Source organism: Mesorhizobium sp. WSM4815 (assembly GCF_055811575.1).
Genome location: NZ_JBVVQS010000101.1, coordinates 399965 through 456557, shown reverse-complemented (window position 1 = coordinate 456557; position 56593 = coordinate 399965). Strand labels below are relative to the sequence as shown.

General features: G+C 62.2%; 53 protein-coding genes (1 of these 53 only partly in view). 16 read left to right on the top strand and 37 right to left on the bottom strand.

Annotated features, from left to right (window positions below):
• The 3 genes from AC0L2B_RS27670 to AC0L2B_RS27660 all read right to left on the bottom strand — a co-directional run.
• Nucleotides 1–814: the 5' portion of an SLC13 family permease gene (locus AC0L2B_RS27670; protein WP_473747592.1), read on the bottom strand. 536 nt of this gene lie to the left of the window's left edge; the window shows 814 of its 1350 coding nt (coding positions 1–814); the start codon lies at nt 812–814; the stop codon falls past the left edge of the window.
• Nucleotides 815–1038: 224 nt separating this feature from the next.
• Nucleotides 1039–2559 carry a malonate--CoA ligase gene (locus AC0L2B_RS27665; protein ID WP_473747591.1) on the bottom strand — a complete coding sequence of 507 codons (1521 nt, stop codon included), beginning with the start codon at nt 2557–2559 and terminating at the stop codon, nt 1039–1041.
• Nucleotides 2560–2581: 22 nt separating this feature from the next.
• A complete protein-coding gene (locus AC0L2B_RS27660; RefSeq protein WP_128245231.1) occupies nt 2582–3976 on the bottom strand; it encodes a malonyl-CoA decarboxylase in 1395 nt (464 codons plus the stop codon).
• Between the two features lie 198 nt (nt 3977–4174).
• Here AC0L2B_RS27660 and AC0L2B_RS27655 point away from each other — a divergent pair, with 198 nt between their 5' ends.
• The 3 genes from AC0L2B_RS27655 (at nt 4175) to AC0L2B_RS27645 (ending at nt 7720) form a co-directional block, all read left to right on the top strand.
• Nucleotides 4175–4825 (top strand): GntR family transcriptional regulator, encoded by a 651-nt coding sequence (locus AC0L2B_RS27655; RefSeq protein WP_027156426.1) that lies wholly within the window; start codon nt 4175–4177, stop codon nt 4823–4825.
• A gap of 267 nt (nt 4826–5092) precedes the next feature.
• A complete protein-coding gene (locus AC0L2B_RS27650) occupies nt 5093–5566 on the top strand; it encodes a hypothetical protein (RefSeq protein WP_473747590.1) in 474 nt (157 codons plus the stop codon).
• A gap of 78 nt (nt 5567–5644) precedes the next feature.
• Complete coding sequence (locus tag AC0L2B_RS27645; protein WP_473747589.1) at nt 5645–7720, top strand: sigma-54-dependent Fis family transcriptional regulator; 2076 nt, start codon at nt 5645–5647, stop codon at nt 7718–7720.
• Between the two features lie 180 nt (nt 7721–7900).
• On the opposite strand, the gene AC0L2B_RS27640 is transcribed toward AC0L2B_RS27645, so the two are convergent.
• The 8 genes from AC0L2B_RS27640 to AC0L2B_RS27605 all read right to left on the bottom strand — a co-directional run bounded on the left by AC0L2B_RS27640 (nt 7901) and on the right by AC0L2B_RS27605 (nt 16875).
• Nucleotides 7901–8944, bottom strand: a complete 1044-nt coding sequence (locus tag AC0L2B_RS27640; protein WP_473509469.1) for an NAD(P)-dependent alcohol dehydrogenase — start codon at nt 8942–8944, stop codon at nt 7901–7903.
• A 38-nt stretch (nt 8945–8982) separates the two neighbouring features.
• A complete protein-coding gene (gene groEL, locus AC0L2B_RS27635; RefSeq protein WP_473747588.1) occupies nt 8983–10614 on the bottom strand; it encodes a chaperonin GroEL in 1632 nt (543 codons plus the stop codon).
• Nucleotides 10615–10691: 77 nt separating this feature from the next.
• Nucleotides 10692–11486 (bottom strand): iron-sulfur cluster assembly protein, encoded by a 795-nt coding sequence (locus AC0L2B_RS27630; RefSeq protein ID WP_473747587.1) that lies wholly within the window; start codon nt 11484–11486, stop codon nt 10692–10694.
• Nucleotides 11487–11491: 5 nt separating this feature from the next.
• Complete coding sequence (locus tag AC0L2B_RS27625; RefSeq protein WP_473747586.1) at nt 11492–12514, bottom strand: amidohydrolase family protein; 1023 nt, start codon at nt 12512–12514, stop codon at nt 11492–11494.
• Nucleotides 12515–12587: 73 nt separating this feature from the next.
• Nucleotides 12588–12959 (bottom strand): MmoB/DmpM family protein, encoded by a 372-nt coding sequence (locus AC0L2B_RS27620; RefSeq protein WP_379092424.1) that lies wholly within the window; start codon nt 12957–12959, stop codon nt 12588–12590.
• 18 nt (nt 12960–12977) lie between these two features.
• Entirely contained in the window at nt 12978–14036 is a 1059-nt protein-coding gene (locus AC0L2B_RS27615; RefSeq protein ID WP_473747585.1) for an aromatic/alkene monooxygenase hydroxylase subunit beta, read from the bottom strand.
• A 50-nt stretch (nt 14037–14086) separates the two neighbouring features.
• Entirely contained in the window at nt 14087–15148 is a 1062-nt protein-coding gene (locus tag AC0L2B_RS27610) for a 2Fe-2S iron-sulfur cluster-binding protein (RefSeq protein ID WP_473747584.1), read from the bottom strand.
• A 53-nt stretch (nt 15149–15201) separates the two neighbouring features.
• A complete protein-coding gene (locus AC0L2B_RS27605) occupies nt 15202–16875 on the bottom strand; it encodes an aromatic/alkene/methane monooxygenase hydroxylase/oxygenase subunit alpha (protein ID WP_023799652.1) in 1674 nt (557 codons plus the stop codon).
• A gap of 554 nt (nt 16876–17429) precedes the next feature.
• Between AC0L2B_RS27605 and AC0L2B_RS27600 the strand changes: the two genes are divergently transcribed.
• The 4 genes from AC0L2B_RS27600 to AC0L2B_RS27585 are packed head-to-tail and all read left to right on the top strand — an operon-like array spanning nt 17430 to nt 19577.
• Nucleotides 17430–17906, top strand: coding sequence for a hypothetical protein (locus tag AC0L2B_RS27600; protein WP_473747583.1), 477 nt, complete (start codon nt 17430–17432; stop codon nt 17904–17906).
• A gap of 35 nt (nt 17907–17941) precedes the next feature.
• The gene (locus AC0L2B_RS27595; RefSeq protein WP_473747582.1) at nt 17942–18229 is read left to right on the top strand and encodes a hypothetical protein; all 288 of its coding nucleotides are present in this window, start codon (nt 17942–17944) and stop codon (nt 18227–18229) included.
• A gap of 14 nt (nt 18230–18243) precedes the next feature.
• A complete protein-coding gene (locus AC0L2B_RS27590) occupies nt 18244–19371 on the top strand; it encodes a WD40 repeat domain-containing protein (RefSeq protein ID WP_473747581.1) in 1128 nt (375 codons plus the stop codon).
• A gap of 32 nt (nt 19372–19403) precedes the next feature.
• A complete protein-coding gene (locus AC0L2B_RS27585; protein ID WP_167366274.1) occupies nt 19404–19577 on the top strand; it encodes a hypothetical protein in 174 nt (57 codons plus the stop codon).
• A 189-nt stretch (nt 19578–19766) separates the two neighbouring features.
• Here AC0L2B_RS27585 and AC0L2B_RS27580 read toward each other — a convergent pair whose 3' ends face one another.
• Together AC0L2B_RS27580 and AC0L2B_RS27575 are read right to left on the bottom strand one after the other, a co-directional pair.
• Entirely contained in the window at nt 19767–21935 is a 2169-nt protein-coding gene (locus AC0L2B_RS27580; protein ID WP_473747580.1) for an amylo-alpha-1,6-glucosidase, read from the bottom strand.
• 75 nt (nt 21936–22010) lie between these two features.
• Nucleotides 22011–23105 (bottom strand): glycosyltransferase family 4 protein, encoded by a 1095-nt coding sequence (locus tag AC0L2B_RS27575; protein ID WP_287341651.1) that lies wholly within the window; start codon nt 23103–23105, stop codon nt 22011–22013.
• A 176-nt stretch (nt 23106–23281) separates the two neighbouring features.
• On the opposite strand from AC0L2B_RS27575, the gene AC0L2B_RS27570 reads away from it, so the two are divergent.
• From AC0L2B_RS27570 to AC0L2B_RS27540, 7 genes are all read left to right on the top strand, one after another.
• Entirely contained in the window at nt 23282–23428 is a 147-nt protein-coding gene (locus AC0L2B_RS27570) for a hypothetical protein (RefSeq protein WP_023799660.1), read from the top strand.
• Between the two features lie 58 nt (nt 23429–23486).
• Nucleotides 23487–23687: a hypothetical protein gene (locus AC0L2B_RS27565; protein WP_473747579.1), complete on the top strand. Its 201-nt coding sequence runs from the start codon at nt 23487–23489 to the stop codon at nt 23685–23687.
• A 324-nt stretch (nt 23688–24011) separates the two neighbouring features.
• Nucleotides 24012–24767, top strand: coding sequence for an ABC transporter ATP-binding protein (locus tag AC0L2B_RS27560; RefSeq protein ID WP_287237058.1), 756 nt, complete (start codon nt 24012–24014; stop codon nt 24765–24767).
• Complete coding sequence (locus AC0L2B_RS27555; RefSeq protein WP_473747578.1) at nt 24760–25506, top strand: ABC transporter ATP-binding protein; 747 nt, start codon at nt 24760–24762, stop codon at nt 25504–25506. Before AC0L2B_RS27560 ends, AC0L2B_RS27555 begins: the two co-directional genes overlap by 8 nt.
• A 53-nt stretch (nt 25507–25559) precedes the next feature.
• The gene (locus tag AC0L2B_RS27550; RefSeq protein WP_413468402.1) at nt 25560–26747 is read left to right on the top strand and encodes an ABC transporter substrate-binding protein; all 1188 of its coding nucleotides are present in this window, start codon (nt 25560–25562) and stop codon (nt 26745–26747) included.
• A gap of 69 nt (nt 26748–26816) precedes the next feature.
• Nucleotides 26817–27704 carry a branched-chain amino acid ABC transporter permease gene (locus AC0L2B_RS27545; protein WP_027156409.1) on the top strand — a complete coding sequence of 296 codons (888 nt, stop codon included), beginning with the start codon at nt 26817–26819 and terminating at the stop codon, nt 27702–27704.
• Nucleotides 27704–28687: a branched-chain amino acid ABC transporter permease gene (locus AC0L2B_RS27540; RefSeq protein ID WP_027156408.1), complete on the top strand. Its 984-nt coding sequence runs from the start codon at nt 27704–27706 to the stop codon at nt 28685–28687. The genes AC0L2B_RS27545 and AC0L2B_RS27540 overlap by 1 nt, the downstream gene beginning before the upstream one ends.
• A 77-nt stretch (nt 28688–28764) precedes the next feature.
• On the opposite strand, the gene AC0L2B_RS27535 is transcribed toward AC0L2B_RS27540, so the two are convergent.
• The 12 genes from AC0L2B_RS27535 to AC0L2B_RS27480 all read right to left on the bottom strand — a co-directional run bounded on the left by AC0L2B_RS27535 (nt 28765) and on the right by AC0L2B_RS27480 (nt 40221).
• Entirely contained in the window at nt 28765–29619 is an 855-nt protein-coding gene (locus AC0L2B_RS27535) for a PCC domain-containing protein (protein ID WP_473747577.1), read from the bottom strand.
• Nucleotides 29620–29629: 10 nt separating this feature from the next.
• On the bottom strand, nt 29630–30388 hold the full coding sequence (locus AC0L2B_RS27530; protein WP_473747575.1) for an SDR family NAD(P)-dependent oxidoreductase: 759 nt from the start codon (nt 30386–30388) through the stop codon (nt 29630–29632).
• Between the two features lie 10 nt (nt 30389–30398).
• On the bottom strand, nt 30399–32024 hold the full coding sequence (locus tag AC0L2B_RS27525; RefSeq protein WP_473747574.1) for an acyl-CoA synthetase: 1626 nt from the start codon (nt 32022–32024) through the stop codon (nt 30399–30401).
• Nucleotides 32024–32161, bottom strand: coding sequence for a hypothetical protein (locus AC0L2B_RS27520; RefSeq protein ID WP_473516193.1), 138 nt, complete (start codon nt 32159–32161; stop codon nt 32024–32026). The genes AC0L2B_RS27525 and AC0L2B_RS27520 overlap by 1 nt, the downstream gene beginning before the upstream one ends.
• Nucleotides 32158–33009 (bottom strand): IclR family transcriptional regulator, encoded by an 852-nt coding sequence (locus AC0L2B_RS27515; RefSeq protein ID WP_473747756.1) that lies wholly within the window; start codon nt 33007–33009, stop codon nt 32158–32160. The genes AC0L2B_RS27520 and AC0L2B_RS27515 overlap by 4 nt, the downstream gene beginning before the upstream one ends.
• 8 nt (nt 33010–33017) lie before the next feature.
• The gene (locus AC0L2B_RS27510; protein WP_473747572.1) at nt 33018–33821 is read right to left on the bottom strand and encodes an SDR family NAD(P)-dependent oxidoreductase; all 804 of its coding nucleotides are present in this window, start codon (nt 33819–33821) and stop codon (nt 33018–33020) included.
• A 76-nt stretch (nt 33822–33897) separates the two neighbouring features.
• Nucleotides 33898–34914, bottom strand: a complete 1017-nt coding sequence (locus AC0L2B_RS27505) for a TRAP transporter substrate-binding protein (RefSeq protein ID WP_473747571.1) — start codon at nt 34912–34914, stop codon at nt 33898–33900.
• A 29-nt stretch (nt 34915–34943) separates the two neighbouring features.
• Nucleotides 34944–36812: a TRAP transporter large permease gene (locus tag AC0L2B_RS27500; protein WP_473747570.1), complete on the bottom strand. Its 1869-nt coding sequence runs from the start codon at nt 36810–36812 to the stop codon at nt 34944–34946.
• A 228-nt stretch (nt 36813–37040) separates the two neighbouring features.
• Entirely contained in the window at nt 37041–38624 is a 1584-nt protein-coding gene (locus AC0L2B_RS27495; RefSeq protein WP_473747569.1) for an ABC transporter transmembrane domain-containing protein, read from the bottom strand.
• Nucleotides 38603–39685: a P-loop NTPase family protein gene (locus AC0L2B_RS27490; protein ID WP_473747568.1), complete on the bottom strand. Its 1083-nt coding sequence runs from the start codon at nt 39683–39685 to the stop codon at nt 38603–38605. The genes AC0L2B_RS27495 and AC0L2B_RS27490 overlap by 22 nt, the downstream gene beginning before the upstream one ends.
• A 121-nt stretch (nt 39686–39806) precedes the next feature.
• Complete coding sequence (locus AC0L2B_RS27485) at nt 39807–40001, bottom strand: hypothetical protein (protein WP_473747767.1); 195 nt, start codon at nt 39999–40001, stop codon at nt 39807–39809.
• On the bottom strand, nt 39988–40221 hold the full coding sequence (locus AC0L2B_RS27480) for an AbrB/MazE/SpoVT family DNA-binding domain-containing protein (RefSeq protein ID WP_091589924.1): 234 nt from the start codon (nt 40219–40221) through the stop codon (nt 39988–39990). The genes AC0L2B_RS27485 and AC0L2B_RS27480 overlap by 14 nt, the downstream gene beginning before the upstream one ends.
• A gap of 154 nt (nt 40222–40375) precedes the next feature.
• Here AC0L2B_RS27480 and AC0L2B_RS27475 point away from each other — a divergent pair, with 154 nt between their 5' ends.
• Entirely contained in the window at nt 40376–41314 is a 939-nt protein-coding gene (locus AC0L2B_RS27475; protein WP_473747566.1) for a lipid kinase, read from the top strand.
• 130 nt (nt 41315–41444) lie between these two features.
• Here the strand turns inward: AC0L2B_RS27475 and AC0L2B_RS27470 are convergent, their stop codons facing one another.
• From AC0L2B_RS27470 to AC0L2B_RS27455, 4 genes are all read right to left on the bottom strand, one after another.
• Entirely contained in the window at nt 41445–41699 is a 255-nt protein-coding gene (locus tag AC0L2B_RS27470) for a hypothetical protein (RefSeq protein WP_473519781.1), read from the bottom strand.
• 508 nt (nt 41700–42207) lie between these two features.
• Nucleotides 42208–42993, bottom strand: coding sequence for an ABC transporter ATP-binding protein (locus AC0L2B_RS27465; RefSeq protein ID WP_473747564.1), 786 nt, complete (start codon nt 42991–42993; stop codon nt 42208–42210).
• Entirely contained in the window at nt 42987–44054 is a 1068-nt protein-coding gene (locus tag AC0L2B_RS27460; RefSeq protein ID WP_027156395.1) for a FecCD family ABC transporter permease, read from the bottom strand. Before AC0L2B_RS27460 ends, AC0L2B_RS27465 begins: the two co-directional genes overlap by 7 nt.
• A complete protein-coding gene (locus AC0L2B_RS27455; RefSeq protein ID WP_473747563.1) occupies nt 44044–45174 on the bottom strand; it encodes an ABC transporter substrate-binding protein in 1131 nt (376 codons plus the stop codon). Before AC0L2B_RS27455 ends, AC0L2B_RS27460 begins: the two co-directional genes overlap by 11 nt.
• Nucleotides 45175–45287: 113 nt before the next feature.
• On the opposite strand from AC0L2B_RS27455, the gene AC0L2B_RS27450 reads away from it, so the two are divergent.
• The gene (locus AC0L2B_RS27450; protein ID WP_473747562.1) at nt 45288–46076 is read left to right on the top strand and encodes a class I SAM-dependent methyltransferase; all 789 of its coding nucleotides are present in this window, start codon (nt 45288–45290) and stop codon (nt 46074–46076) included.
• An 82-nt stretch (nt 46077–46158) separates the two neighbouring features.
• Here the strand turns inward: AC0L2B_RS27450 and AC0L2B_RS27445 are convergent, their stop codons facing one another.
• Genes AC0L2B_RS27445 through AC0L2B_RS27410 form a run of 8 tightly spaced genes read right to left on the bottom strand, consistent with a single transcriptional unit; the run spans nt 46159 to nt 56439 of the window.
• Nucleotides 46159–47781, bottom strand: coding sequence for a GMC family oxidoreductase (locus AC0L2B_RS27445; RefSeq protein ID WP_473747561.1), 1623 nt, complete (start codon nt 47779–47781; stop codon nt 46159–46161).
• Nucleotides 47778–49292, bottom strand: coding sequence for an FGGY-family carbohydrate kinase (locus tag AC0L2B_RS27440; RefSeq protein WP_473747559.1), 1515 nt, complete (start codon nt 49290–49292; stop codon nt 47778–47780). The genes AC0L2B_RS27445 and AC0L2B_RS27440 overlap by 4 nt, the downstream gene beginning before the upstream one ends.
• A gap of 25 nt (nt 49293–49317) precedes the next feature.
• Nucleotides 49318–50160, bottom strand: a complete 843-nt coding sequence (locus AC0L2B_RS27435) for a class I fructose-bisphosphate aldolase (protein WP_473747557.1) — start codon at nt 50158–50160, stop codon at nt 49318–49320.
• Complete coding sequence (locus tag AC0L2B_RS27430; protein ID WP_473747556.1) at nt 50133–51869, bottom strand: glycerol-3-phosphate dehydrogenase/oxidase; 1737 nt, start codon at nt 51867–51869, stop codon at nt 50133–50135. The genes AC0L2B_RS27435 and AC0L2B_RS27430 overlap by 28 nt, the downstream gene beginning before the upstream one ends.
• 18 nt (nt 51870–51887) lie before the next feature.
• Complete coding sequence (locus tag AC0L2B_RS27425; RefSeq protein WP_473747554.1) at nt 51888–52883, bottom strand: aldo/keto reductase; 996 nt, start codon at nt 52881–52883, stop codon at nt 51888–51890.
• Nucleotides 52880–53860: a sugar-binding transcriptional regulator gene (locus AC0L2B_RS27420; protein ID WP_128167893.1), complete on the bottom strand. Its 981-nt coding sequence runs from the start codon at nt 53858–53860 to the stop codon at nt 52880–52882. Before AC0L2B_RS27420 ends, AC0L2B_RS27425 begins: the two co-directional genes overlap by 4 nt.
• Before the next feature lie 28 nt (nt 53861–53888).
• The gene (locus AC0L2B_RS27415; RefSeq protein WP_128245196.1) at nt 53889–54878 is read right to left on the bottom strand and encodes an ABC transporter permease; all 990 of its coding nucleotides are present in this window, start codon (nt 54876–54878) and stop codon (nt 53889–53891) included.
• 19 nt (nt 54879–54897) lie between these two features.
• Nucleotides 54898–56439, bottom strand: a complete 1542-nt coding sequence (locus tag AC0L2B_RS27410) for a sugar ABC transporter ATP-binding protein (protein WP_473747553.1) — start codon at nt 56437–56439, stop codon at nt 54898–54900.
• Nucleotides 56440–56593: the final 154 nt, after the last annotated feature.

Here is a 56593-nt window from a genome sequence, read left to right as displayed (position 1 = left end):
CAAGTGCGCCGACCGCGAGCGCGGTTAGGCCGACTAATGTCGTCAGCCTTTCCGTCGTCAGGCCGGAAAGCGCCGACACATTTTTTGTCTGCTCCTCAAAGACGTGATGGCTGATCGGAGTAGCCGGCGTGCCGCCGTGGCCGACGATTGACTGCGTGACGCCTTCGGGGTGGAGGTCAGGCAGCGGTCCCGACGCGACCGAATACTTACGCAGCACCTTCGAGCCGCCGAAGACGAAGAATACGAGGACGGCGATGGCCAGGTTGAAGAAGAAGCTGGAGAGAAACAGTGATGTCGGCGCGAACGGCAATCCCGCCTTTTCGACGATCTGGTTGGTGATGCCGCCATAGACGCTGATCGGCGAAAAGCCGCCCGCCTGTGCACCGTGAATAACCATCAATCCCATCATGACCGGATTGATGCGGTACTGGAACGCAAAACCCAGCGCCACCGGGGCCAGGATAGCGACCGCCGCAGGTCCGAGCGCACCGAAGCCGGTGATGACGGCCGCGACCAGGAACATGACCCAGGGAATCCACGCCACATGTCCGCGCACCAGTTTGACCGCGCCCTCGACCAGCCAATCGATAGTACCGTTGATCTGGGCGATGGCGAACAGGTAGGTAATGCCGACCAATGTCAGGAAGAGGTCGCTCGGGAAGCCAGCAAATATTTCCGCCGGCTTCATCGCCATGACGAGCGAGCCGACCAGAAAGGCGCATGCGAAGGCGAGCGCGCCCATATTGATCGGCTGCATGGTGGCGATCACGAACATGCCGACCAGCAGCGCAATCGACAGAATCTGGATGTTCATAGCTTCCTCCCTCGGGAAACGCCTTCAGGCGCCCGTTCTCATTTCCATCGGTGGTAGATCAGCCTGCGTTGGTCTCGCTCCCAAGCCCCAACGCAGGGTCGTCAGCGCCTCCTAGAGCCGGATGATTTCAGGTCAAGTCGACCTGAAATCTGAATCCGGCTCTAAATCAAAGAGATAGAGCATGATGTCGTCCGAAAACCGCTCACACTTTTCGGCATCATGCTCTAGGAGGCGGGCATGTAAAGGTTGCTGAACCGGTCGCGCAGAAGGTTCTTCTGCACCTTTCCCATGGTGTTGCGCGGAAGGTCCTCGGCGAAGATCACCCGTTTCGGCTGCTTGTAGCGCGCGAGGCGGTCGCGCAGCGCATTGAGCACCGCCTTTTCGTCCATTGTGGCACCGGGCTTGAGCACCACGATGGCCGTCACCCCCTCGCCGAAATCCGGATGTGCAATGCCGATGACCGCACTCTCGGCGACGCCGTCGAGTTGATCGATCTCACCCTCGACTTCCTTGGGGTAGATGTTGTAGCCGCCGGAGATCACCAGGTCCTTGTCGCGGCCGACGATGTGGAGATAGCCCGCCTCATCGATCTTGCCGAGGTCGCCGCTGATGAAATAGCCGTCCTTGGTGAACTCCGCCGCGGTCTTTTCAGGCATCCGCCAATAACCCCGGAAAACGTTCGGGCCCTTGATCTCGATCATGCCGGTTTTGCCTGGTCCGAGCGTCTCGCCGGTGGCCGGATCGGTGACCCTCACCGACACGCCCGGGAGTGGGAAACCTACTGTCCCTGCCCTTCGCTCGCCGTCATAGGGGTTTGAGGTGTTCATGTTGGTTTCGGTCATGCCGTAGCGTTCGAGAATGGCGTGACCGGTGCGCTGCTTGAATGCGGCGTGGGTTTCAGCGAGCAGCGGCGCCGAGCCGGAGATGAACAGCCTGATGTTGGCGACCGTCTCCCGGTTCAGGCCCTCATGCTGCAGCAACCGGACATAGAAGGTCGGCACGCCCATCATCAGCGTCGCCCGCGGCATCAGAGCAAGGATTTCCTCCGGATCGAACTTTGGCAGCAGAAACATCGAGGCGCCGGCGATGAGCGTGACATTGGTCGCCACGAAGAGCCCATGCGTGTGAAAAATCGGCAGCGCGTGGATCAGCCGGTCGGCTGCCGTCACCTGCCAGCATTCGCGCAGTGCTATTGCATTGGACAAAAGGTTGTCGTGCGTCAGCATTGCGCCCTTGGAACGGCCGGTGGTCCCGGATGTGTACAGGATCGCGGCGAGATCGTCAGGCGCGCGCGCCGCGTCGAGAAAATCGTCAGGCTCGTCCCGGGCCAACTCCATGAGCGACCCGGCGCCGTCCGCATCGAGCGTTTCGACAATCGCGCCGTAGCCGTGCGCGATCCTCTCGACATCAGTTCGCGACTTCGAGGAGACGATGACGAGCCGCGGTTCGGCGTCACCGATAAAATAGTCGAGTTCAGTCAGCGTATAGGCGGTATTCAGCGGCAGATAGATCGCCCCGCAGCGCACGCATGCGAGATAGAGCATCAGAGCCTGCGGGCTCTTGTCCACCTGGACCGCGACGCGGTCGCCCGGGCGAACGCCGAGCACATCAATTGCGCTGGCGATCTGTCCGGAGAGCCGCAGCGCATCTGCATATGTCCAACGCTGACCATCAATGGTCTCGATGAAAATCGACTCGCCTGACTTGGCGGATGCTCGCATGGCGTCGAACAGATGATTGCTCATTGAACTCCTCCCAATCTGCTTATTAGGTTTTCTGCATTTCGGTGCGGCGTCGACGAACCGGGGCCGCGATATCGGTGTCGGTCGAAGCGGTTGCCGCCAGTTTTCTCACCTCCGGCGAAGCGGCTATTTCGCCATGCTGCGCCAAGGCTTCGTGGTTCGCCTCGATGTCGTCCAACTTGTAAAAGTAGTTGACCATCAAGCCGTGGGACTGCCGCATCGCCTTGGCGGAGCGATCGGCCAGAAAGTTCAGCCGTTCAAGGCGAGCGCCGTTGCCCAAATGAAAACGCGCCACAGGATCGACCGGCCGTCTGCCGGTGGCCCGTTCCCTAATGAAATAGCGTGCGGCGAGCGGGAGAAGCACCGCTTCAACGGCCTGTGCCTTCTGCGGATTGTCCGCCCAGCCCGGATCGTCCAGCAGCTCGAGCGTCTTGAGGGTCCGATCATCGAGGCTGGCATCGGCCGCCTTGCGCAGTCTTGCCAGCCAGCCAGCGAAACCCGGAACCGGCGACAGCGTCACGAAGGTCTTCAAGCCAGGCAGGTCGCGGCGCAGATCCTCCACCACCTGCTTGATCAGAAAATTCCCGAAAGAGATGCCACGCAGTCCGTCCTGGCAGTTGGAGATAGAATAGAAGACAGCGGTGGTGGCGTCCTGGGCCGTGATCGGCGAACGGTTTACATCGAGCACATCAGCGATGGCAGAGGGAATCGCCCTGGTCAGCGCAACCTCGACGAAGATCAGCGGATCGTCTGCGAGACGCGGGTGGAAGAACGCAAAGCATCTGCGGTCGGCTGGAGCTAGCCTCCGCCGCAGCTCCTCCCAGCCGGCGATTTCATGCACCGCCTCGTATCTGATGATCTTCTCCAGGATGTCAGCTGGCGTGGACCAGTCGATCGGACGCAGGGTCAGAAAACCGCGGTTGAACCATGAGCCGAACAGGTGGGCGAAGTCGGCATCGACAGCGCGAAACGGTTCCGTCGCATCCTTCATGGCCAATAGGCGCTCGCGCATCTCTACCAGCCTTGCCGTGCCTTTGGGGGCCAGGTTAAGTCTGCGCACCAGTTCCTGGCGACGCGGCTCGGCGGCCTGGTGCAGTTCGATGACGGCGTCCGAGCTCCTGTCGCTGCGGTAGCGCTCGATGGCTTTGTCAAGCTTGGCGATGTCTGGGCCGAACTGTTCGTGCAGCATACGCACGAAGTCTTGCTGACCGGCCGCGTCCAGTTGGGCCCAGCGCTGAAGGACCTCGGCGGCCAATGCCATGCCCGAGGCCTCGCCCCGGCTCGACAACAGCATGTCGCAGAGTGTTTCGATATTCGTCTCGGCTTGGACCGGTTCGCTGCGCGCCCCTGCCGCAACCAGCCTGCGGCCGCGATCGGTAATGCTTTGCACCATATCGCTAAAGAACGAGATGCCTGCCATGTCGGAGTCCCTCCTGGCAAAAAATCGAAATCGGCGCAAGCAGACCCGCCGCGCGGCCTCGACGCGTGCCGGTGCTCGGATGCGTCCACCCATTTGTGTGCGACTTGCCTTTTGTGGTATTGTTCTTAAACGTTCCTGTACGCAAAGTCAACGTTCTTGCATACAAGATTTATCATTCTGCATTGGAAGGCCCAGAAAATGTCGGAGAATGTCGTTCAGCGCCTACGTGACGAGATTGAAAACGGCATAATCTCGAACGACTTCGCCCCCGGTGCACGACTGGACGAGGTGCAATTGGCAACACGCTTCGGCGTCTCGAGGACGCCGGTGCGCGAGGCGCTGATGCAGTTGAACGCAATCGGGCTGGTGGAGATCCGGCCGCGCCGGGGTGCCGTGGTGATCGATCCGGGACCGCACCGCATTTTCGAAATGTTCGAGGTGATGGCGGAACTTGAAGGCTTGGCCGGTTCGTTGGCCGCGAGACGGTTCACCGATGCCGATCGCACAACCATCCTGGCCGCGCATGCAGATTGCGAGCGTTCGTCTTCGGCCGGCGACAGCGACGCCTATTATTACGATAACGAACGCTTTCACAAAGCTATCTACACTGCCAGCCACAGCGGTTTTCTGGCCGAGCAGTGCGTCGCACTGCATCGCCGTCTGCAGCCCTACAGGCGTCTCCAACTGCGCGTACGCAACCGCGTTGCCACGTCGTTCGCCGAGCATGGCGCGATCGTGGAAGCAATCCTCGCCGGCGACGCGGAGCAGGCGCGCACGCTCCTGCGCCAGCATGTCAGCATCCAGGGCGAGCGTTTCAGCGATCTTGTAGCGACGATGGCGAGCAGATAGTCCGTCGCAAGTCGAGCCTCTCGCCTTCACCGCCGCCTCAATGAAGCCAAGCCGCATGCCGAGGCCGGCATGGCAGCGGGCGTGCATCTGAGCAAGCGGGCGTTCCGATTATCTGAAATCCCGTGTAGCAGCCGCCTGCTACCAGCAAAGCAAATTTTGGCGCTATCTTGATATGAATGGCGAACTTCGCCGAGGCGGTGTAGGGTTCACCGCAAAAGAAGAATTGAGCCTTAGAAACGGCGACGCGGAGCGAATCTGGGAGGATTCATGGTCGAGATTATCTCCAAGCGGGATGGCCCGCGGCGCGAGGACGCACAAGTCAAAAGACTGATCGAGCAGAACCGCTCGACCATCGTCCGCCTTGCCGACCAGATCAGCGGTGGCGGCTATTCAGCTTCCAGGAAGCCACGACAGCAACCAAAGGCGGAAGGTCTCATCATCCATGTTGGAGGCGGCGCGGCACCGGTTGCCGAGGCCAAGCCGTCCATCCAAGTCACCATGAACGGCCGCGTCATTTCGAAGGATCGGAACACCGGCCGTCAACTTCATCACATCGGCGATATCCGAAACCGCGGCCGGGACCAGATCTTCGTTCTGGCGACGAAGCAGAATGGCTTCTTCTCGCCGGTCGACGAAACCGTCGCCGAAGCGCTTGCCGAGTTGGACGGATCCCGCCTCGCCACCACCTACACCGAAGAGCAGCTTGCCGCCGACATCGGCGCGAAACTCGGCATCGACTGAGCGACAGGCATGGGCGTGCTTCCTACGAACGCGACAGCATACAGAAATGGCATACCTCAAAGGTTCTGTGATGACTGAATGAAACGCGAGATAGCCCCCAATCAAATGAAGATCGATGCCCTTCCGGCGCGTAGGTCGCTGGCCACCGGCCAAATGGCTCTGAGGAACATCGACTATGACGAGCGTGCCACCATGCGCGCCTGGGAAAGTTTTCTGGCTGACGAGCCCAAATGCGCCGGCGATCCAGTCCACCCAAGCCACGTCCGCTCCCTCATTCACGATTCCTGGTACCGCAGTGTCACCGGCGGCATCAACGCTCAAGGCATTGAAGCACCGCTGAGCAGTGATCGCGACGCAATTGAATATCTTACCCGGGCCAACGCAGAACTGCTTTCGGCGGCGCGGCGGTCGTTCGCCTCGCTTGGCCAGTTACTGGACGGGACCGGCGCGATGCTGGTTCTGGCCGACAGCGACGGCGTGCTGATCGACGCCATCGGCGACAAGAAGACGCTGCATGACGGCATGGATATCCACCTTGCCATCGGTGGCAAATGGAACGAGGATGCCGTCGGGACGAACGGCATCGGTACGGCGCTGTGGACCGGCGAGCCGACTTTCGTGCATGCGGCCGAGCATTTCTGTGCCGGCATCAAATCCTGGACCTGCGCCGGCGCGCCGATTCGCGACCCGCTGGACGGCAAGATCATCGGTGTGGTCGACCTGTCAGGCTATTCGCCGATCTTCAGGCCGCACAACACCGCGCTCGTCGCCGCGACAGCCCGGCAGATCGAAAAGGCATTGGCCGAACAGCAGCAGGAACAGCGCACGCGCCTGCTCGAAGCTTTCATTTCATCGGCTCCCGGCTACCGCCGAAAGGACGGGCTGGTAATCGTCGACCACCGCGGTCGTGCCATCTTCTGCAACAATGTGCCTGATGGCGAGGCCACTGAGATGATGGACGGCCCGATGGAGCCAGGCCGTGGCCGCTGGCTGATGAACCTTCCGTCCTCCGGCTCCGAAGCCGACCTTGCCAGGGCGCTGCCGGCCCATCTGCGATCCTGCCATATCACCCCGCTCAAGCTCGATGGCGACCTCCGCGGCGCGGCGCTGGTGTTCCCCTCCGTGCCGGCAGTCTCCAGTGCGGCGGTGGTCCAGCGGGAAGTGAACAAGCATCTTCAGGATGCTGTCGCCATGATCGTCGGCGAAAGCGAAGCGCTGCATGCCGCCATCGACGTCGCCTGCCGCGTCGCCCGGTCGAGCAGCGTAACATCGCTGTTGGTCGAGGGTGAAACAGGGGTCGGGAAAGAGCTGTTTGCGCGGCTTGTCCATGCCGGCAGCCGGCGCACGGCGAACGACCCGTTCATCGCCATGAATTGCGGGGCGATCACCAGGGACCTGTTCGGCAGCGAGTTGTTCGGCCATGTCGCCGGCGCCTTTACCGGCGCCTCGCGTGAAGGCAAACCGGGGGTTTTCGAGCTCGCCCATGGCGGCGTCCTCAGTCTCGACGAGATCGGCGAATTGCCGCTCGAGATCCAGCCGTTCCTACTGCGTGTCCTGGAAGAGCGCGTGGTCAACCGCATTGGCGACAGCCGGGGCCGCCCGGTGGATGTGCGCCTGGTCGCCTCGACCAATCGCGATCTCAAGCAGGAGATTGCCGCAGGCCGATTCCGCCGCGATCTCTACTATCGAATTGGCGCGGTTTCGATCACTGTTCCACCGCTGCGCGAGCGCGGCGAGGATGTGCTGCTGCTGGTCGAACATTTCAACCGGCAGATCGCCACCGCAGCGGGCGAGGACCCGCTGGAATTTTCGCGAGAAGCGCTCGATGCCCTGCTCGCCTATCAATGGCCGGGCAATGTACGCGAACTGAAGAACCTCATCGGGCGGTTGCATGTCCTGGCGCGGGGCCGAGATATCGGGCTCCACGATCTGCCCGGTGAAATCGCGGCGCCCAGCGCCACGTCCGATGATGGCAAGACCCTGTCGGCCGAGTCGCCTGGAGGCACACTCGTCGAGGCGGAACGCCAGGCGATGAAGAACGCATTGGCAGCCGAGGGCGGCAATCTCAGTCGGGTCGCGCGGCGGCTCGGCATTTCCCGGCCGACGCTCTATCGCAAACTCGACCAATACGGCATCCGCCGCGGTTTCCTCTAGGATCAGAACCCGTCACCGGCACAAAAGCGCCGCGCGGCATTCGCGCCACTGGCTGGGGAAAGTCATGCCAATGGTCAGCGAAATCACCACAGCCGCGCCGATCTTGCCGCCCGGACCCTTTCTCTCCCTCTTGATGTGACCGGACACCGCACCCGACCGCGCGAATCCGGCCCATATATTTCAGGGCACGATGACGCCGCGGCCGGTGAACCGACGGTTCTTGAAATCGTCGAGCGCGGTGTTGATGCTGGCAAGGTTGTATTCGGTGTAGTGCATCTTCACCTTGCCGTCGGCGTTGAGCTCCATCAATTCGACAAGCTCGGTGAAATTGCCGACCAGGCTGCCGCCGATGTTGATCTCCTCGATGACGAGATGGGCGGTCGGCACATTGATATTGCCGCCATAGCCGACGACGAACAGTTGCCCGCCCTTGCGCACCATCTTCCAGCAGATGTTTTCGACGCCGAGCTCGCCGACGAAATCGATGACCACATGGGCGCCCCCGCCGGTGATCTGGCTGACCTCCTCGATGACGTTCGGTCCGCCATCGAGGACGAAGTCGGCGCCGAGATCCTTGGCCAGCACCTGTGCTGCCGGCTCGCGATCGACGGCGATGATGCGGCAGCCCGAGATCGCGTGCAGCGATTGCAGCGCGATGTGCCCGAGCCCGCCTATGCCGAGCAGCACACAATAGCTCCCTGGTCGCAGCAGTTTGGCGGCGCGCTTGGCGGCGCGATAAGCGGTGATGCCGGCGTCGGCAAGCGGCGCCACCTCGATCGGTGTGACGTTGGCGTTCAGCTTGATCAACGAACGCTCGCTGGTGATGAAATACTCCGCGAAACCGCCGTTCATGCCGAGGCCCGGAAATTGGCCGTTATCGCAGTACATATCCTCGCCGTGGCGGCAGTTGAGACAGATGCCGCACGAGCGGAAGGGGTGGCAGATCACGGCGTCACCGCGCTTGACCGACCTGACGCCGCTGCCGACCTCCTCGACCCAGCCTGCATTTTCATGGCCCATGATGTAAGGCAGCAGCGTCCCCTCTGGATCCATGGTCGGCTTCCACACACCCTCGATGATGTGGAGGTCGGTGCGGCAGAGGCCGGCAGCACCTACCCGCACTATGACCTCGTCGGGAGCGGTAATGGTCGGCGCCTTGACCTCCTCGACCCTGAGCTGGACATTCATACGCGGGTCGTATTCGTAGAGTCTGGCAGCTTTCATCGTCGTATCCTTTCAACGTCGAGATTGTTCGGATTGCTTCAGGCGCGGCCGAGTTTTTCAGAGCCGCCACCGCGAGCCGGTCCGGCCGTCGGGTCCTCGTCCTCGGCGAGATGGCCGATCAGCGTTTCGGTGGTCAGGATCAGCGTCGCCACCGAAGCTGCATTGGCGAGTGCTGTGTAGGTGACGCGGACCGGATCAATGATCCCTGCCTCGAACATGTTCTGGTAGCTGCCGACAGACGCGTTGTAGCCGTAGCCGCCGTTGATGCGCGTGACTTCCGCCACGACCGCCTCGGGATCGGCGCCGGCATTGACGGCTATGCGCCAGAGCGGCCGCGACAGCACTGATCGCACCAGGCGCACGCCTTCGGCGACATCGCCATCGACGTCTGCCGCCACCCTGTCGAGCAGCGGCGCGATCTGGGCAAGCGCCGAGCCACCTCCGGCGACCACGCCCTCTTCGGATGCGGCGCGCACCGCATTCAGCGAATCCTCGATGAGCTGAATGGTTCGCTTCTGCTCGACCGGCGTGACACCGCCGGCATAGAGAATCGCGGTGCCGCCGGAAAGCTTGGCCAGGCGTTCGCGCAACTTGTCCTGATCGATATTCGGCGGCGAAGCTTCAAACTGCCGCTGCACCTGAGCGCGACGCGACGCGATTGCCGCGTGGTCGCCGCCGCCGCGGATGATCGAGGTGTAGGACGAACTGGTCTTCACCCGGTCAGCCGTTCCGAGATCGTCGGCGCTGATGTCCTCCAGCCGACCGCCGAGGTCGCGCGCGATCACCTTGCCGCCGGTGATGATCGCCAGATCCTCCATCATCGCCTTGCGCCAATGGCCATATTCCGGCGGATGGACAACGAGGTATTTTCCAGGTCCTTGCTTACCGAGCAGCGTCACCACAACTTCCGGCGACATTTCCTCGGACACGATCAGCAGCGGCCGACCATCCTCGGCGGCAATGCGGCGAGCCGCATCCAGCGCCTCGGGCTGCTTGATCTTGAGATCGGTCATCAGGATGTACGGCCGTTCGAGAACAGCCTCCATCTTCTCCTGGTCAGTCACCATGTGATGAGAGAGATAGCCGCGGTCGAAGGACATGCCCTCGACCACATCGAGCGTGGTCTCGGTGGTGACGCTGAAGTCCGTGGTGATGACGCCTTCGGCCCCCACCCGCTGGTGGGCTTCCGCCACCAGTGCGCCAAGCTTGGCATTGGTCGCCGCAATGTTGGCGACCGAGGCGAGAATGCCGTCGCCCTTAGCCGGTTTGGCCGAAGCCTTGAGCGCCGCCACCACCGCTGTCACGGCAAGATCGATGCCCTTGCACAGATCGACGGATTTCACGCCGCGTTCATTCGCCTCCACACCGCCCTGGATGAGAGCGTTGGCGAGCACGATGGCAGTCGTGGTACCGTCGCCGGCGACCTCGTTGGTTTGCATCGACACTTCGCGAACGACCTGCGCGCCCATGTTTTCGAAACGGTCGTGCAATTCGATCTCGGAGGCGATGCTGACGCCGTCACGGGTCACCATCGGCGTGCCGATCGGCCGATCGATCATGGCGTTCATGCCTTTGGGGCCGAGCGTCGGCTCGACGGCAGCGGCCAGCCGAAAGACGCCACGGGCGAGAGCGCGGCGGGCGTCGGAGTTGTGAAGCATTATTTTGGGCATGATTCCTCCTTCCGCCTTACGGGCGGGTTGTTGGTTAGGGGCCTCGTGCGAGGGAGGCCGTTGTTTTCGGCTCTGCTTCAGGCGGTCGGCGTGGCTCGTGCCGGCACGCGATCCATGATGAAATCGACCAGTGTCGGTTCGCCGTCGACCACATCCAGCTCCTTGTATCTGGTCTGCTTGAGCCCACGGCAAAGCGCGCCGTTGAACTCCATATTGACGCGCACACCGCGCAGTTCAGCGAGATGGGCACCGAGTGCGGCAGTCTGTATGCGTTGCCCTTCCCAGGTCACGAAGACAGGATCATCCGCCCGGCGGTCGGGAAAACGCTCGATCAGAGCCGCCCGGTATCTCGGCTTCTGTTTGGCCGCTTCGCCCGCCTCGAGCCGCGCGACGTCGTATGCCGGCAGGTCCATGCCCAGGATTTCCCGATCCGTCAGACCGTGCTGCCGGAGGCCCCGCAAAACCGCCTCCTGGCGCCGCTTGAATGCCTTCATCCTGAAGATTTCGCGCAAGGCGCCGAGATCCTGATCCTCGGCAAGTTCAGCGAAAATATCGCCGAATGTCTTGCCGGTTGCCATGCCGCGATTGACCTCTTCCGCGAACATGTGGTCGTGCAGCTTGACGCGATAGGCCGGAGCCCATGAGAGCTGGTCGAGCGCCTTGCGGACGCCGTCCAGCATCAGGAACGCGAAGTTGGGCGAGCACCAGTAGGTCGGCAGGCGGAAATCTATCTCCACGCTGCCATCGCTCGTAACCTCGGCCCGCTCGACAAAGCCCATCTCGGTAATAGGTTCGTCGAGTTCCGGGTCATTGACCTCGGTTAGCCGCCGCCAGACTTCTGCCTGGCGGCTTGGTATTCTGGCGGCGCCCATCGTGACTACTCCGCTGCGATGCTGAAGGGGGAGCCCGCAAGTGCCTTCTTCTTGGCATCGATATCGATGTCGTAAAGACGCGCGGCGTTGAGGCCGAGGATCTTCTCCTTGATCTCGTCGGTGAGTTGCACTCCGCGTTCGGCAGCGATGTCGTCGGGGATCTGATAGGCCCAGAATTTCTCGACCAGCCAGCGCGGCGTCCAGATCGCGTAGTCGGAACCGAACAGGATCTTCTCCGGCCCGAGCCAGAAGAGCAGTTCGGCGATGACTTCGCCGAAATAGCGCGGACGGGAATGGATGAAGGGCAGCGCTACCGCAAGTCCACCGTAGACGTTGGTTTCCTGCGTCGCGATCCAGCAGAAATCGTCGAGGCGCGGCAGGCCGCAATGCTCGATGATCCAGTTGAGGCCCTGGAAATCCGTCGCCGCATGATCGACGTCATGCACGTCGAACGCATCCTTGCTGAGCGGCAGGATCGTCGGGCCCTTGTGGACGTGGATGTTCCTGATGCCGAGCTTGTCGCAGAGTTCGAAGCATTTGTAGGCATCGGGGTCGGTGAGCTTCCAGCCCTTGGAGGCGCCGTTCCATTCGGCCGTGTACATCTTCACGCCCTTGACGTCGTAGGTCTCCTTGAGGAAGTGGATGTACTCAAGCGCCTTTTCACCATTGCGCGGATCGAAGGCGCCGTTGACGATGAAACGCTCGGGATAGAGCTTGGCCACCTCGGCGTTGCGCTCGATCGTGTTGAAGCCGTTCTTGTAGAAGTCCTTGAGATAGGTCGACTGGACGATCGCCACATCGTCGGGACCATCGATGAACAGATCGCGATAGAGATCGTCGGCGCTGTACTTTTCGAACTTGCTCTTCTCCCACAGCTGCTCCTTGGGGCTGAGCCCGGCATGATAGGCGTAGAAGCAATCGATAAACTGCTTGCCGTGAATATTCTTCTGGTTTTCCGGGCTGCCGTCCCAGAAATGGGTGTGGCCGTCGACCACGAAAATATCCTTGCCTTCCGGTGTCCTAAACATTCTTTCCTCCGCAAGATGCGTGTTGATCGGTTCGGCGTGCCGCAATCAGCCGGCACGCCTGATTTTTTGCCGGCTATTCGATGTATTCGAACATCTCGTCCATGTTGCCGAATAGGATCACGGTGTTGTCGTCGATGCGCACCATCCGCCCGTAGTGGGTGGAGCTGTTGACCTCGAAGGTTTCCGCCGTCATCTCGCGGCCGAGATATTCGCTGATTTCATCCATCTTGAAGATCAGCTTGCCGCTGCCATCGATGCGGATCATCGCCGGTTGGTAGGTGACGATCACGTTCGGCTTCAGTCCCATGAATTCGGCGATGGCTCTGGCCTCGACCGAGTCGTTCATGGTGACGCCGCACTGATGCGAGATCGTCTGTTCGAAGGTGATATCCTTCATCGCCCTGAAAATATTGGATTGCGATGCGTCGCGTGCTGCAGTTGACATGACGGTTTTCTCCCTGTGTCAGCGCTTGAGGCCAAGTTCGCCGAGTATCTGACCAATCCGTTCCTCGGATTTGGCACGGACATCCGCAAAGGCGACCGGCTTTGAATGCGGCATCGACCAGATCGGCTGCAGGCCGGTGGCTGCCTTGTCGGCGAGCGCGCCGTGTTTCTCGACCCAGCCCTGGAAGAGCATCTTGTTCGCCGCGCCGTGCTTCTCGTCGTTGGCGAGCATGTGCATGAGGTCGATCGTGTTGGCGAGGTTGCGTTCGTAGTCGGCCTCGGCTGCCGAGATCACCGCGGGCGTTATGAAGTCGTGGTTGGCGGCGGCGATCTGCATCAGGAAGCCTGAGCGGAATGCTTCCCCGACCAGCGGCTCGAAGACGATGTTGATGGCGAAATACTGTTCGAGATAGTCGGTCGCGCCCATGATGGTTTCGACCGCCTGGCGAGTACCTTGCCAGTTGTTGTCCTCGAGCCAAGCTTTCTTGCCAAGTTCGTCGTCCCAGCCGGGAAGATCCATGCCGATCTCGGCAAGGTAGAGCGTGATGTCCTGCGCCAGCCGCAGCTTGTAGGACGAGTTGGTCAGCGTCGCGTTGTTGATCATCTGGGTGTAGCCGTAGCGCTGCGCCTGCATCAGCGAGGTGCCGAGCCCGAATTCGGCATGTTTCCAGGCGCCGAGCTGCGTCTGCAGGATCTTGACCCAGGCCTTGTCGAAGGTCTTCGGCGCGCCGGACTTGCGGGCGTTGTTGATGACGCTCTGCACCATCGTCTCGATCTTCGACTGGCGCTGGTAGTGCGTGCGTTCCCACTCCTGATCGGGGGCGCGGAAGGCATGCCAGTTCGAGCTCTGCGCGGCGGTGTTCTGCTTGACATAGGCGCCCTTGCCGTCGGCGAAGGAGATGATCCAGTCCTGGATCAGGTAACGCTCGGGGTCGGGCTGCACGTCGACCGTCATATCCTCGTAGTGGGTGGCACGCTGGCCCTTCGGGTTGAAATACCGGTACTTCCGGCTGTCGGAATCGGCAAAGATCGCCGCGCCGGCGGCTCCGGATCCGACTGAACTCGAGATAGCTGGCATAGTCTTCACTCCCTTGTTGCAGTTGTGGTTGCAGTTGCGTGGCCGTCCCCTCAGTGGGCCGGCGTGGCACCTGTCGATGTGGTGAACTTGTCGAAGAAGATCCGCTCAGTCTCGAACCCGTTCATGAATAGAACCGGCTGAAGCGCATCAATCATCGGTGGCGGGCCACAGGCATGGACATCGCCCTGCCCGTCGACCGCAAGTTGCTTGAGCTTGGCGTCGACACTCTGGTGTACGAAACCGCGTTCGCCTTCCCATTCGGCGTCCTCAGTCGCGTGCGACAGCACGGGAATGAAAGTGACATCCGAATGCTGGCCGATCAGCTCGGCGATCCTGTCGAGATAGAACAGGTCGTTGCGGGTCCTGGCACCGTAGAAGAAATAGACCGGACGTTTCTCGCCGCTCTTCAGATGGTCGTTGAGGATCGACCAGATCGGCGACATGCCCGAGCCGGCGCCGACCAGGACTAGGGGTCCTTGCCGTTCTTCCCGACGGAAACAGGTTCCGTAGGGTCCGACGACGGTGACTTCAGCTCCAACCTTGATTCCTCCGGAATCGAGTTCTCCAGAGAACTTTCCCTCAGGGTATTTTTTGATGATGAAGCAGAGTTTTTCGGTTTGGTCCGGCGTATTTGCCATGGAGAACGAGCGCGTAATCGTCTCCCCTTTTTCCGTGGTAACCGTGATGTCGACATATTGCCCCGCCCAGAACTTTATCGGCGAGCCGAGTTCGATCTCGATGCCGCGAATGTCGTGGGTCAGGTGCTCGATCAGAGCAATCCGGCCGTTGAACGTCTTCACGGCGATCGCTTTCGCCAAAATCTCCTCGTCGTAGTTGAGAAGCTCGACTTCCAGATCGGAGTAGGCGATGCAGCGGCACAAAAGGACGTGGCCGCTCTCCTTCTCCATGTCGTTCAGCGCGAAAGTCGAGTATTTCAGCATGTCGACTTCGCCTTCGAGCAACACGCTCTTGCAGGCCGAGCATTGCCCTTCCTTGCAGCCGTGCGGCAGGGCGATGCCCTGGCGGAAAGCGGCGTTGAGTACCGTTTCGCCATTTTCGACATCAAATTCGACGCCGACCGGGCTGAGCCTGACCGTGTGGGTTTCCGACATACGGACCTCCAGTGAAAGGAAGGGGCGGGACGAACCCGCCCCCTTTGGCCTGATCAGTTGCAGGGGGTGATCGTGAAGCCGGCTCGGTATTCCGCCAGGTGCTTCTCACGGTCCGCGGGTGACATGGCACGCAGCGCGTTGAGCGGCGACCCGAGCTTGTTGCCGCGCACGTCGTCCAGCGTCCACATCTCCTTGTCGGCGAAACGCATATGCGGCTGCGGGACCAGCGTCTTGCCGTCAGAGCGGACGAAGTTCAGGTCCTTGATGGCATCGGCCAGATCCCAGCCGTCATAGAGCGTCTCCCATTCGCGCTTGCCGCTGAAGCGGCCCATCGCGGGTGTCGGACGGCCCTGATATTCGTCGGCGAACGCCACGGTGGCAGTCCACTTGTCGAGTTCGTGGGCGAAGGTGTGCAACTGGCCGTCGATCTCGCCGACCACCATATCCTCGCGGATCAGGCAGGGAACAAGGCAGGACCAACAGCGATGCGGATAGACGTAGCCAACATCGCTGTTGAACAGCAGCACCTTCTCGCCCTTGTGGCTGAGCTTGGCGTACCATTTCCAGAAGTCGCCGAATTCGGCGTACCAGCCTGGATACTTGTGCTCGAACCACTCGAAGTCCTTGTCGGTCTGGGCTTCGATGCGCCAGAAGTTGACCGGCCAGCCGACCGCGAAGAACTGTCCGACCTTGTGGACATAGTTCTTCTTGGTGATGCGTTCCCAGGCCGCCTGGACGTCGTCGTGATGGACCTTGATGCCGTATTTCTCGAGCGGCAGCATGTAGGTGCGGTAGTAATCCTCATAGATCCAGCGGTGCCACATTTCCGCGTAAGACTCCTTGTTCTTGTCGCGGTTGGTGGTGCCGTATTCGATGAAGGTGCCGATGGCCGCATCGACGATCGCGTGGTTCTGCCAGAAGGCATAGCGCAGGTCGCGCTCGAGCAAGAGGTGATTTTCCGGCTCCTTGAGCGCCGCCATCAGCAGTGAGTGGCCATTACCGATATGCCGGCTCTCGTCGGACTGCACCGACAGGAAGACGGTCGGCAGCGCATAGTCGCCGTTGCGGGCGGCTTCCGAAGGCATGGCGACAAAGAGCGTGTTGGTAAAGGCGGTTTCGGCCACCACGGTCAGGTACATGCAGGCGGCAGTCATGGTGTCGCCGGTGATGAAGCCTTCCGCGAACTGCCGGCCGATGGTCGTGGCGTAGCATTTTCCGAAAGCTTCCTCGGTGATGTCGAAGCCAGCCGGATCGATGTAGTTCTCCATGTACCATTTCTTCAGGTTCATCTGGATCGTCGAATGCCGGAACTCGTCGATCATCTGCATCGTGAATCCGGTCCTGAGTTCCTCGCCAGGAGCGATACGGGCGACCATCGCCATCGAGCGGGCAGCCGAGATTTCCGGGAAGGGAATGATCGCCAGAAAGAGTTTCATCCACTCGACCCAGCGCGGTTCCACATTGCGGAACATGTCGCCGCGCAGCGCCGCATCCAGCGCGCCGTAGACCCGGTTGTCCTTCTCTTCCTGCATCGGAAAGTACGACCGCAAAACCTGCTTCATCGGGTCGCGCGGCGTCTTGTTGATCTTGTAGTCCGTCGGAAACGTCATCGCTTCCTGGACGTAGGAAGGATTCCAGCCGAGATCGGCAATCTTCTTGGTTGCCTCGCCGACGGAAATTCCGCGTTGCGAGGTAATCTTGTTGAGCGTCAGAGACGTCATGGTCATAAGCCTCCACCAGGTTTGAGCCGCAGGTCCCTTGACCCCGGCATGAAGCGGCGCACAGCGCCGCAAGTGAGAGTGCGAACGGCACGACAAAGGGTTGCGCATTCAGGCGCGACTCATGGTCCGGCCATTCAAGTGGATCGCGGCAAAGGTGTTAGAGTCTGACAGGGACCGCGGCGCCAACCGCATATGCGATGGGCCTATCGAAGCGGACGTGCTTCCTCCGTTCCTTCGTTCTTTTGGCACCGCGTCAAAAGCGCGATGGGCTTCTTGTGGAAATGTATAAAGCAAGCGCCGTGCCAATTTGAAAATGGCGCCCGTGCCTGACGCTAAAAACAAATCGCCGCCCTTTCGGCGCATGAAGATGACGGCAACTGTAACGTTCCTTTACAGTTGTAACGTACGCATGTAACATTTAATATCTATTCGCAATTGCGATATATCAAGTTAGCATTCGCAGCAAATTTGAAAAACACACATCATCTATTTTATTCTTCTCCTTTCTCTACTATTTGAGGGCGATGGCTCACGGACGGGCCTCGCACTGGAGAAAAGCCGTGGCGAACGACAAAGACAGCCGGAGGCAGCCCGAGCCAATGTCCAGCCAGGTTGATGGCGTCACCGGCGATCTTGTCCGGCTGATGCCCCGCGATCTGGTCTTTGTCATGCGCTTCATGGGCGAGAGCCAACATCGCCTCCAGAGCCACTTCCAAGACTTCATCCGGGCCGAGCTTGCCGCCGGCGGCGTCACCACGGAAACGCATCCGATGATCCATCTGTTCATCGAGAACCATGCGATCCTGTTGCGCGACTTCGTGTTTTCCGGCGTTTCGCTGTCGCGGCAGTTCCGCGTCGAGGAGATCGAGCGCCTTACCGGCGATACGACATCGATGATTCGCGTCGACATCTGGGATCAGCTCAAGAGCCACATCGAAACGGCCGAAAAACAGTTCCAGTCGCAGGCCGGCACATTGCCCAAATTGCTGTCGGCTTTCGAAAAACCACCCGGACCGACGGCTGGGACCGAAAAATGATGGAGGATCCAATGGGGCAAACGACCAGGCGTGACATGTTGCTCGCCCGCCGGCTCGATCTTGTCGCCAACGTCTCCGCGCTGACTGCCGAGGCGCTGCGGCTCAATCAGATACGCGCCGGTATCGAGATGGATGTGCTGCGCCTGGAACTCGAAATCGGCAGGAGCGGCGCCAGCGCGCAACTGGTGCAGGATTTGCATGAGGCGGAGGAGAGAGCCGCGGCGGTCATGCAGGAAGGCGCGACGTGCGAGCAACGCATCGCCGCCGCGGAAGCCGACGTCGAGGACGTCGACCGCAGCCTCGCGGCGAAGGTGGGTAATTGACGAAGGGAATGGTCATGAACCAGCACGCGATACAGAACCTGACCTTGTTCGACCTGCTGGCGCGAAGCTGGCGTCGCCCGTCGGCGATCGCCGACCTGCGCTTCAGCGCCGATGGCTCGGCTGTCGCATACACCAGCGTCGACGGAACGGTCGCCATAGCCGCAGTCGCGGACCAGGAGCCACCGGAATCGCGGATCAGGGTGAGCGGCGATCTCGGCCAGACGACGATCCGCCCGCGGGAGAAGCCACCGGCACCATTGATCGCCACCGCTGCGTTGGGGGATGGAGACGTCCCGCTCGCCAGCTACCTTTCCTTCGGCTTCCTCGTTGGAACGGCGGCTGGCGAAGCGGTGCATCTGGCCGCGGACGGCAATGTGATGGAGACGCTGGTCAAGATCGACGGGCCGGTCGTCGCCGTCGACCACAACCCCCGGACGGCCATCACAGCCGTCAGCAACGGCCAGGATGTCTTCCTGGCACGCGGCCAAGGCGATGCGGTACGACTGCGACACGATGCGACACCGTCCACGGGTGCGCTTGCCTTTTCGCCAGGCGGAAGGCGCCTCGCCCATGGCCTAGGCGACGGATTGTCGATCTGGGCGGTCGACGGCGACGCTACCCCGATACGCGAGGTGTCTTTTTCGGCGCGCCCGGTGTCGATCCGCTGGTGTGGCGATGGCACATGGCTGGCCTGTGGGCTCGAAACAGGCGGCTTTGCCTTGGTCAGCATGACCGATGATCGCTACGGCATCGTCGCGGGATTTCCATCGCCGGTCAGGACACTGTGCTGGAGCCGGCCGGAGCATGCGCTGTTTGCGTCGGGCGCCTTCCGGATCGCCGGCTGGTCGATAACCGCTCCGCCACTTGACGGCGACACCTCGGGCGCGCTGGAGACTGGCCGAGCCGGGCTGGTTCCGGTCGAGACAGTGGCTGCGCACCCGGAGAAAAAACTGATTGCGGCCGGCTATGCCAACGGCCGGATCACCATCGCCCAGATCGGCGCGCGAGACGAACTCCTCGTCAGGCCGCTGGGCAGCGCGGTGACCGCGCTTGCCTGGTCCGGCGACGGACGCCACCTGGCGGTGGGCGCAGCCGACGGCACCGCCGCGATCGTCACCTTTCCCGCACAGATGTTCAAATAGCAAAGGCAGGCCGCATGCAAAAGGAGCACAAAATGCAAACCGAACCCACCCCCGAGGACGAGAGCAAGGACGAATTTTTCGAACGGCTCGCCAAGCTGTCGGAAGAAATGGTGGCCAAACACGGCAAGGATTTCAGTATGGGCGCATTGGTGCTTGCCGCCCGCTGGATTGCCGAAAACCGCGTCGGCCAGTTGAAGACCAACTAAACTCACGACCAATCAATGCGCTCGAAAAGCCAAAGCTCCGAAGGAGCTTCAGGCGGATTCGCCGTACAGGTTTTGCGCTGCGCTGGCTGTGTATGCCATTCCTTCAGATTGCGACTTACCCTGTTCGAGGGCTCACCCAGGCGCGACTCAATCCAGCGCTCGCAGATGCCGCACGGGCGCCGGCCTGCGCTAAGAGCGCACCACCAGAGGCACCAGACCTTCATGGCGATGGTCGAGATAGCACACAACGCGGTCGCCAATGCGCTCGAAGATGAGATCGACTTTCGCCTCGCCGATGGCCAGGTGGCGGATAACGATGTTGTCGATGCCGATCGGCAGCCGCGGGCGTTCGACGGTGATTTCGCGTTTCCAGCCGTCAACCCGAATGCCCAGGCAAGCCTGCAGCATCATGAAAGCGGCGCCAGCCGACCACGCCTGCGGCAGACAGGCGACCGGGTAGGCCACCGGTGAATCGCTGGCGGCACGCGTAAAGCCGCAGAACAGCTCTGGCAGCCGCATATTGAAACGGACCGCCGCCTCGAACATACCGCTCATCAGCTTCACGACGCTGTCGCGCTCGTGATAGCGGGCGAGACCGGAGGCGCAGAGCGCGGTGTCGTGCGGCCAGATCGAGCCATTATGATATGACATCGGGTTGAATGGGATCTCGTCGTCGGCGAGTGTGCGAACGCCCCAACCGCTATGGAGATGACCAGAGAGCAGCTGGGTGGCGACTGACTGAGCCCGTTCCGCCGACGGCAGCCCGACGTAAAGCAGGTGACCGGCATTGGACGTGCGAACCGCGCATTGCTTGCCTTCTCCGTCGATTGCCAAAGCATAGAAATCGCGGTCCGGCATCCAGAAATGCGTCTCCACCGCCTGACGAATCCTCTCTGCCAGGGCGCTCCAGTGCGCCGCCTTTGCGTCGTCGCCGCGCCTGGCGGCCAGCGCCGCCATTCCCTGATATGCGGCGAAGGCATAACCTTGCACCTCGACCAATGCGATCGGTCCTTTGGGGATCGTGCCGTCGGCATGGAAGATGGCATCGGAACTGTCCTTCCAGCCTTGGTTGAACAGACCCGTGTCGGCCGCCCTGTTGTAGGTTACAAAGCCTTCCCCGTTGCGGGCTCCGACCTCTTCCATCCACGCAGTGGCAGCGCCCAGGGAGTTCCACATGCGATCCACGAACGCCTCGTCTCCGGTGCGATCGGCGTAGGACGAAGCCAGATAGACATAGAGTGGCGTGGTGTCGACGCCGCCATAGTAGCGGCCGAACGGCAGCTCGCGCAGCACGGCCATTTCCCCCTTGCGGGTTTCATGCATGATTTTGCCAGGCTCGGCATCGTCGAATACAGAGGTCTCGGTCGATTGATAGTGGGCAAGGAAGGCCAGGACCCCACGAGCAAGGTCCGGATTGAGCCAAAGCATCTGCAAGGCGGAAATGACGCCGTCGCGGCCGAAAGCCGTCGAAAACCAAGGGATGCCGGCATACGGGTATGGCCCGGTCTCCAGATCGGTCGTCAGCAGCGCGATGTCGGCGCGTGTGCGTGTCAGCCAGTCATTGAACACGCGCCCGGAGCTGAAGACGGTGGCGCCCTGCCGGCGCTTTGAGCGCATGGCGAAGCGGGCTCGCGCAGCGGCCGCGCGAAAGCGGTCGCTGGAGGGGGTTTCTTCGCTGTGGCCGACCTCCAGGTACAATGCTCTGCTGTCACGCCTTGCCACGACAATGAGGAAATCGGCGTGATCGGGGTGCACCTGATCGGGCTTGATCGAGAATGCGATGACCGATTGACGAGCCACATTGTCGAGGCCTTCATATCGGAACGTTACGCTCGCCTCGCCGACCAGTGCGTCATGCGCGCGACCGCGGCGGCTACGCGTAGTGCCGCGCACCTCGAACATGTCACGGAAATCGGCGTCGAAGTCGAGCCGGACCGGCAGAACCACCTCGCGCGCGGAGTAGTTGGTGAACTTGATGCGTTCGAACATGCGGTCCTGCCAGATGAACCGCGTCCGATCGACGTGGACGACGCCCGGCAATGCTTCGCTGCCATTCGGCCCGATAGTGGCTAGATTGGTAAGATTGGCGGTGAATAGGATGTTGTCCTGCGACAGCGAGGCGCCGAGCAGCGACGGCATCCGGCCGCCAATGAACAGACGGAAGCGCGACAATACACGCGTGTCGTCGCGGAAAAGCCCGTCGCCGGTGCCGCGTATGTCGCCGTAGCTGTCTGCGACGACGAAGCAATCCTCGTCTTTCAGCGCAAATTGCCGATGCGGCTCGCGCGGTGCCGTTTCGTCGATTGCCGGCAGCGCCACGGCTGGATCAATCTTGCGGTCTTCGAGTTGAGTGGTCATGGTCAACCTCCCGTTCAGAAGCGACCAAGGCGGCTCAGGCGCTGATCCGAGCAGCCGAGCCGTCTCCTTGCTCGGTCAGGTAGACATAGTCATCATTGCGGCATTTTTAGCGCGCTTGTTTTGAGAACCAAGTGCGGTCGTTATGTCGTCCGAGAGCGAGCCATAGATCGCTGCATAGTCGCGGCACATGCGCTCGACCGTGAATCGCTCTTCAAAAGTCCGTCGCACCTGTGCACGATCGAGACCGTTTATCCGCCGTACCGCGTCCACAGCTTCGTCGAGCGTGTCGACGATCAACCCGGACACGCCGTCGTCGACGACCTCCGGAACGGCGCCGCGCCTAAACGCTATCACAGGCGTGCCACAGGCCATCGCCTCGATGGTTACGAGTCCGAAGGGTTCCGGCCAGTCGATGGGGAATAAGAGCGCTGCCGCATTACCCAAAAAGTCTGCTTTTTGCCGTTCGTCGATCTCGCCGATGAATTCCACGTTCGAATGTCGAAGCAATTGGGGTTCCACCCTCTCTTTCCAATATGATTGGTCTACCTTGTCGATCTTGGCGGCGATCTTCAGCGGCATACCGGTACGCGCTGCGATTTCAATGGCCGTTTCCGGCCCCTTTTCCGGTGAGATGCGGCCTAGGAATGCGAGATAGCCCGAGGCTTTCGGGCGAAAAGGAAGAAGGTCGCGTGGCAGCCCGTGGTACACCGTGCCCGCCCAATTGACCGGCGGCATGGGCCAACGTTGGTCGTAGGAAATCGAGACCAGCGGAATGTCATCGAACATCGCGTAAAGCTGCGCCAGGTCCGGGAGGTCGAGCCGTCCATGAAGTGTCGTAACGGTTCGCTGGGCAAAGTCCCGGAGTACGGGGAAGTGAAGAATATCGATGTGAAAATGCAGCACATCGAATTCATCGGCCCGCCTGCGCACCTTTTCAAGCATCGTCACGTGGTGGGGAATGTCGTGCCGAACCCTGGGATTCAGGCGCAATGCAATATCGCAACACGGGACCAATTCGGCAGAGGTGCGTGAATCACCGCTGGCGAACAAGGTCACGTCATGCCCCTGTCGAACAAGCTCCTCAGTCAGATATGAGACTATCCGCTCGGTCCCGCCATAGGTCCGCGGCGGCACGGCTTCGGTAAGGGGGGCGATCTGGGCAATTTTCATCTGCAACACTTCTCGACAGCGAAGGTCATCCTTCAAAAAGCTCCGACGGCAATCCCCTTCCTCGCGTTCATTGCAGTGCGGTCCTCCCGGGCCAACTCTCGAAGGGTCGATATGTTCCCGGCGGGAACAATCGCTGCGTCAGGCGAGTTCAACTTAGGGACTAAAGGAGAACCAGAATGGCTACGAAGCTTCAGGACACAAAAGCCGTCAAGGGATCGAGCAGCGAGCACGGCGGCAACCGCGCTGGCAATCAGGACAAGAAGGACAAGCCGCAAAAGAGCAGCCAGGCTGCCGGCAAGGATCCAAGGCGTGGCAAGGACTAACCGACGCCCTGCCCCGGAGGCGGACAATAATGGCTGCGACCATCGAGAGGAGTGACACATGGCAAAGACAAACTTGTCTGCGAAAACCAACCAGCCTGTATCGGGAAAGAGGCCAAGCGGCAGCGACAAGGCCAAGCAACCGGCCAAGGGCGGCGCCCAAGCCAGGAACGCCCAGGAATGGGGCGGCGGATCGAAAGCGTCGAAAGGCAAGATCACCCGGGCAGACCGGGAAAACCCCAACTCAAGCCAGCGCAGCTAAGCTTTTCGCATTCATCTAATCAGTCGGCCCAATCAGTCGGGGCGGAATTTCGAACTGCTCGGCCGGATGGGTTCGGATTGGGGTTGGGTTCGGATCCCGGCACGTCTCGCCGGTCGTTGGCGCCGCTTCGACATTGCAATTCGAAAATGATCGAAGGCTCCGTGCCACGGCGCCGGTAATTGCGGCCTTGACGCGATGTGCATTAGGTCGTTTGTTGCGGGCGGAAGTGCCACGGGAGGAAACCATGGAAGTCACCCCGGGGGCGGATGGCCTCGCAGCGCGGTTCCACGTTTTCACGCCGATGACCGGCGAGGGCTGCCGCGCATGAATTCCGGAGCGATCCTCGAAGCAGCGGGATTGACTAAGGAATTTGGGGGCTTTGTCGCTGTCAACAATGTCAACCTGACGGTGGAGCGAGGATCGGTCCACGCGCTGATCGGCCCCAACGGCGCAGGTAAGACGACCCTCTTCAACCTGCTGACCAAATTCCTCCAGCCAACGCGCGGCGCGATCCGCTACCAAGGCCGCGACATCACCAGGATGCAGCCGGCCGACATCGCGCGGCTGGGCCTTGTGCGCTCCTTTCAGATATCGGCGGTGTTTCCGCACATGACGGCACTCGAGAATGTCCGCATCGCGCTGCAGCGCCGGCGCGGCGACAGTTTCGATTTCTGGCGCTCCGAAAAAGTGCTCTCCAAGTTCGATGGCGAGGGTGCGGCGCTTCTCGCCGATGTCGGCCTGACCGCGTTTTCAGACATCCGCGCCAGCGATCTGTCCTACGGCCGCAAGCGCGCGCTTGAAATCGCGACGACGCTGGCGCTGAACCCTGAAATGCTGCTTCTCGACGAGCCCATGGCCGGCATGGCGCAGGAAGACATCGAGCGCATCTCGGCGCTGATCCGGCGCATCTCCAAGAACCGCACCATTTTGATGGTCGAGCACAATCTGTCGGTCGTCGCCTCGCTGTCGAACCGCATCACTGTGCTCGCTCGCGGCAAAGTCCTCGCCGAAGGCGACTATGCTGCGGTTTCCAAGGATCCGCGCGTTATCGAAGCCTATATCGGGGCCGGACATGCCTGAAGTTGAACTTGCAAGCAGGCCGGCTGCTGGCCCCTCGACGAGACCCCTGCTTCGCGTCGATGGCCTGCAGGGCTGGTACGGCGAGAGCCATGTGCTTCACGGCGTCAGTTTCGAGGTTGGCGAAGGTGAAGTGGTGACGCTGCTCGGCCGCAATGGCGCCGGCAAGACGACGACGCTGAAGGCGATCATGGGAATTCTTTCCAGGCGCTCGGGCTCGGTCACCTATGAAGGTCGGGAAACGATCAAGCTGCCGTCGCGGTTGATCGCACAGTTGGGCATCGCCTACTGCCCCGAGGAACGGGCGATCTTTTCCAGCCTCTCTGTCGAGGAGAATTTGATGCTACCGCCGCAGGTGCGCCCCGGTGGGCTCACCGTCGAGCAGATTTTCGAGCTCTTCCCGAACCTGGAGGAACGGCTTTCGAGCCAGGGCACCAAGCTATCGGGCGGCGAACAGCAGATGCTCGCCATCGGCCGGATCTTGCGGACGGGCGCCAAGCTCTTGCTGCTCGACGAGCCGACCGAAGGGCTTGCGCCGGTCATCGTGCAGCAGATCGGCCGCACCATTGCCCGGCTCAAGAACGAGGGATTCACGATCGTGCTCGTCGAACAGAATTTTCATTTCGCCGCGTTGGTCGCGGACCGTCACTACGTGGTGGAACAGGGGCGCGTGATCGACACCATCCCCAACCACGAACTCGACGCCAACATCGACAAGCTGCACGCCTATCTCGGCGTCTAGACATCATCAACGGCGCGTTGCGCCGCAATCGGAGGGAAGTAGCGATGAAAAAAATGGGATTTGTCCTGGCTTCGACGGCGAGCCTGCTGATGGCCGGCGCGGCCTACGCCACAGATGTCAAGATCGGCGTTCTGAATGACCGTTCCGGCATCTATGCAGACATCGCTGGCGAAGGCTCGGTCATCGCGGCCCAGATGGCGGTCGAAGACTTCAAGGCGACGGACAAGGGCATCAATGTGTCGATCGTCTCCGCCGACCACCAGAACAAGCCGGACGTCGGCTCGAACATCGCCCGCCAGTGGTACGACACCGAAAACGTCGATGTAATCGCCGATGTGCCAACCTCGTCGGTGGCGCTCGCCGTCAACGAGATCACCAAGGAGAAGAACAAGATCTTCCTCGCCTCGGGTCCGGCCTCGTCCGACCTCACCGGCAAAGCCTGTTCGCCCAACACCGTCCACTGGACCTACGACACCTGGGCGCTTGCCAACGGCACGGGCTCGGCCATGGTCGCACAGGGCGGCGACAGCTGGTTCTTCGTCACAGCCGACTACGCCTTCGGCCACGCGCTCGAGCGCGATACGACGGCGGTCGTCGAAGCATCGGGCGGCAAGGTTCTCGGCGCCGTCCGTCATCCTTTCCCCGGCCAGGATTTTTCGTCCTTCCTGCTGCAGGCGCAAGGGTCGGGCGCCAAGGTCGTCGGCCTCGCCAATGCCGGCGGCGACACGATCAACGCGGTCAAGCAGGCGTCGGAATTTGGCATCACCCAGGGAGGCCAGGCGCTCGCCGCCCTGCTGATGTTCATCAACGACGTGCATGCGCTTGGCCTCGAAGTGGCGCAAGGCCTCGTGCTCACCAGCGCGTTCTACTGGGACAAGAACGATCAAACGCGGGAGTTCTCTGCCCGTTTCCAGGAGCGGAATGCCGGACAAAAGCCTTCGATGATCGAGGCCGGAGTCTACGCTTCTGTCCTGCATTATCTTAAGGCCGTCGAGGCCGTCGGCGACAAGGATGCGGCCAAGGTGATGGCCAAAATGAAGGAAATGCCGACCGAGGATCCGCTGTTCGGCAAGGGCACCATCCGCGCCGACGGGCGCAAGCTGCACGACATGTATCTGTTCCGCGTCAAGAAGCCGGACCAATCGAAGGCTCCATGGGACTATTTCGAGACGGTGGCCACCATTCCGGCCGACAAGGCGTTCCGCCCGCTCGCCGAAGGCGGCTGTTCGCTCGTCAAGTAAGCGAGCCTCGCCAACGATGCGCCGAACAGCTCGGCGCGTCGTTTTGTCGATAAGTCAGCTGGAGCGACCATGTTCGAACTGCTTGGAATTCCGCCACAGGTCCTGTTCGGGCAATTGCTGCTCGGGCTGATCAATGGCTCCTTCTATGCGGTTCTGAGCCTCGGGCTGGCGGTCATCTTCGGTCTCCTGAACATCATCAATTTCACGCATGGCGCCCAGTACATGCTGGGCGCCTTCGGCGCCTGGATGCTGCTCAACTATCTTGGCGTCGGTTACTGGTGGGCTGTGTTCATCGTCCCGCCGATTGTCGGCGTCACCGGCATCGTGCTTGAGCGCGTCCTGATCCGACGGCTCTATCACCTCGACCATCTCTACGGGCTGCTTCTCACATTCGGCCTGGCGCTGATCATCGTCGGCTTCTTCCGCCAGTTTTTCGGCGTATCCGGCCTGCCGTACCCGCCGCCGCCGCTTCTGAACGGCGGGTACAATCTTGGCTTCATGTACCTGCCCAATTCGCGCGCCTGGGTGATCGTGGCTTCCCTCATCGTGTGCCTTGCGACCTGGTTCATCATCGAAAAGACCCGGCTTGGCGCCTATCTCAGGGCTGCGACCGAGAACCCGACCATGGTCGGCGCGTTCGGCATCAACGTGCCGCTGCTGGTCACGCTCACCTATGGTTTCGGCGTCGCACTCGCGGGTTTCGCCGGCGTGCTCGCCGCGCCGATATACGCAGTCAATCCGAACATGGGGGCAGACCTGATCATTGTCGTCTTCGCCGTCGTCGTCATCGGCGGCATGGGCTCGATCCTGGGCTCGATCCTCACCGGCTTCGGGCTCGGGCTGATCGAGGGGCTGACCCGCGTATTCTATCCGGAAGGCTCGGCGGTGGTGATCTTTGTCATCATGGCGCTCGTGCTGTTGGTCAAGCCCGCGGGTCTGTTTGGACGGAGTGTGTGATGACAACCGACACCAACCCGATCGCTATGGCGGCCATAACGTCCGTCGGCGCTGCGGGCATGCCCCGTCATCACCTTGCGATCTTCGCCGCGCTGTTCGTCTTCCTCGTCGCCGCTCCATTTCTGCTCTATCCGATCTTTGTCATGAAGGTGCTGTGCTTCGCGCTGTTTGCCTGCGCCTTCAACCTGTTGCTCGGCTTCGGCGGTCTGCTGTCCTTCGGCCACGCAGCCTATTTCGGCATGGCGAGCTACGTCTCGGCCCATGCAGCAAAGGTGTGGGGCCTGACGCCTGAGCTTGCCATTATCGCGGGCACGCTGGTGGCAGCCGTGCTCGGTCTCGCCATCGGCTCGCTCGCCATTCGCCGCCACGGCATCTATTTCGCCATGGTGACGCTGGCTTTTGCGCAGATGATCTATTTCTTCTCGCTGCAGGCGGCGTTTACCGGCGGCGAGGACGGCATCCAGGCCGTGCCGCGCGGCCATCTGTTCGGGCTGATCGACCTGCGTTCGAGCGAAGTTCTCTATTTCTTCGTGCTCGCCATCTTCTTCGCCGGCATATTGCTGATCTATCGGATCATCCATTCGCCGTTTGGCCAGGTGTTGAAGGCGATCCGCGAGAACGAGCCGCGCGCGATCTCGCTGGGCTATCGGGTCAACCGCTACAAGCTCGCCGTATTCGTGCTGTCGGCCACGCTCGCCGGCGTCGCCGGCGCAACCAAGGCCATCGTGTTCCAGTTGGCGTCGCTTACCGACGTCTACTGGACGATGTCCGGCGAAGTCGTGCTGATGACGCTGTTGGGCGGCATGGGCACGGTGTTCGGACCGATCGTCGGCGCGGCAGTCATCGTCACGATGCAGAACTACCTCGCGACATTCGGCGACTGGGTCACGATCGGCCAGGGCATCATCTTCGTTGTCGCGGTGCTGTCGTTCCGGGAAGGCATCGTTGGCGTCCTGGCAAAATGGATCCGCAAACCGCTCTGACCGGTGCCGGCTCGGCCCACCGGTTCGACCCGACCAAGTGGGCCGCAGCGGGCGCACAGCGTGGTCAGCATCCTCGACTATGCAGGTTCCTCATCGGATGCGACAACCAGCAGTTCGAACGTCACGCAGACGGGGTTAGCGCCGCGGCGAAGGCTACCTGAGCTTATCTCACCGTCCATGCCGACCAGCGCGATGTCGAGCGTGCAACGACCGGAGCGCACGGCGCCGTCCGTGACGAGAACTTCCGTCGCATAGGAGGAGACCGCCGAGCCGTCGTCGAAATCCGCGCCGACCAGGCTGCCGATGCCCTGGATCGAGGCGTGGTCAAAGCCGTGCCGTCGGCAAAGGGCTTCGATCGCCTGGCCGATATCCTCGTTGGGCCTTACCGTGCAGATGGCGGCGCGGCGGCCGCGGCGCTCACCCAGGAGCGGAGCCCTGATCGGCGCGAAAATGCGAAAATTCGTCTCGGCGTCGTCGCGCACGTTGAACAGCGCGCCCTCGATACACCAGGCGGTGACCTCAACCGGCTCCGCCAGCTGCGAGTCGAGCGGCAGGAGATGGCCCATGCGGCGCACGCCGTCGGGGGCGCGCCAGATGCCATGGCAATGAAAAAATGGCTGCTCGTCGCGGCGGCCGGCGACGAGGCCCGCATCCTCGATGACCGTTATGCCCTCCGGTGCGAATGTATCGCTGTACCAGGCGGCGTGCGTGCCATCGGGAGAGGCGGCGGGGATGACGTAGCGCATTGGGTCAACCCGCGCGTTGCGCAGGCGGATATACCCGCCGCTGAACCCGGCGAGCGCGAGGGCCTGCGCCACGGCGTCATTGATCGAGCTGCCGGCTTCAAGCCGCAGCGTCAGCGGCTCTGCGGCGCAGGGCATCGCTGCAAAACGTTCCGGCGACATCGGGCCGGGATGGCGGATGCTGCGCATTGGAGCCATCTCAGGCGACAAGGCCGGCATGGATGAAGCCGCCATCGACGGCGAGAATCTGGCCGTTGATGTAGCTGGCCTCGTCTGAAATCAGGAAAGCCACCGCTCCCGCGATCTCGCGCGGCGTGCCGTAGCGGCGCTGCGGCACGCGATCCAACCACTGCCGGCGGACATCCTCGGTGTGGACGGCCTGCGTCAACGGCGTTTCGATCGGCCCGGGTGCGACGGCGTTGACGCGGATGCCATCGACGCCGAGCTCATTGGCCATGACGAGCGTGAGGAGATTCTGGCCGCCCTTCGATGCGCCGTAGGCGCTGCGGCCCTTGTTGCCGCAAAGACCAGAAACAGAGCTGATATTGACAATCGCTCCCGCCAGCTTCCGTTCAAGCCAGTAGCGCGCCGCAGCCCGCGAGACGATGAACGTTCCGGTGAGGTTCACGTCGACAATGCGGCGGAAATCCTCGACGCTGGTCTCGACCGACGGCCGGTCCATCGCTATGCCGGCACAGTTCACGATTGCGGTGAGGCTGTGCGCGGCGGTGATCCGGCCGATGGCCTCGTCGACAGCCGCTTCGTCGACGACGTTGCAGACGATGCCGCGTTCCTCGCGCAGGCCGAGATCCATGCAGGCCGAACCCAGCGCTGGCGCGGCGAGGTCGAGGAGGAAGACCTCGAAGCCGCGCTCGGTCAGCAGGCGCGCGGTCTCAAGGCCGATGCCCGATGCGCCGCCGGTGATCGCCACGGCGCGGCTTTGGTGGCTGCTGTTCATCGCCTGCTCCTCATGCCGAGAGCTTCGGCTCGGACGGTCCCAACTCGCCGCGGCGCTCCAGCTCTTCGCGAATCAACTTCTTGGCGATCTTGCCATAGGCCGATTTGGGCATCGTCTCCCACCACACGAAGCGCTTGGGCATCTTGTAGCGGGCGAGCTTGCCTTCCAGCCAGCGCTCAATCTCGATCGTTTCGCGCACAACGCCGGCGCGGGCGACGCAAACCGCGACGCCGACCTCGCCCCAGACAGGATCGGGAATGCCGAGAACGGCGGCTTCGCTGATGTCGGGATGGAGCAGGATCTTCTCCTCGATCTCGCGCGGATAGATGTTGGAGCCGCCGGAGATATACATGTCGGACGAGCGGCCGGTGATGTAGACGAAGCCGTCCTCGGACATGTGGCCGAGATCGCCGGTGCGGAACCAGCCGTTGCGGAACGCTGCGGCGTTGGCTTGCGGGTTGTCGTAATAGCCGGCGAAGACTGCCGGCCCGATCACGCAGATTTCGCCGGTTTCGCCCGGCGAGACGGCATTGCCAGCGTCGTCCTGGATCTCGACCTGCATGGCCGTGCGCTCGAAACCGCAGGTTCCGATGCGCGCTTGCGGGCCATCCTCGACGGAATGATAGGAAGGAGGCTGCACAGTGATATTGCCCGTGACTTCCCCCAGGCCAAAATACTGGACCAGAACCGGCCCGAGCTTCTCCAGCGCCCGCTTCTGGTCGGCGCGGTACATCGGCGCACCGGCATAGATGACATAGCGCAACGAGGAATGGTCGAACCGGTCGACGCTGTCGTCCTCGACCAGCATCTTGAGGATGGTCGGCACGGTGAAGGCGTTGGTCACCCGCCATTCTTCGACCAGCGCCCAGACCGTCGGCACGTCGAGCTTGTCGGTTGGCAGGAGGATAGACTTGGCGCCGTGCGCCACCTGCACGAGTTGATGAATGCCGGCCCCATGCGACAGCGGCGCCACCACGATCGAGGCGTCGTCGCGCGTCGTGGCGGGCATCAGGTCGCACAAATGATTGGTGATGACAAAGCCCATCTGGCCATGCGTGAGCACGGCGGCCTTTGGCCGGCCGGTCGTGCCGGAGGTGAAGAAGAACCAGCAGGGATCGTCGCGATCGACGGCGACGCTGGCAACGGTCCGGCCGGCAAAACGGGCGGCGACGGCGTCGTAGTCATCGCCGAATTCGGCCGCGCCGATCGACAGGACGAAGTCGATCCCAGGGGCTGTTTCCCGGCAGGCAGCAGCGTGAGCCGGGAATCCGGCGCCGCAGATCAGGCCGCGCGCGCCGCTCGCCTTGGCGAGGTAAGCGACTTCGTCCGGCGACTGACGGTAGTTCGCCGGCACCCAGACGGCTCCGAGCCGGAAGCAGGCGAACATCGATTCGAACATCTGGTTGCAATTGGCCGACTGGACGAGGATTCGGTCGCCCTTTGTCACGCCGAACGCGTCGCGGAGTGCGGCGGCCATCGCGTCGACGCGCGCTTCCATTTCGCGCCATGTCCACTGCCGCTCGCGCCAGACGAAGCCGATGTCGTGCGGGTTGCGGCGTGCCGCCTGGGTCAGAAAATGCGAGAGGTTCATGACGCGCGTGGAGGAAGGCGTCACGCCGCCTGCGGCCATGGTCATCACTTCGCGCGCTCCAGCAACGACACGCAGACGAAGATGGCGTCGATGACGCCGGGCTCGACGCCGGCATCAGCAAGCCTGGGCGCCGCTGCCGGCGCCATCAACTGCCCGGTGTTTTCCAATTCCGACTTCGTCATTGTGACAACCTCCTGGCGCGGGGCTTTAAAGTGGGGTGCTCGCGCACATGCGCGCGCGAGGCGAACATCTGGGCAAGCCGTTCCTCGACGCGCCTTGCCTCCTGCATGAGATATCCGACGAGCTCGACCTGTCTTGCCGGCTGCATCCGGCTGTCGATCGCCGCGATCGACAGTGCGCTGACTGGCCGCGCGTCGGCGCTGCGAAGCACAACCCCGACCCCCCAGGAATTGGTGACGATGCGGCCGGGATTGAGCGAATAGCCGTTGGCGCGCGTCGTTTCGACGTCGCGCCGGATCTGCTCGACCGGCAGCATTGGGTAGTCGGATTTGAGCACTGCGTCATTGGCGGCCAGCACCGCTTCCACTTCCTCGTCGGGGAGTGCGGCGAGCATGGCGAGGGAGCCGGCGCCGACGCCCAGTGGGTGCTCGAATCCGGCCTGCAGCGCGTGGGTCCTGACCGGGTAGGTCCCCTCTTCGCGATAGAGGCAGACTGAGTATGTATCGCGGCGAACCGAGAGGAAGCTGGCATCCTCGGTCTTTCTGGAAAGGCGCAGCAGACTTTCCATCGAGACCTGAAGCAAGCCGAAACGTCGCGAGGCGAGGCTGCCCAGCACGTAGGCCTCCTCGCCGAGATAATAGCGCCGCGTCGTCTCGTCCTGCTCGACCATTCCCGCGCGCATCAGCGCCAGCAGCAGGCGGCGCGTTGTCGGCTTGTTGAGCCCACTCTCCTCGACGATATCGGAGAGCGAAACACCGCGGTCGGCGTGCCGGCCGACCATCGAAAGAAGGCTGAGCGCCCGGTCGACGCTCTGCGAGCCGGTCTGATCGCGTTCCGGGGGCGGCGCGATGTCCATGGTCAGCGGAGCTCGCAGACGGCGCAGCTTTGGCCGCCATCGACAGGCAGGCAAACGCCGGTGACGAAGCGCGCCTCCTCGGAGGCAAGAAACACGGCCGCCGCAGCGACGTCCCACGCTGTTCCCATCCGCCCCATCGGCACCATGGCGTTGCGGGCGGCCACCATCTCGTCGGCCGAACCATACTGGCCGGAAATCTGCTTGTAGATCATCGGCGTGTCGATCAGGCCCGGCATGATGCAGTTGGCGCGAATACCTTGCCGGGCATATTGCATGGCCAGCGCCACTGTGGCCTGGTTCACCGCGGCCTTGGCCGCATAATAGGCGAAATAGGGATAGCCGACGTAGCGTATCGCGGCGAGCGACGAGATATTGACGATTGCACCGCCGCCGCCCTTGAGCATATGCGGCAACACCGCCTTGGCGGTGCGGTAGACCGGTCCGATATTGAGGTCGAGGGCGGCCTGGAACGCGTCCTCATCGAGTTCAATGGGACCGCCCATATGGGTCACGCCGACATTGTTGTGCAGGACGTCGATGGCGCCGAACGCCTCCATTGCCGCCGCTGCTGCCAGCTCGACTGAGGCCAGACTGGTCACGTCGGCTGACAACGCGATCGCCTGGTTGCCTTCGTCGCGGATGATATCAGCGGTTTCGGCGGCGGCCGCCGCAGCGAGATCGACGCAGGCGACGCGCGCACCTTCGCGCGCGAAGGCGACCGCCGCCGCCTTGCCGTTGCCCCAGCCGGGTCCGGACGACCCTGCGCCGAAGACAATTGCGGATTTTCCCCTGAGCCGGTCGACCACCATCGAATTCCTTCAAAAAGCCGTGGCTGTTATCGGGCGGAGCCACATGGCCTGCCCGCCCGGGAGCCGCCCGCCCTCAGGTCAGGCTGGCGCCAACAGCCTTTTCCAGGATGGTCCAGGCTTCGTCGCCGTACTTGCCCTTCCACTCGGCGTAGAAGCCGGCGTCCTTCAGCGTCTGCCGGAACGGGGCCGCATCCGGATGGTTGATCTTCATGCCCTTGGCGGCGAGCTCCTGCTCAAGCGTGGCATTGAGCTTGGCGACGTCCTCGCGCTCCTTCACGCCGGCCTCGTTGAGGTTCCTGGCGACGATCTCGCGCATGTCCTGCGGCATCGCCTCCCAGGCCCGCTTGTTGGCGAGGAACCAGAAGCCGTCCCACATGTGGTTGGTGACCGAGCAGAACTGCTGCACCTCGTAGAGCTTGGCCGTCGAGATGATGGCGAGCGGGTTTTCCTGCCCGTCGACAATCTTCGTCTGCAGCGCCGAATACACTTCGGCGAAGTTGATGCTGGCCGGCGCCGACTTGAAGGCGGTGAACATCGAGGTCCAGAGCGGGCTGACCGGGACGCGAATCTTGAAGCCTTCGAGGTTCGCGGGCGTCTCGATCGGGCCGACGGAACTGGTGATCTGGCGGAAGCCGTTGTCCCAGATCTTCTCCATGACGACCAGGTTCGATTTCTCGATCTCGCCGCGCACATATTTTCCGAGGTCGCCATCCATCGCCGCCCACACCGCGTCGTAGTCCGAGAAGGCAAACCCGATGCCGCTGATCGAGGCATTGGCGACGAGCGTGGAAAGGATCAGCGGCGACAGCGTGAAGAATTCGACGCCGCCCGAGCGAACCTGGCTCAGCATGTCGGTGTCGGCGCCGAGCTGGTTGCTGGGGAATATCTGGATGGCGACGCGGCCGCCGGTCTCCTCGCGGATTTTCTCGACGGCTTCCTGCGCGCGCAGGTTCATCGGGTGGGTGAGCGGCAGGTTGTTGGCGTATTTGTAGTTGAACTCCGCCGCCTGCGCCCCGGCGTAGCGGATGGTGCTCACGAGCGGGATGGATGCGGCTGCGCCAATCATCAAGCTGCGGCGGGTGATGGTCATCGTGTTTCCTCCTGGTTGAATCCGAGTGGCTAGAGATAGGCTACCGACAGCGCCGGGATGGCAGCGATCAGCAACAGGCCGGCAAGCAACGCACCGAGGTAGGGCCAGATGGCGCTCATGGCCTCGTCGGGCGAGACGTCGCCGATCTTGCAGGCGATGTAGAAGCCGATGCCGATAGGCGGCGCCATGAGCCCGATGTTCATCGCCGTCACGACGACCATAGAATAGTGCACGTCGTTGATGCCCAGCCGAGCGGCGATTGGAAACATGATCGGCGCCATCAGAACGATCGCTGGCAGGCCTTCAAGAACGCAGCCGAGAACCATGAAGACGGCGATGGTGACGAGCATGAAGGAGAACCAGCCTCCGGGCAGGTCAGTCATGTAGATGGCCAGTTGGTTGGCGAAGCCGGTTTGCGTCAGCGCCCAGGCCATTGCCGAGGCGGTGCCGAGAATGAGCAGGATGACGCCGGACAGCGCCGCCGTCTCGACCAGCATGGCGTAGAATTTCTTCGCGCCGATGCCGCCATAAAACAACGCGCCGATGACCAGCGCATAGAGCACGGCGATTGTGGAAACCTCGGTGGCGGTGGCGACGCCGCCGCCGACGGCGCCGCGGATCAGGAAGGGAAGCACCAGTGCGGGGGCGGAGACGAGCAGCGTCTTCCAGACGAGCGAGAACGGAGCGCGATGGACGCCTTCCATGTTTTCGCCCGAAGCCTTCCAACGTGCGAGCACCGCAAGGACGAGCAACAGAACCACCGCGATGACGAAGCCGCTGGTGAAAAGCGCAGCGATCGAAACGCCGGCGACCGAGCCGAGCACAATCAGCACGATCGATGGCGGCACCGTATCGGCCATCGCAGCGCCGGTTGCGAGCAACGCGATCATCTCCCTGGGCTTGTGGCCGCGCCGCTTCATTTCTGGGAAAAGTGCCGGAGCGACGGTCGCCATGTCGGAAACCTTCGAACCGGAAATGCCCGAGACGAGGAACATCGAGCCCAGCAGCACGTAGGACATGCCGGCCTTCACATGGCCGAGCAGCGACGCCATGAACTCGACGATCGCCTTGCCCATGCCTGTCGCGTCGAGCACACAGCCGAGCAGGACGAAGATCGGCACCGACAGCAGGATGAGGCTCGACATCCCCTCATCGATGCGGCCGACAAGCACGATCATCGGCACGTGCGTGCTGAAGGCGATGAAGGCGATCGTGCCGACGCCGAAACAGAAAGCGATCGGCACACCGAGCAGAAGGCAGACCGCCACCACGCCGACGAGAAAGATGACGATGTTGGCGTAGCCGAGCGTGAGGAACAATGGCGAAAGCAGCCAGCCGACCACGGCCAGTGCGGCAATGACTGCGACAGCGGCGGCCAGGTTGGCGAGCGTCGCTGCGCGGATCGCGTGGCCCACGGCGATGACAGACATCAATGCCAGCCCGGCGACAATTGCCGAGGCGCGGAAGCTCATCGGAATGTTGAGCGCCGCCGAGGTGACGTACCACTCCTCCTGTACATACTGGCTTGCCGGCACGATCAGCGCAAGCAGCACGGTCGCCACGACGAGCAAAGCGAGGGCGTTGACGAAGTCGCGGCCGCGCGCGGGGATCATGTTGAGGAAGATGGTAAGACGCAGATGCTCGTTGCGGTCGATGGCGATCGCCGAGCCGAGCATGGCGAGCCAGAGAAAGGAGATGGAAGCGGCCTCATCGATCCAGACGATCGGCAACGCCAGCACGTAGCGCGAGATGACGCCGGCGAGCAGCAGACCGATGACGAAGACGAGCAGTATCGAGGCCACCGCCTCGACCGGCCACATCAGCCGCGACCCTGGCCGCGCATCCAGCACCTCGGCCGACGTATCGACGATTATCGTGTTGTTGCTGGCGGCTGTCATGCTTCAAGCTCCTCCGCTCGGATCAGGCAACAACGCCTGCCTGAAACGCTCACGCCGAAATCGGAACAAAGCGATCTCCTCCCGCTCGTTCCAGATTTCGTACAAGGTCTATATCATGGACCTGTTATTTCGCATAACCGATTTTTGGCATGCAATCGGCCTCAGTATAAGCGCCTTGCGGCGAAAATGCGATCCATATTGTGGATCGATAGACCTAGACAGGGGTATTCAGGAGGGGTTGCACTCGCAATCGAGACGCCAGGTATCATCGAATTCCATGCCCGCAGTGGCTGCTTCGCACGAGACGATCACTGTCGTTTGCGCGGCACGCGCGTGGGCAAGAACGGCCGCAAGCAAGTCCCGGTCCTTGCAGACATCGAGGTCGTCGACTAGGAGCACGGCCGCTGATCGGACTAGCGCTCGTGCGGCACGGATCCGGGCGACCTGCATTGCACCGACGTGAGGAGGCTCCAGTCGCCTGTCTGTAGGTTCATCGACTGCCAGGCCGCACAGCGAGGCCGTGGCGATTATCTCTTCTTGCGAGGTCGCTGAGGACGCTCCCAGGGCAATATTGTCGAGCATTGTTGCCCGCACCAACGGGATCGCCGGCGACAAAACGGTGATTGCCCGGCGCCGGTCGCGTTGCGAAATCTTGTTGACGGGGATGTCATCGAGGAAAATCGCCAGGCCGCTGTTTTCCTCGAAACCTGCGATGCTGGAAAAAAGCGCGCTGCGTGCTTCAGGCGTATCACCGCCAAGCAGGATCGACGCGCCGGGCGCGGCCTCCAGCACTTTTGACGGCGTGCCGTGTCGGCAATGAAATTCGATGCGCAGCCGCCGGCCTGCCGTCGAGCGCGGCAGGGGAACTGGATTCACAGGATCCGCAAGCACCGGCCTTGCCAGGATGGAGGCAATCCGGCGGCGGGACTCGACATAGGCAAGCCGATAATCGGCGGCGCGAGCGAGGTCGGAAAGCTGGCCAACCGTCAGTCCGGCGAGGAGCAATAGCGTGCTGAGATCGCCAACGAGAATCGCCGGGCGGCCCGAAAACGCATAGGCCACGAGGATGACGACGATCACGGGCATGACGAAGTCGCTGGACGCGCGCGCAGCCCCCGACCACCCTGCCCGGCGAACGAGCCACATGTTGAGCGCTTCCGACATCCGGTCGATCTTTCGTGTGGACGTTCCGCTTTTGCCGAAATGGGCAAACGCCGCCCGGGCGGCAACGATGTCGCCGAGACGGCCGGCAAGCCGTCCCCGCCTGCGCCGGCTTTCGCGGATGGCCTGGTGAAGAAACGGCAGGGCAACAAGACAGACGATCGACCAGGCAAGAACGCCGCAAAGCAGGAACGGCGCAACCCCTGGGGCAAGCCAGAAGGCGCCAAGCACGATGAGAACGACGGAAGGACCCCCAACAAAGAGGGAAGCCACGCCGTCGGCCAGCCAGGATCTGATGGCGGAGAGGTCGGTGACGAGGCGGGTCATTACCAGGCCGAGACCGGTCCGGCCGGCGCCAGGCGGCAACGCGAAGAGTTGCTCGACCAGCAGTCTGCGGACCTCGCGCACATAGTCCAGTGCAAATGCTGCCCCCTGTCGGCGCTGCATCACCCCGAGTGAGAAGAGCGCGATGCCGAGCGAAAGGCTGGCCACGATCAGCCTGCCCTGCCCGAGCGGCTGCGGTTCCCCGGAAACCGCCGCACCGACGATGGCGACAAGAGCGAGCGACGTGGCGGCCTTGGCAAAGCCGATGGCGACAAGAACCGCAAGGGCGACCAGTCGCGTGCCGATCAGGATTCCTGGTAGAGGCATTGTGCACCTCCAGCGATCACTATCAGGCGCGGGTTCAATATCCCTGAGACTATGCTTGCCGCGGTCGCCGGATCGGTGAGTTCCTTGACGCCATAGACAGGGACGTTGGCAGCGCCTGCTTCCCGGCGCGCCAGCGGCGAGCAGGTCAGGAGCCCGCTGAGCCCGAGCACGTCGTATCCAAGCTCGCGCAGCCTTTCGCAGCCCGCCACCGCCCCCATCGCATCGCCTGCGGCAAACAGCACGCCGCCGGTCAGCTCGCGGAATTTAGGGGACTTTGCCAGCGCGGCCGTCTCGGACTGGAATAGCCCATCCGCGACCTCCAGAACCGCGATCTCCGCCCCGGTGGCGGCAAGAGAATGCAGCAAATGCTGCGCGCCCTCGACGATGGCATCGATTGGGGCAAGATAGGTCGTGGCAAAGCCGGCATCAGTAAAATCAAGAGCGGCGCATGCTCCGGCATCCATCATCGACCAGAGATCATTGCCGGCTCCGGTTCCGGTCACCTTTGCCGCACCAACTGCAAAACCTGCCCTGGTCAGACCACGCACGAGGCTTGCAGCTGTTGTCGTCTTGCCCGAATTCATCGACGTTCCGAAGACAACGATTGTCGGCGGGGTGAGCCGCGCCGGCTGCGGCGCGACCGCAAAGTCTGCAACGTTCAGAACGCGGCCGCATGAGTTGGTGACGAGGCCGAGCGGCACGATCGCAGTCGGAGACATGGTCTTGTCGTGCCATGCCAACGCCCGCGAAGCCACTCCGCCTGCCGCCACCATATGGCACGGTCCGAGATCTGCCGGCACGATCGCCTCGAACTGATCAGGGGCGTAGCGGTTGCCGTAGGCCAGGACGACTTCGTCCGTCGCGGCAAGTGCCGCCTTGCGTCCCGAGGGCAGTTCGACCGACTTGTGGTGACCGAGCGCCTCGATCCGCGCGAGCACCAGGTCGCCTGCCTTCGGTTCGGCGGGAGGCGCAAGCAACATCCGCATGCGCTCAGTGGGAATTCGGCGGGTCGTGAAAGCCCGCTTGGCCTTCGCGATGCGTTCGCAGTCAAGAATTTCCATTGTGGTCTCTCCGGTCACCAAGGGGCGCTGTTACCTGGGGGAGAACGCGGTCGAACTAGGATTATTCTCGGTGGAGTTGCAATTCTTTTCGCCACGATGGCGTAGACCCAAGCCGCGGGGCCTACGCACACGCCGCGCGAAGCAGCGGACGAGAAACCGGCGTGCGGTCATAGCGGACGGCAAGTTCGGCATAGACCGCATCGTTGATCAGCAACGGCCCATTGAGGCTTGCCGCCTCAAGCCGGTCGAAAGACCAATCCGCCCAGTTCGCATCGTCCGTTACAGGATCGAGCCGACCAGCGTCACGCGTCGCCACGCGTCAGCGCCAGGATGGCGTCGGTGTCGAGGCCCTTGCCGGCATGGCCGCGCAATTTCGCGAAGCGGCTCGCGGGCTGCTTCTTGTCACTACGCACAATCACCACATTGCCGTCATCGGTGCGGCGGAAATCAACCTTGCTGCCCGGCACGATTCCGAGCAGGTCCCGGACCGGCTTCGGGATGGTCACCTGTCCTTTGGCTGTGACTGTGTTGGTCATGTCCGCACCTTGGTAGTACCCATTTTCGGTATTATTATGTGGACCGAATTTCAACCTCCACAAGCGGCTGCCGAAGCCGTGATTTTGTGGCTTGTTTCCCCGGGGCGCGCCTGTCGACGTCGTAATCCGCAGCCACGCACCCTATCTACGCCGCATGAATGACATTAGACGCGCGCTTCTACTCATCAATCCAAAGGCACGACGCGGGCAGGAATCTCTCGCACCGGTCGTCGAGCGGCTGGAAGCCGGAGGGCTCCGCGTCAGCGTCGAGACATTTGAGGCACTGCCCGAGCTAGCACGCGACATCGTGCGCCTTCGCCATAGGGCCGATCTTGTGATCGTGTGCGGCGGCGATGGCTCGGTGTCCTCGGCGGCGGTCGCGGTCATGGAAAGCGGGCTGCCGATGGGCATCATTCCGATGGGGACGGCGAACGATCTGGCGCGTACCCTCGAAATACCGTTGGATCTTGGGAAGGCGGCCGACGTGATAGTAGAGGGCGGACGACGTCTGATCGATATCGGAACCGTCAATGGCCACGCTTTCTTCAACGTCGCGAGCATCGGCCTCAGCACCGATCTTGCCCAGGGGCTGGATCCGGCGCTGAAGAAGCGTTTCGGCAGGTTTGGCTATGCCCTGGCGGCCATGAAAGTGTTGACCAAGGCCCGCCACTTTGAAGCAAGGATTACCGAAAAGGGCGCAACGACCGAAGTCGAGACCTACCAGATAGCGGTCGGCAACGGCCGCCACTATGGCGGCGGCAACGTCGTCGAGGAGACGGCGGAGATCGATGACGGCCATCTCGACCTGTACAGCCTGGAAATGACGAATCTCTGGAAGATGGCGCTCTTGTTGCGCTCGTTCCGCTCCGGCACGCACGGCGCCTGGAGCGAGGTTCGCACAGCCAGATGCGTCGAGTTCGACATCGAGACGAAAAGGCCGATGCCGGTGAACACTGACGGTGAGATCGTCACCTCGACCCCGGCGCATTTCAAGGTCCACCCGAAGGCAATTTCGGTGTTCGCGCCTGCCGCCGCGCGCATACAGCCCCGCACAAAGGTGCTTGGTGACGCGGTCAGCGCAAACAGCGGCTAGACTGGCGACCAAGCGCGCGTCGAACAAACCCAATCGCCCGCGGTCATCTCTCGATCAGGAGTCGGCGCTCTGGAAGAAAGACGCGGGCTGATCTGGCAACAGCAACATAGCCTTCCAAGCATGTCTTCGATCATTGCTTGAGGAACGCGCCCGTGTAGGTCTGGCCGGCAAGCCTGACGGTTCCCGCCAGGGTTCTGTCGGGCCGCATGACAAAACTGACGTCTGCGCCACTCGGCAGGCGCTCAAGCTTCAACGTAGTCCCCACGATTTTTCCAGTGCCGGCGGCCTCTCCCGGATGGTTGTCGCCCAGAGTTCCCCACGCATAGGTGACCGTCACCTTGCCATTGGAAGAAATCGTCTGAACAGCAAGTTTGGCGTCATACATCCCCTCCAATCGTCCGGCCCATAGACCCGAAAAAGCAGCATATTTTGTCGGGACGGTCTTGGCAGGGGGAGTGACCGCCACGGATTGATCAATAATTGCCGAGCCGGAAGGAACAGCGGCAGGATCCGAGGCGGTTTGGGCAGGAATGGGTCCAGGTCTTAACGCAGGTTCGACAGTGGGTCGCGGCGTTTCAGGCGCCGATTGGCACGCGGTTATGGCAAGCGCCGCGAAGCCAAGCATTGCGTTGCACATTCGGCGTGCCATCATCTGGTGCCCCGGCCATCTCTGAATCTAGCGCAGGCTAACCTTATCGCGCGTTTTCACGACCTCTGTCTACCCAAGATGTCTCGTAGAACAGCAGCTCGTCGAGGGACGTGCAGCGGTCGAAAGCGAACGCTTCCATTCGTCGCCAAAGCAACCGCCTTGGCGTCGGAAAATGTTTTAATTCAATTATTTACGCTAGAATTTTGATCTATTTTCCAGGCTTTTGGCTTTCAACCGCAGATGCCTAAGCTGCTATCGATGCAGTCGCTGCCGTTTCGGCGGCGACGCCGTCCACCATGACATGACTAATACCCCGCGAGCAGCGCTCGATTCTCGCCTCGACGCGGTACACATCACGCAATAGCGCCGGGGTGACAACCTCTTCCGGCGTGCCGCAGGCGACCATCCGGCCCTCGGCAATAACGATGCATTTGTCGGCGAAGCGTAGGGCCTGATTGAGATCGTGAATTGCGATCAGCACTGCGATCCCGTGCTTGCGCGCAAGCCCGCGCATGAAGGTCAGCACCTCTACCTGCCGGTGCAGGTCAAGCGCGGACGTCGGCTCGTCCATCAGCAGGATTTCAGGTTCGCGAGCCAGGGTCTGGGCGATGCTTACCACCTGCCTTTGCCCGCCGCTCAATTCTCCGACGTTGCGAAAGGCAAGATCCGAGATGCTGAGCGCGGCCAGGATGCCGTCTATGAGTGCGAGGTCGCCGTCGCTGACCGACCATGCCGAGCCCTGCTTGCGGGCGAGCAGAATCGATTCATAGACGGTCAGCACCGCGTTGGCTGCCGTATCCTGCGGCATATAGCAGATGCCGTCCGGCCCCTTCACCGCGCCCTCGAGGCAGACGCGTCCCGGGCCCTTCAGAAGTCCTGCGATGCGCTTGAACAGCGTCGACTTGCCCGCTGCGTTGGGTCCGATCACGGCGACAACCTCGCCACCCCGGAAAAGGGGAGTTGAAACATCCGAAAGGACGAGCCGCGCCCCGTGGAAGGCTCCGAGACCATCGAGCCTGATCGTTACCATGAGCGCCTCACATTCGAGAGGATCAGCGAGATGAAGAAGGGAATGCCGATAAGCGAGGTGACGATGCCGATCGGGAAGATCGTGCCTGGAACGAGCGACTTGCTGGCAACCGAACTCGCCGAAAGGATGAGCGCCCCCGAAAGCGCCGAGGCGGGCAGGAAGAAGCGCTGATCTTCTCCGATCAGCATGCGGGCGATGTGCGGACCGACAAGCCCGATGAAGCCGATCGTGCCGACGAAGGCGACGGGAATGGCAGCGAGGAGGCTCACCATCATCATGGTTTCGAGCCTGAGGCGTGCGACCTTGACGCCAAAGCTCGCGGCCTTGTCTTCGCCTAGCCGCAGCGCCGTCAGCGCCCAGGCGCGGCGCACGAATATCGGAAGTGTTGCGAGAAGGATGAGGCTGGTGATGATGAGCTTGGGCCAGGTGGCTTTGGTGAGGCTTCCCATCGTCCAGAACACGACCGCGGCGAGCGCCTGCTCGGAGGAAAGATACTGGACGAGCGACAGCAGCGCATTGAAGGTGAATACGAGCGCGATGCCGAGAAGCACGATGGTTTCGACCGTCACGCCGCGCTTGAGGCTCAGAAGATGGATGACGAGCGCGGTCAGCATCGCCACCACGAAGGCGTTCAGCGGCACGATATATTCGATCGCGGCCGGGATCAGCGCGACGCCGAAGGCGAGCGCGAGGGCTGCGCCAAAGCTGGCTGCCGCCGAAATGCCGAGCGTGAACGGGCTGGCGAGCGGATTGTTGAGGATTGTCTGCATCTGCGCACCGGCGACCGACAGTGCTGCGCCGACGACCACTGCCATGAGCGCGATGGGAAGCCGGATGTCCCACAACACGACGCGCACCTGAAGCGGCACACTGCCGGGAGAAACCAGGGCGAGCACCACCTGGTCGAGGCTATAGCTTGCGGGCCCGAGCGCGAGGTCGATGCAGAGGCTCAGCAGCAGCGCCAGGGCGAGCCCCGCCAGGATCAGCTGCTTGCGCAGGACAAGGGCGCGGTAGAGCCCGCGCCCTTGTTTGGCTGACAGTGCGGCCGGTTCACTGCTCATCGGAGAGCGAGACCCAATGGCCAGGCCTGTACCCGACCGGCAGGAACTTCTCGTGCAACTCCTTGAAGGTGGCCTCGGCGTCGAGATCGGCGAACAGGTCGGGATGCAGCCATTTGGCCATCTGCTGTATGGCGACGAACTGATAGGGGCTGTTGTAGAACTGGTGCCAGATGGCGTGGACCTGCCCGTTCTCCACCGCCTTGATGCCGGTTAGCGCGGGCCGCTCGGTCAGGCCCTTGAGTTTCTTCAGTGCCGCGGCTTCGTCGGCGCCGGGACCGACGCCGACCCATTTGCCGCCCGGCACATAGGCCTCCCAATTGCCGCCCGTCACAATCACCTGGTCGGGATCGCTGGCGATGATCTGTTCGGGATTGAGCGCGCCAAACGTGCCCGGGATCAGGTCGGCCGCGATATTGGCCCCGCCGGCCATGTCGACGAACTTGCCAAAATTGTCGTTGCCGAAGCTCATGCAGCAATCATCGGAATAGCCCCCGGCGCGATCGATGAACACGGTCGGGCGCTTGGGGTTCTTCTCTGCGATCACATCGGTGACGCGCGCGATCTGGGCCGCGCGGTAGGCGATGAACGCCTCGGCCCGCTGTTCTTGGCCAAGCAGCTTGCCGATCAGGCGCATGCTCGGCTCGGTGTTGGTGAAGGGTTGCTCGCGGAAATCGACATAGACCACCGGAATGCCGACGGCGGCGAGCTTCTCGATATATTGCGCGTCCTCGGTTGCCTGCTTGGACTCGATGTTCATGATCATCACGTCCGGGTCAAGTGCAATGGCCTGCTCGATGTCGAAGGTGCCGTCCTTGAAACCGCCGAAGGTCGGTATCGCCGCCATCGACGGGAATTTTTCCAGATAGACGGCGTAATTGTCCGGATCGGCCTGGGAGAAATCCTCGCGCCAGCCAACGATGCGCTTGAAAGGGTTGTCGGAATCGAGCGCGGCGATCAGGTAGATCTGCCGGCCTTCGCCGAGGATGACCTTCTCGACCGGCGTCTTCACCTCGACCTTGCGGCCGGCAATGTCAGTGACGGTCTCGGCGCGCGCGCCTGGGGTAAGCGGCATCAAGGCCGCGAGCGCGACCGCGGCCGCAAATATCGATCTCAAAATCATTGGGCTCTCGCAATTCAGTTGCCGGCCCCGCTTATGAAACATGAATTGTATAATCAAGAATTTTCTTTTAGAGCAATTCCAATGTAGCCGCTTTGGGGAGTGCGTTTCGGGCAATGAGGGCTCACGCAAACTATTCGCTGCGCGACGAGATTCGGGACTATTGGTCCGACCGAGCCGAGACATTCGACCTGCAGGTCGGCCACGAGATTTTTTCCGAGCAGGAGCGTGCCGCCTGGCACGCGCTCTTAACCACACACCTTGGGCCAGGCGCCGGACGGGCGTCTCTGGATGTCGCCTGCGGGACTGGCGTCATTTCGCATCTGATGCACGATCTGGGCTTTGTGGTGACAGGCCTCGACTGGTCGGAAGCCATGCTTGCCAAGGCGCGCGCCAAGGCACAAAAACGCGGCGCCGATATCCGCTTCATCGTGAGGGATGCAGAACGCACGCTCGAGGACAGGGCGAGCTACGATGTCATCGTCACCCGTCACCTGGTCTGGACGCTGCTGGATCCGAAGGCGGCCTTTGCCGAATGGTTCTCGCTGCTGAAGCCCGGTGGCAGGCTGCTGGTCATCGACGGCGATTTTGTCAGCCGCAACTGGGCGACGCGTATGCGGGAACTTTGGGAGAAGCTCACGGCCGGCAAGTCCCAGGTCTCGGACGATGACGGCGCCACCATGGCCAGACGTCACCAGAACATTCTTGCCCGTGTCTATTTCTCAGGCGGCGCACGGGCGGAAGAGATAGTTCGCTTGCTGGCCGAAGCCGGGTTCGAGCAGCCGGTCGTGGACTGGAAACTGGGCGCGATCCATCGCGCCCAGGCTCGACGGATGAGTTGGCCCAAGGCGCTCGAACGCGCCACTCAACACCGCTTCGCGATCTGCGCGACAAAGCCGCAGTAAACGACTCGGCGCTGCATGGAGCGGGCGCGGCACGACAGGCAATGGCTGCCGGTCTGCGTCAGCTCAGATGCGCCACCGAGGATTATTTCTTCTGGTTGGCGTCCTGCAGGATCATTGCCGATGCCTTCTCCGCGATCATGACCACGGGAGAGTTGGTGTTGCCGGAAACGATCGTCGGCATGATCGAAGCGTCGACGACGCGCAGGCCAGAAATGCCGTGCACCCGCAGCCGGCCGTCGACCACTGCCGTCGAGCCTGCGCCCATCTTGCAGGTGCCGACCGGGTGGAAAATCGTGGTGCCGATATCGCCGGCCTTGCGGACGAGTTCTTCGTCGCTTTCATAATGTGCGCCGGGCAGCATTTCCTCAGGCGCGTAACGGGCAATGGCGCGCGCCTTCATCAAGCGGCGGACGTGGCGGAGCGATGCCACAGCCACGGTCCTGTCCCCCCTGGTAGACAAATAGTTCGGCCGGATCTTCGGAGCCGCCTGCGGATCGGACGCCTCCATGTGGACGGTGCCGCGGCTTTCCGGTCTGAGATTGCAGACCGAAACCGTGACCGCGGGGAAACGATGCAGCGGCTCGCCCAGCCGGTCAGTGCTCAACGGTTGGACATGGTATTCGAGATCGGGCGTCTCCAGGCGTGGGTCGCTTCTGGCGAAGATGCCAAGCTGGCTCGGCGCCATCGACAGCGGTCCGCTGCGACGGATAGCGTATTCGACGCCCATGGCCGCGCGGCTGAACAGATTGTGGTAGCGCTGGTTTAGCGTCGAGGCGTTGGCGACCTTGAAGACTGTGCGGATCTGCAGATGATCCTGCAAGTTCTCGCCGACGCCTTCCAGCGCGTGGCGAACCGGGATTCCTGCTGCGCCAAGCACGGCAGGTCGGCCGACGCCGGAAAGCTCGAGCAGCTTCGGCGAATTGATCGCGCCGGCGGCAAGGATCGTCTCGCCTGCCCGCGCACGATGCAGTTGGCCGCCCATGCGAAAGACAACGCCGGTAACGCAAGCTCCGTCGAAATCCAGCATCTCGGTCTCGGCGCCGGTGACGACGCGCAAATTCGGCCGTCGCAGCGCGCTGCGCAGGAACGCCTTAGAGGTATTCCAGCGCACGCCTTTCCTCTGGTTGACCTCGAAATAGCCCGACCCTTCGTTGGTCCCGCCGTTGAAATCCTCGGTCCGGGGGATGCCGAGTTCCTCGGCAGCATCGCGGAAGGCATCCAGGATTGGCCACGACAGGCGCTGGCGCTCGACGCGCCATTCGCCACCGGCGCCGTGAAGGTCGTTGGCGCCACCAAAATGGTCCTCGGACTTGCGGAAATACGGAAGCACGTCATCCCAGCCCCAACCGAGATTCCCGGCTTGCCGCCAACCATCATAGTCGGCCGCCTGGCCACGCATGTAGATCATGCCGTTGATCGACGAGCAGCCGCCCAGAAGCTTGCCGCGCGGATAGTTGAGCGCACGACCGTTCAGCCCGGGCTCCGGCTCGGTCTTCATCAGCCAATCGGTGCGCGGGTTGCCCATGCAGTAGAGATAGCCGATGGGAATGCTGACCCAGTGATAGCGATCGCTGCCGCCGGCTTCCAGAAGCAGCACGCGCATGCCTGGATTGGCCGACAGTCTGTTGGCCAGCACGCAGCCGGCTGAACCCGCGCCGACGATGATGAAGTCGTACTGTCCAAAATCGGCAGCGGTCTGTGTCAATTGGACGTCCGTTCGCTTGCCATCCTGTCCCATAGCGGACCCATGGCCTTGTTGATCTCACCATAGAGACGATAGCGCCGCTCATAGACCGGTGCGATCGCGCAATTGGGCTGGTAGAATCGGTCGGGCGCGGTCATAGCGGCGGCGCCCGCAGAGAAGTCGGCAAATAAGCCGACGCCTGTCCCGGCTGCAATCGCAGCTCCCAGCGCACCTGTCTCACGGCTGCGCGCCACGGTCACCGGCACGTCCAGCACATCTGCGAATATCTGCGGCCAAACGGCGCTGCGCGAGCCGCCGCCCGAAAGAACCGCCTGGCTGACAACGGCTCCCGCTCGACGCAACGTCTCGACATGGCGCCGGTGCTCGAAGACGACGCCCTCGAACAGTGCGCGCAGCATATGAGCCCGCGTGTGCCAGCCGGCGATGCCGTAGAGACCGGCACGCGCCTTGCCATTCTGCTGCGAGCCGTAAAGGAATGGGTGGTAGATCGGCATGTCTCCCGCGGGATCGACGGAAGCAACAAGCTCGCTGCAGATCTCGAATGGCGATGCGCCTGCCGGCGGCGCATGCTCGAAGAACTCACGCACGATCCACTCGAGATTTGCGGCCGAAGTGGCGCTCGATTCGATGGCGAGATAGCGCAGCGGATCGAAGGTCGACAGCATGAAGATAGACGGATCGCGGATCGGCTCCTGGGTGATAACCTGGTTGATGCTCCAGGTGCCGGCAATGATCGAGGCGGCGCCGGTGCTGGTGACGCCCGAACCGATGGCGCTGGCGACGACGTCGAACAGGCCCGCCACCACAGGCGTGCCCGCAAGAAGGCCGGTGGCAGCGGCGACATCGCGCGTGACATGGCCGGCGATGGCGGAGGCTTCCAGCACGTTCGGCAGCAGTTCCATGCAATCGTCGAGACCATAGGCGGCCAGCAACTCAGGCTCGTAGCGTCGGCCGGGCATGTGCAAAAGCCCGCAGCCCGACATATCCGAGGTCTCGGTCGAGCGCGTGCCGGTGAGGCGGTTGACGATAAAATCCTTGCACAGGAAGACGGTGCCTATTTTGGCAAAAAGTGCCGGATCATGGCGCTTGAGCCACGCCAGCAGAGTCGGCGTCTGCGCCGCCCAGGGCCGTTGCAGGCAGTGGACATAGGTCCGGTCGCCAACGCCTGCGGCCGCCCATTCGCTGACGATGCCGACGCCGCGCGTGTCGAGCGACTGGATGCCGAGCAGCGGGTCGCCGCCGCGGTCCAGCGCATAGAGCCCGTTGCCGTGGCCGGCGCAGCCGATCACCGCGATGTCGCGGGGGTCGATGCCCGACTGGTCGAGGCACTGGCGGATGACCTCGACGGCGTTGCGCCACAATTCGCCGAGGTCCCGCTCGACATGGCCGGGCTCTGGCATGCAGGAACGGCCGTCGCGAGCGGCAAGTGCGAGTTCGCGACCGGCGGTGTCGAAGATGATGGCCTTGATGACGGTGTTGCCCGCATCAAGGCCAAGAATGTATCGCTGCATTGAAGCTCCTCCCAAGCTGCAAAGATTATTCTTGCTGGTAGAGCTCCCAGGCCGCCGCGCCGTCGGCATTCTCATGGATGATCGCCATCAATCCTCTCACGACGGCACGAGGGTTGGAATGCTGGTATATGTTGCGGCCATAGACCATGCCTGCCGCGCCTTGTGCCATCAGCGCCGCCGACTTGTCGAAGACGGCGCGCAAATCCGCCCTGCCCCCACCGCGCACAAGGACAGGACAGCGTGCCGCAGCCACCACCCGGTGGAAGTCGTTCGGATCGGTCGTCGGATCCGCCTTGATGATGTCGGCGCCCATCTCGCTGGCGAGCCGGGTCAGGGTGACGATCTTTTCGGGGTCGCCGTCGACCATGTAGCCTCCGCGCTCTGAATTGGGCAGCATTGCCAGCGGCTCGATCATCAGCGGCAAGCCATATCTTTCACAGTCGGCGCGAACCCTGGCAATGTTGTGGACGCATTGCCGAAACAGGTCCGGCTCGTCGGGCAGCATGAACAGATTGACGACCACGCAGGCCGCGTCCATCTCCAGCGCGCCGATCAGCGGCTCGGCTTCGTTCTGCAGGATGGCCCAGATCGAGCGATGGCGGGTTTTGTTGTATGGATTACCCATGTCTATGCGCATGACCAATGCCGGCTTGTCCTTGCCAGGCAGGGACTGCAGCAGATCGGCCTGGCCATAATTCATCTGAATGGCGTCCGGCCCCGCGGCGACCAGCTGGGCGACGACGCCGGCCATATCCTCCAGCCCTTCCAGGAACGACGGCTCGTTGCATACGCCATGGTCGATTGCGACGTCGAGACAGCGCGCCCCGCCGAACAGCCGGTTCATGCGGACTTTCTTGTTGATGCGCATTCGGCGCTCCTTCCTTGGTCTTTTTGCGATAGCTGGTCGAGATCGACGCCGTGCTGGCGCTGCAGCAGGGCGAGGAAATCGGTGCGCTCGAATACCCGGCGCGCAGCGTCCCAGCTCTTTTCGACTGCGAGAATATCGAGAACCGCATCGAGAAGGTCGCAAGAGAGTGCACCGGTGATGGCAATTGTCGTGCGGCGGAGCAGCAGGTCCTCCAACTGCTCGACATATTCATTGGCGATGAGATACTGGATCTCCCGGACCGAGTAGTCGCTGCCAGGCAAGAGCTCGTCCTGTCCCGCTGCCAAAAAAGCGGCGACGGCATCCGCCACGGTGCCGTAGCGCTCGAACAGGCTGCTCATGCGGGCAAGCGACAGGCCATGCACCGCCGCGCGTTCTGCGCACCATTTTTCGGGGGCCATGGGAAAATTCCGGCCGCCGCCGATCGGCATGTTTTCGGTGCCGACGATGCGCTGTCGGCACAATCGCTCGAGCACGATATCCGCTGCCAGTTCGCCGAACGACCGGAAGGTTGTCCATTTCCCGCCGATCATGCACAGCGTCGGCGGCACCATACCGGCGCCCTCGATGAGCTCGCAGAAATGATCGCGGGGAATGCGCCCGGTAAAACTGTCCCGGCTTATCGGTAGCGGCCTCACCCCGGTGAACTGAAAGACGATGTCGGTATCAGTGATCTCGATCCCGGGAAACACGAAGGACACGGACTGCCGGATGTATTGCCGCTCGTCGTCCTCGCAGCGCGCCTGGTCGGGATCGTCGGCACGGATATCCGTCGAGCCGACCAGCACATTGCCGAGATAGGGGAACAGGATGCAGATCCGGCCGTCCTCGTTCTCGTAATAGATCATGTGGCCGTCGAGCGCGTCGTGAAGCTCGCGACTGTCGACGATCAGATGCGATCCTTTAGTGCCACCCATAAATTTCGGCGCAACGGCTCCGATAGCCGAATTGGTCAGGTCGATCCAGCCGCCTGTGGCGTTGACGACGAGCCGCGGCTTCACGGCAACTGTTTCGCCAGACAGTCCGTCGTTAAGCGCAAGGCCCGCGTCACCGAGCGATACGCGTGCATAGTTGAGCGCTCGAGCCGATGGCTTTTCGTTCATGGTGTCGCGCAGCATCTCGGTACCCAGCCGCTCGGGGTGGCTGACCCAGGCGTCATAGTATGTCGCCGAATTGCGGATAGCAGGATTGATTGCAGGCCAGACCTTGAGTGTTTCAGCACGGCTCCTGAACTTGTGCGTCGGGACGATACGCCGTGCGGCGGTGAAGAAGTCATACATCGCCAGGCCGGTCTTGATGACCAATGCGCCGCGCCGACCCGGACGACGGCTTAGCCCAAGGAAGCGGAATGCGCCATTTGCGATGCCTGAGAAAAGGTCGAAGATAGGCACTGTGGTTGGCAATGGCGCAACGCAATGCGGCGCGTTCTTCAATAGCCGATCGCGTTCGAGCAGTGATTCGCGGACCAGCTTGAACTCGCCGTTTTCAAGGTAGCGCAAGCCGCCATGAACCATGCGCGAGAGGGCTGCGCTGGCGCCGCAACAATAATCGCCCTTTTCAGCGAGCAGGACATCGACGCCCTGCAAAGCGAGCTCGCGAAACACGCTGATGCCGTTGATGCCGCCGCCTATCACGAGGACGTCAACATCGGGGTTCTCGCGCAAGCCGGCGATCGTCTGGATGCGATTCATCTCAGGACGCGCTTTCGATCACGCGTCTATCGCTACGAGATGCCCGGCCACCGCCGCATCGATCGTCCCCAGTTCCGCCGCGCTGAGCAAGATCTCCCCTGCCCTGGCGTTGTCGAGCGCCTGCGTCGCGTTTCGCGCTCCACACAACGCGAAGGTGATGCCGGGTTGCGCCAGCGTCCAGGCGATGACGATCTGCGCCATGCTTGCCTGGTGGACCTCAGCGACCGGGGTCAGGGCATGTTTCAGCGCGGCTACCTTGCGCCGGTTGGCCTGAGAGAATCGAGGATTGTCCTTGCGCTGGTCGTCGCCGCTGAACTCACGCGCCGGATCGATGGCGCCCGAGAGCAGGCCGAGTGCAAGCGACGAGTAACTGAGTGCTGCAACTTGATGCTGGCGCGCGATCGGCAGCAATGTCTGCTCGATCTCGCGATCCAGCATCGAATATCTTTCCTGGATCGCGTCGAGCTGGCCAGCGGCGACATACTGCTGCAGCTCGGCAGCATTGAGATTGCTGGCGCCGATGGCGCGGATCTTGCCAGCGGATTTGAGGCGTTCGAGCGCTTCCATTGTTTCGGCAATGGGTGTCGTCGGATCCTGCCAGTGGGTGATGTAGAGATCGATATAGTCGGTGCCGAGCCGCCGCAGGCTCTGTTCCACTTCATAAGCGATGCCGTCGGCGCCCAGATATCGGTTCACCGGCGTTCCATCCTGATCGAAGAAGTGGTTGCCCTTTTTCGAATGCCAGTTGAGGCCGCATTTGCTGGCGATGACCGCGCGGTCGCGCCGGCCCTTGATGGCCTTGCCGACGATCTCTTCGCTGCGGCCAAGACCGTAAGCCGGCGCGGTGTCGATCAGCGAAACGCCGGCATCGAAGGACGCCTGGATGGCGGCGATCGATTCTGCTTCATCCGTGCCACCCCACATCCAGCCGCCGATGGCCCAGGTGCCGAGTCCCACCGCCGAAGCGACAACGCCGGACTTGCCGATTGAGCGGGTGATTTGTCGAGTATTCATGCTGCATTTCCTTCGGCGAGCTCGAGGATCTTCAAGCCGGTGGTTTCGTCGGTGACGAGAGTGTCTAGGTGAGAGCCGCGCATGGCACTGAGGATCGGGACCACCTTGCTGGCGCCGCTTGCGACCCCGATCGACTGCGGAATGGTCGCGAATTCCTCGAGCGTCAGCGAGACCAGTGAGCGGTTGAGGCTGTAGTCGGCGAGCTTGCCGTCGCCGTCTATGAGATGGGCGAGCAGCTCGCCCGCCGCGCCCGAGCGCTCGATGGCCAGCCGGTCGGCGCTCGAGGATGGGTGCAGATCGTAGTAGCTCGAATCGTCGGCCAGGATGGAGCCGATGCCGACGACCGCAAGCGTTGCTTCGCGCGCCTTGTTGAAGACGTCCGAAACGGCCCGGACGCCCATCAGCATGTCACGTTGGGCCGGGCTGTCGGCAAACAGCGGCGCGTGAATCTGATAGGCGCGCCCGCCGAGCTTGTCGGCCATCAGAGACGCGACATGATTGACGTCGGTGTAATGCTTGCCCTGGACCAGGCCGGTCGCGGGAACAACCTCGACGTCGTAGCTGCGGCTCGGCTTGAGGCCGGCGACGACGGCACTCACCCCCTTGCCCCCGGTGATGGAAATCGTGTCGCCGTCCTTGATCGTCTCGAGCACCAGCCTGGCTGCGGCCTCACCGACACGCTGAAGCGCAGTCTGCGGATTGTCCGAAACGGAGGGGACGACGACGGCCCTTTGGAGTCCACCGATCGCGACAAGTCGCGCCTCGATGTCGATCAGTTGCTCGACCGGCGACTTGATCTTGATCTCGACAAGCCCGAGTTGATGACCGCGTTTGATGAGGCGGTTGACGGTCGCATGCGAGATGCCGAGCTCCTTGGCGATTTCCGCCTGCGTCTTGGCTTCCATGTAATGAAGCACAAGCGCCTGATACATCTGGCGGACGATCGTGACGTCGTCCCGCGAATTGGGTGGTGACATGATGGATGCTCAACTCTCGCGCTGCTGCTCAGGACTTCCTGCGGTGCAGGAAGTGGTCGATCGATACCGCCGCGAGCAGGATGCATCCCTTGATCATGTCCTGCCAATAGACGGAAACGTCGAGCAGGATCAGCGAGCTTGTGACGACCGAGAGCAGCGCCATGCCCAGTATGGCGCCGAAGATGGTGCCCGAGCCGCCATTGAGCGATGCTCCGCCAATCACCGCCGCGGCGATGATGTTGAGCTCCATGCCAGCGCCGAAGGTCGGGGTCGCAGCGCCAAAGCGTGACATATAGATGACGCCGGCAAAGCCCGCGAGGGTGGAGCAGAGAACCGTGACCCAGAATTTGACCTGCTTGGTCTTGATGCCTGAAAATTGGGCCGCCTTCTCGTTGCTGCCGGTATAAAAGACCTTGCGGAAGGCCGTGGCACGCCGAAGCAGAAAATCGAATATGGCCACGACCACAACAAAGATGACGATGACATAAGGCACATTGCCGAAGCTGCCCTGGCCGATCGCCTTGAACCCGGGCGGCAGGGTGAACAGCGACAGCGGGGTTCCCTTGGTGATGACAAGGCAGAGACCGCGCACGATCACCATCGCCGCCAGCGATGTGATGAAGTGATTGAGCCCGATAACGGTCACGAAGAAGCCCATCACCGCGCCGATCAGCGCGCTGGCGCCTATGCCGATGAGGCTCGCGGTCCACGGGTCCAGACCCATCAGGAACAGAGCGCCTGACACGACCATGGAGAAGCAGACCACCGACCCGACGGAAAGGTCGATGCCGCCGACAATGAGGAGTATCGTCATGCCGACCACGACGATGCCTTCAATGGAGAAGCTCATCAGCATGGCGCGGAAATTTCCCCAAGTCAGGAAATGCGGCGAAGCGAATGTCATGGCGATGCACAGCGCCAGCATGATAGCGATCAGCCCCGCCTCGCGCATCGACCCAAGACGCAGCCAGTTGCGCCCGCCAAGCCCGGGGGCGCTCGCCTTGATTTCAGCGTCCATGAGGATTCCTCCGGCCTGTCTAAGCGACATTCTGAACCTGCCTTGCGTTTGATCGTTGCTGCCGGAGACCCGAAGCCAGCAGCATGATTGCCTCTTCGGTCAATTCGTCAGCCCCCAGTTCGCCGACGATGGCACCTTCGTGTATGACAAGCACCCGGTCGCTCAGTCCGATCAATTCCGGAAGCTCGGATGAAATCACGATGACGCCGACGCCCCGCTCGGCGAGATCGCGCAGCAGGCGATGAATTTCCACTTTGGCGCCGACATCGACCCCGCGTGTGGGTTCGTCCAGAATGACCACTTTGGGGCCGACCGACAGAAGCCTGGCGATGGCGACTTTCTGCTGGTTGCCACCGCTGAGCGTCGACACCTGTGTCTCGATGCCGCCCATGCGCACACCGTGGCGCACGACCAGGTCAGTGGCTTGCTTTGCCTCGGCGCGGCGATCGAGCAGCCCAAGCGGCGTGGTCAGCTTCCGAAGGTCGAGCGCGGAGATATTGGATGCAACCGACAGGTCGAGGAACAGGCCCGACGCCTTGCGGTCCTCCGAGAGGTAGACGAGGCCTGCGCGCACCGCATCGCTGTAGGTCCTGATGCTGACCGGCTCGCCATTGAGTTCGACTGATCCCGACACTTTCGGGCGCAAGCCGCAAACGGTTTGGACCATCTCGCTGCGACCGGCGCCAATCAACCCGCCAACGCCAAGAATTTCGCCTGCTCGAAGCGTGAAACCGACGCCAGCGGAACCCTGTCGATAGGAGAGATTTTCGACCGACAGCACAGGGCGGTCCGTACGCCGTTCAGGCGAGAGCTTTTGCGGATAGAGCTGCGTGATTTCGCGCCCGACCATCTTGCGCACGACATCATTGGGAGTGACCGAAGCGATGGAATCGGTCGCTACGTATCTGCCGTCACGAAACACCGTGACGCGGTCGCACAGGCTGAAGATCTCCGCCATGCGATGGCTGATGTAGATGATTGAAATTCCGCGCGCCTTGAGATCGCGGACGATTGCGAAAAGGCGCTGCGCCTCGGTCTCGGTCAGCGCGGCCGTCGGCTCGTCGAGCATTAGCACCCGGCATTCGAGCGTCAGCGCCTTGGCGATTTCCACAAGTTGCTGGTTGGAAATAGAAAGATCGGCGACTGGCGTCTCGACCGGGATCGGTGCCAGCAGGTCCATTATCTTCTGCGCATCGGCGTAGAGCCGGCGAAAATTCATCAGCGGCGCGCGCCGATTGTTGACGGCCGCCATGAGGATATTCTCGGCCACCGTGGCATCCTGGCAGAGCGCGATTTCCTGATGGACGAGGCCTATGCCAAGCCGCTGCGCGGCGGATGGCGATGTGATGGTGACGTTCTTGCCTTCGAGACGAATGGCGCCTTCGTCGGGCTGCACAATGCCGGCGATGATATTCATCAGCGTGGACTTTCCCGCACCGTTCTCGCCGCACAGCGCATGAATTTCGCCGCGCTGCAGCGTGAAATCGACCCCGGTCAGCGCTTTGATGGCGGCGAACGATTTCGAGATGTCGCGGATTTCAAGAATGGCGGCGGCAGTCACTCCGTCCCCCTTCAGCGTTGAAATTGATGATATGGCCCGGGGTCGAGGGGGGGGGGGCCCGCCCCCCCCCCCCCCCGACGACCCAAGAAAACCCGAAACAGCGGGGCGGAAGTCTAGAAGAGCAATGGTACAGGGCCCAAGACGGGTGGGTAGG

What these genes read in the sequence shown, in the direction of transcription:
- AC0L2B_RS27495 (WP_473747569.1), bottom strand. Translation starts at nt 38,624, where the DNA reads ATGCCTCTACCAGGAATCCTGATCGGCACGCGACTGGTCGCCCTTGCG.
- AC0L2B_RS27570 (WP_023799660.1), top strand. Translation starts at nt 23,282, where the DNA reads ATGGCTACGAAGCTTCAGGACACAAAAGCCGTCAAGGGATCGAGCAGC.
- AC0L2B_RS27465 (WP_473747564.1), bottom strand. Translation starts at nt 42,993, where the DNA reads ATGGTAACGATCAGGCTCGATGGTCTCGGAGCCTTCCACGGGGCGCGG.
- AC0L2B_RS27470 (WP_473519781.1), bottom strand. Translation starts at nt 41,699, where the DNA reads ATGTATGACGCCAAACTTGCTGTTCAGACGATTTCTTCCAATGGCAAG.
- AC0L2B_RS27425 (WP_473747554.1), bottom strand. Translation starts at nt 52,883, where the DNA reads ATGAATACTCGACAAATCACCCGCTCAATCGGCAAGTCCGGCGTTGTC.
- AC0L2B_RS27535 (WP_473747577.1), bottom strand. Translation starts at nt 29,619, where the DNA reads ATGCGCAGCATCCGCCATCCCGGCCCGATGTCGCCGGAACGTTTTGCA.
- AC0L2B_RS27625 (WP_473747586.1), bottom strand. Translation starts at nt 12,514, where the DNA reads ATGTTTAGGACACCGGAAGGCAAGGATATTTTCGTGGTCGACGGCCAC.
- AC0L2B_RS27440 (WP_473747559.1), bottom strand. Translation starts at nt 49,292, where the DNA reads ATGCAGCGATACATTCTTGGCCTTGATGCGGGCAACACCGTCATCAAG.
- AC0L2B_RS27525 (WP_473747574.1), bottom strand. Translation starts at nt 32,024, where the DNA reads ATGACCATGGCCGCAGGCGGCGTGACGCCTTCCTCCACGCGCGTCATG.
- AC0L2B_RS27540 (WP_027156408.1), top strand. Translation starts at nt 27,704, where the DNA reads ATGACAACCGACACCAACCCGATCGCTATGGCGGCCATAACGTCCGTC.
- AC0L2B_RS27430 (WP_473747556.1), bottom strand. Translation starts at nt 51,869, where the DNA reads ATGAATCGCATCCAGACGATCGCCGGCTTGCGCGAGAACCCCGATGTT.
- AC0L2B_RS27580 (WP_473747580.1), bottom strand. Translation starts at nt 21,935, where the DNA reads ATGACCACTCAACTCGAAGACCGCAAGATTGATCCAGCCGTGGCGCTG.
- AC0L2B_RS27575 (WP_287341651.1), bottom strand. Translation starts at nt 23,105, where the DNA reads ATGAAAATTGCCCAGATCGCCCCCCTTACCGAAGCCGTGCCGCCGCGG.
- AC0L2B_RS27595 (WP_473747582.1), top strand. Translation starts at nt 17,942, where the DNA reads ATGTTGCTCGCCCGCCGGCTCGATCTTGTCGCCAACGTCTCCGCGCTG.
- AC0L2B_RS27620 (WP_379092424.1), bottom strand. Translation starts at nt 12,959, where the DNA reads ATGTCAACTGCAGCACGCGACGCATCGCAATCCAATATTTTCAGGGCG.
- AC0L2B_RS27480 (WP_091589924.1), bottom strand. Translation starts at nt 40,221, where the DNA reads ATGACCAACACAGTCACAGCCAAAGGACAGGTGACCATCCCGAAGCCG.
- AC0L2B_RS27460 (WP_027156395.1), bottom strand. Translation starts at nt 44,054, where the DNA reads ATGAGCAGTGAACCGGCCGCACTGTCAGCCAAACAAGGGCGCGGGCTC.
- AC0L2B_RS27530 (WP_473747575.1), bottom strand. Translation starts at nt 30,388, where the DNA reads ATGAACAGCAGCCACCAAAGCCGCGCCGTGGCGATCACCGGCGGCGCA.
- AC0L2B_RS27475 (WP_473747566.1), top strand. Translation starts at nt 40,376, where the DNA reads ATGAATGACATTAGACGCGCGCTTCTACTCATCAATCCAAAGGCACGA.
- AC0L2B_RS27505 (WP_473747571.1), bottom strand. Translation starts at nt 34,914, where the DNA reads ATGACCATCACCCGCCGCAGCTTGATGATTGGCGCAGCCGCATCCATC.
- AC0L2B_RS27630 (WP_473747587.1), bottom strand. Translation starts at nt 11,486, where the DNA reads ATGGGCGCCGCCAGAATACCAAGCCGCCAGGCAGAAGTCTGGCGGCGG.
- AC0L2B_RS27660 (WP_128245231.1), bottom strand. Translation starts at nt 3,976, where the DNA reads ATGGCAGGCATCTCGTTCTTTAGCGATATGGTGCAAAGCATTACCGAT.
- AC0L2B_RS27420 (WP_128167893.1), bottom strand. Translation starts at nt 53,860, where the DNA reads ATGTCACCACCCAATTCGCGGGACGACGTCACGATCGTCCGCCAGATG.
- AC0L2B_RS27645 (WP_473747589.1), top strand. Translation starts at nt 5,645, where the DNA reads ATGAAACGCGAGATAGCCCCCAATCAAATGAAGATCGATGCCCTTCCG.
- AC0L2B_RS27500 (WP_473747570.1), bottom strand. Translation starts at nt 36,812, where the DNA reads ATGACAGCCGCCAGCAACAACACGATAATCGTCGATACGTCGGCCGAG.
- AC0L2B_RS27585 (WP_167366274.1), top strand. Translation starts at nt 19,404, where the DNA reads ATGCAAACCGAACCCACCCCCGAGGACGAGAGCAAGGACGAATTTTTC.
- AC0L2B_RS27565 (WP_473747579.1), top strand. Translation starts at nt 23,487, where the DNA reads ATGGCAAAGACAAACTTGTCTGCGAAAACCAACCAGCCTGTATCGGGA.
- AC0L2B_RS27610 (WP_473747584.1), bottom strand. Translation starts at nt 15,148, where the DNA reads ATGTCGGAAACCCACACGGTCAGGCTCAGCCCGGTCGGCGTCGAATTT.
- AC0L2B_RS27650 (WP_473747590.1), top strand. Translation starts at nt 5,093, where the DNA reads ATGGTCGAGATTATCTCCAAGCGGGATGGCCCGCGGCGCGAGGACGCA.
- AC0L2B_RS27605 (WP_023799652.1), bottom strand. Translation starts at nt 16,875, where the DNA reads ATGACCATGACGTCTCTGACGCTCAACAAGATTACCTCGCAACGCGGA.
- AC0L2B_RS27490 (WP_473747568.1), bottom strand. Translation starts at nt 39,685, where the DNA reads ATGGAAATTCTTGACTGCGAACGCATCGCGAAGGCCAAGCGGGCTTTC.
- AC0L2B_RS27520 (WP_473516193.1), bottom strand. Translation starts at nt 32,161, where the DNA reads ATGACGAAGTCGGAATTGGAAAACACCGGGCAGTTGATGGCGCCGGCA.
- AC0L2B_RS27560 (WP_287237058.1), top strand. Translation starts at nt 24,012, where the DNA reads ATGAATTCCGGAGCGATCCTCGAAGCAGCGGGATTGACTAAGGAATTT.
- AC0L2B_RS27450 (WP_473747562.1), top strand. Translation starts at nt 45,288, where the DNA reads ATGAGGGCTCACGCAAACTATTCGCTGCGCGACGAGATTCGGGACTAT.
- AC0L2B_RS27435 (WP_473747557.1), bottom strand. Translation starts at nt 50,160, where the DNA reads ATGCGCATCAACAAGAAAGTCCGCATGAACCGGCTGTTCGGCGGGGCG.
- AC0L2B_RS27665 (WP_473747591.1), bottom strand. Translation starts at nt 2,559, where the DNA reads ATGAGCAATCATCTGTTCGACGCCATGCGAGCATCCGCCAAGTCAGGC.
- AC0L2B_RS27550 (WP_413468402.1), top strand. Translation starts at nt 25,560, where the DNA reads ATGGGATTTGTCCTGGCTTCGACGGCGAGCCTGCTGATGGCCGGCGCG.
- AC0L2B_RS27655 (WP_027156426.1), top strand. Translation starts at nt 4,175, where the DNA reads ATGTCGGAGAATGTCGTTCAGCGCCTACGTGACGAGATTGAAAACGGC.
- AC0L2B_RS27555 (WP_473747578.1), top strand. Translation starts at nt 24,760, where the DNA reads ATGCCTGAAGTTGAACTTGCAAGCAGGCCGGCTGCTGGCCCCTCGACG.
- AC0L2B_RS27615 (WP_473747585.1), bottom strand. Translation starts at nt 14,036, where the DNA reads ATGCCAGCTATCTCGAGTTCAGTCGGATCCGGAGCCGCCGGCGCGGCG.
- AC0L2B_RS27590 (WP_473747581.1), top strand. Translation starts at nt 18,244, where the DNA reads ATGAACCAGCACGCGATACAGAACCTGACCTTGTTCGACCTGCTGGCG.
- AC0L2B_RS27640 (WP_473509469.1), bottom strand. Translation starts at nt 8,944, where the DNA reads ATGAAAGCTGCCAGACTCTACGAATACGACCCGCGTATGAATGTCCAG.
- groEL (WP_473747588.1), bottom strand. Translation starts at nt 10,614, where the DNA reads ATGCCCAAAATAATGCTTCACAACTCCGACGCCCGCCGCGCTCTCGCC.
- AC0L2B_RS27545 (WP_027156409.1), top strand. Translation starts at nt 26,817, where the DNA reads ATGTTCGAACTGCTTGGAATTCCGCCACAGGTCCTGTTCGGGCAATTG.
- AC0L2B_RS27455 (WP_473747563.1), bottom strand. Translation starts at nt 45,174, where the DNA reads ATGATTTTGAGATCGATATTTGCGGCCGCGGTCGCGCTCGCGGCCTTG.
- AC0L2B_RS27415 (WP_128245196.1), bottom strand. Translation starts at nt 54,878, where the DNA reads ATGGACGCTGAAATCAAGGCGAGCGCCCCCGGGCTTGGCGGGCGCAAC.